The organism is Palleronia abyssalis, from assembly GCF_900302445.1.
Lineage (GTDB): Bacteria > Pseudomonadota > Alphaproteobacteria > Rhodobacterales > Rhodobacteraceae > Palleronia > Palleronia abyssalis.
The window spans coordinates 166,768-221,137 of the sequence record NZ_ONZF01000005.1; the positions used below are offsets into that span (position 1 = coordinate 166,768).

Here is a 54,370-nt window from a genome sequence, read left to right on the forward strand (position 1 = left end):
GCGCCCAGGCGCCTTCCCCAAGACATAAACGGTGCGATCCGACAGCGTCGAAATATCGGCGATCGCGGGGTTCGCGATGCTGAGTTCGGCGAAAGGAATGTCGCTTTCCACGACGACCGCGCGGTTCATGGGAACGCGCAGGGTCGAAGCCGTGCCGCTCGACAGGACACGCAAGTTTTGCGCCTCTGACGAAACGGGGCTCATATTAGTTAGGGCGGCCACAAGGCATATCGCCGCGACCTTTGGGAAACTGCCGAATGTCATGTGATCCTGCCTCTGTGATCACCGGGTGCAGGTTTTCTGCCTGCTTTTCCCATCACAGTGCGATCAGAATACGCACGATGCAACATGTGGGCGGTCTTCGTTACGCTTTGCGGTGATAGCGCAACACTCTTTTCTGATATGAGCGCGTCGTGACCTTACGCCACCGTGCATCAATTCGTGCAGGGAATAGCGATCTCGACGACCTCCGACCCGCGCCGAGTTCGGATGACGCACGATTCGGGGGCGGCGGGTTCGGCTTTCGGAACTTCGGCTTTGATCCCAAGCAGTTGTCTTTGGTCAATCTCCACCGCGGCCGAAACGGTTTCATCGAGTGCGCCGACAAGCGCAAGCGACAGACGGCCGCTGGATTGGGCCTGGGCCAGCGACGCAACCTGGTGGGACGACGCTTCGACCGTCACTGTTCGCGCAACGGCCGCTTCGGCCCGCTCGGCGTCGGCAGATTGGTCGACGGCAATGATACGGACATTCGTGTCGATCAGTTTCGTGACGTTCGCCCGCCCATCAGGCAAGTTGCCGGTCCAGAATATATCAACCCGGTCGTCCGGCCGGAGAAACCCAGACACACCCGATGTCACGTCGACGCTGATCGCGAAGGCGCGTTTGCCGTCGGACAAGCGCGTGGCGACGCCCGCATCCTCGCCCGCATTGGTCACCTTCGATGCCAGGACGGGCTCGTTCGCGGACATGGCGCGAAGAACGGTCCGCGGCACGTCGAACCCGCGCGGGAAGAGGACGTCTGATTCTGTGAACGTTCCTACGGGCAGAATTTCCGTGGGGAGGGAAATATAGGCCAGATCGTCCGGCGTCAGACGCTCTCCGTATTCGATGTCGCGTGAGACGGCGATGACTTCGGTCATCGGGATGGCCGGCGTGGTGCCCGACTGCGCTTCGAGGGACGCGACATAGTCTTTGGCCATGAAGACCGCAAACCCGGCAAGCCCGAGGCCGCAGATCAGGACGGCTGCAAAAAGTATGCGCATTTCGAGACTCCATTCGAGAACGTTAAGACCGAGACCAGCCCATCATCGCTGCAGAATTACGCCGGGATGCGGGCGGGATTTCGTGAACCTGGAACGCATCGGGCACCCCGCGAAAGCGGAGTGCCCGAGTAAGCACTGCAGCTACGACGGGCGACGCCTTATTCCCCGGTGGTGAATGTCTTATTCACGGTCGAGCCGGCGAGTTCCTGCGAGATGCTGTTGGTCGCGGTTTGGGTGCCCGTTCTGACTGAGCTGAGCACCGCGATGCCTAGGCCGACAACGGCTGCCGTCAGCACGACCCAGTCAACGGTAACTGCGCCGTCTTCGTCGTTGCGGAACTTCTTGGTGATCTTGAAGAATTTCATGATATTTTCCTCTTCTCAGGTTTTCCCCGGGATGGGGTATATTGCTGGTTTCTTACGTTTGACGGATTCTGTGGCTGGATTTGGGCAATGCTCCGGCCATTTCGCGATTTTGCCCGGACGAAGTCCCGCTCGGATGGGGCCTTACGGGAAGGTCGTGGTCACGGTGGTGTTGCTCATGTGGGTGGAGACGGCTGACGTGACGGTCGACGTCCCGGAGGTGACGGAACTGAGGACGGCGACCCCCAGCCCGACAACGGCAGCGGTCAGGACGACCCAGTCGACCGTTACGGCGCCGTCCTCTTCAGCGAAAAACTGTAGGAGACCGCTGCGCATATTCATCTAACAACTCCAAGGTTCACGATCCCGGCGCGTCCATGCACCGCTACTTTGAGTAAATTCACCCGGCTTTCGGGCAGGAATAGGGCGATGATCGTATCAATTCGGGACATTTTTCAGAGAACCCGTCGCAATCAGGGAGGACTGCGGGGATTGTTGGTTTCACGGGTACTGGGACGTGATCGTGAAGCCGTTGTAGTGCGTGTCGCCGCGCGAACTGACACGGTCGCCCTGATCTACCGAACTCAGGACCATGACGCCGACGAACAGTACCGTCGCCGCCTGCATTGCCCAGTCCGCGGTGAACGCGCCGTCTTCCGAGCCGATGAAGGACCGGACTTGATTTCTAAAGGACATTTTCTTTCCCCATTCCGCTTCCCCTCGACGATGGTTTACCTCTGAGGCGGGAGCAGGACCTTCGAAGGGCGTCTCGGCGACCTTTCCCAGGCCAACGGCCATCAAGACGTCGCAATCTGCGCCCATATGGCGACGGTCGCCCGATTTCGGGCCCAATTTTCCTTTCACACGTTTGCGCGGGCCTTTTCGGACGGCATCCTTTGGGGGAATCAAAGTTTGTATCGGGACCGGCCAATGACGCGACTGACGATCCCCTTATGCGGATTGATCGCTTTCATGGGACACGCGAGTTTTGCGGATGAACCCGCGCCCTTCCGCGACTTCACGTTCAAGCGCGTGGGCGTCCCGCAAGCTGGGTCGAAGCGAATCACGGTCCAGATTGATCCGGAAGAACAGGCCCGTTGGCTGGCCGCGCCGTCGAAGGCGCCGGGCTCCGCGCCGCCGCTGGTCGCGAAAGGGGAGGATACCGTACCGCCCGTTCCTCGGGATACGTCGTATTCATGGTTCTGGGACTCCGTTCCCGTCAACGGACTGGGGGCGGACGGCCTTCGTCCGGCGCTGGGCGTTCTGGCCAAACCGCCGTCGGGCAAACGCTCTCCCGTTTACCGGTTGTCGCGCATGAAGGAGATCGCGGACCGCCACGGTGCCGACCTTTTGCGGGCGACTGTCGGCACCAAGGTATCACCAGCTTTGGCCCTGGCTGTCATTGCAGTCGAGTCCGCGGGCAAACAGAAGGCGGTAAGTCATGCCGGGGCGCAAGGTCTGATGCAGCTGATGCCCGCGACGGCCGAACGCTTCGGGGTATCGGACAGCATGGATGCCGCCCAGAACATCAAGGGGGGCGTCGCGTATCTGGATTGGCTGATGGGGCGCTTCGCACAGGACCCAATCTTGGTCCTCGCCGGATACAATGCCGGCGAGGGGGCCGTCGACCGCCATGGGGGCGTGCCACCTTATGCCGAGACGATGGACTACGTTCCAAAGGTCTTGGCCGCGTTTCAGGTTGCGAAAGGCCTTTGCGCGACGCAACCGATCCTCGTCTCGGACGGATGTGTCTTTGTCGGGGACCGGATGGCGAAGGCGGACTGACGCCGCCTTTGGACCTTCGGTTCAGACGAGCGTGGCTTCCGTCGCCGCCCGGATATCGTCCTCGGACACCCCATCGGCCGTTTCGACGATCTTCATGCCGCCCTCGACCACGTCCAGCACGCCCAGGTTGGTGATGACGCGGTCGACGACGCCAGCACCGGTCAGGGGCAGCGTACACTCCTTCAGAAGCTTCGATTCACCTTTCTTGTTCTGATGGTCCATCACCACGACAACGCGCTGCACACCGGCGACCAGGTCCATGGCCCCGCCCATGCCCTTGACCAGCTTTCCGGGAATCATCCAGTTCGCAAGGTCCCCGTTCTCGGCGACTTCCATGGCGCCCAGGATGGCGCAGGCGATCTTGCCGCCGCGGATCATTCCGAACGAGGTCGCGCTGTCGAAATATGCGGTGCGCGGCAATTCGGTGATCGTCTGCTTGCCGGCGTTGATGAGGTCGGGGTCTTCCTCGCCTTCGAACGGGAAGGGGCCCATCCCCAGCATTCCGTTTTCGGACTGTAGTGTGATGTCCTTGTCGCCGATATAGTTGGCGACCAGTGTCGGAATGCCGATCCCGAGATTCACGTATGTGCCGTCTTCGAGTTCGGCGGCGGCCCGTTCGGCCATCTGGTTGCGGTCCCAGGGCATCAGGCTTCCTCCCTCTTGCGCATGGTGCGCTGTTCGATCCGTTTCTCGTGATCACCCTGGATAAGGCGGTGAACGTAGACGCCGGGCAGGTGGATGTGGTCGGGCTCGAGGCTACCGCGGGGTACGATTTCTTCCACCTCGGCCACGCAGATCTTGCCGCACATGGCGGCCGGCACGTTGAAATTGCGCGCAGTCTTGCGGAAAATCAGGTTGCCGGTGTCGTCGCCCTTCCACGCCTTCACGATGGCCAGATCGGCGAAGATCCCGCGTTCGAGGATATAGGTCTCTCCGTCGAACTCCTTGTGCTCCTTGCCCTCGGCGATCTGGGTTCCCACGCCGGTCTTCGTATAGAACCCGGGGATCCCGGCGCCGCCTGCGCGCATCCTTTCGGCCAAGGTGCCCTGGGGATTGAATTCGACTTCCAGTTCGCCCTCTAGAAACTGGCGCATGAATTCGGCGTTCTCGCCCACATACGAGGACATCATTTTTCGGACCTGCTTCGAGGCCAGGAGGATGCCGATCCCGAAATCGTCCACGCCTGCGTTGTTCGAGGCGAAGGTAAGGTCCTTCACGCCGGATGTACGGATCGCGTCCAGCAGCAATTCGGGAATGCCGCATAGTCCGAAGCCCCCGGCGGCGATGAGCATGTCGTCGCGCAACAGACCGTCCAGCGCGGCCTCTGCAGTGTCGTAGATCTTCTGCATTGGGTCCCCCTTGTTCCGGACCTGTTATCCGCCTGCCCCGGGGCCGATGTCAACGCGCCCCCGGGCCGTGGCGGATCAGTCGCAAAGCGCGCCGTCGGACACCAGCCTAAGCCGTTCCCCCGGACTCATCCGCGTCGGAAACCGCTGTGACAATCCGGATGTCGCGCAAGTCCGTCTCGGGCGTGATCCGCGGGCCCTAGGCGTTGCGAACGTCCTACTAGAATCGCGAATCTCGCAGCATATCCGCCGGTTCGAAGGCTAATCTCATGGAAATTTGCGCGTTCCGTCCGAGGTCAATACCTTCAGGGCATTGCCCTGATAGCGCGTCATTGGCCCTGCGCGCGAAGAGGTGTCCGGGAGCCTCGTCCATGAACCACGACGGGCCTTTCGGCGAATAGTCCAGATATATGCCGAAAGCCCATCACGGGCGATGTCGTGCCAGATTCACCGGCGGTACCAGGTCCTGACCCCGCTAAAGGTTCAGTCCGACTTCTTGTCCTTCGCCGCAGTTTTCTTCGCGCCGGCCTTTTTGGGGGCCGCCTTTTTTGGCGCGGCCTTCTTTTTAGCGGGGGCCTTCTTGCCCGACTTTGCCTCACGCTCGGCGATCAGGATCACCGCCTCATCGATCGTGATGGCTTCGGGATCTGTGGTCTCGGGGATTGTGGCGTTCACTTTCTCCCACTTCACGTAGGGGCCATAGCGGCCCTTCATGACGTTCACCGGCCCGCCACGGTCGGGGTGTTCGCCCAATTCGCGCAAGGGCGCCGCCGGGGCTGCCTTGCCGCGTTTGGGCTTGTCGGCCAGGATTTGGACGGCGCGGTTCATGCCGACCTCCCATACGTCATCGACAGATTCTAGGTTGGCATTGGTTCCACCTTTATGGCTGATCGTGTCGGCGTGCTTGATGTAGGGTCCGTAACGTCCGATATTGGACCAGATCATCACCCCGTCTTCGGGATGCGGCCCGATCTCGCGCGGGAGCGCGAGCAGGCGCACCCCTTGCTCCAGCGTTAGCTCCTCCGGTGTCCAGCCCTTCGGAATCGATTGGCGCGGGGGCTTCTTGTTCTCTTCCGTCACTTCGCCGCGCTGCACATAGGGGCCGAAGCGGCCTTTGAATACACGAATTTCGTCGCCCTGATCCTCGCCCAGCAGCTTACCGTCAGGCGGTATCGCGGTCTCGGCCTCGGCGTCCGAAAGCGGCGGACCGAAGGGTCGGGTAAAGCGGCATTCTGGATAGTTCGAACACCCTATGAACGCGCCGCCCGAGCGTGCGGTGCGCATCGACAGGCGTCCCTCGCCGCAGTTCGGACAGAGACGCGGATCGGTGCCGTCTTCCTTCGGGGGGAAGAGGTGCGGCTCGAGCACCTCGTTGATCTTCTCAAGGACCTCGGTGATCCGCAGCTCGGAGGTTTCCGATATGGCGGCCGAGAAGTCGCGCCAAAATCGTTCCAACAGGCGCTTGTAATCCTCGTCACCGGCCGAAACGTGGTCGAGATCCTCTTCGAGATCGGCGGTGAATCCGTAATCCACATAGCGGCGGAAATAGTTCTCGAGGAAGGCGATCACTAGCCGCCCCTTGTCCTCGGGGATCAAGCGGTTCTTGTCCTTGCGGACATATTCGCGGTCCTGAATCGTCGTGACGATCGAGGCGTAGGTCGAGGGTCGCCCGATCCCAAGCTCTTCCATCCTCTTGACCAGCGTAGCTTCGGTATAGCGGGGCGGGGGCTGGGTGTGGTGCTGGAGCGCAAGGACCGCGCCGTTGTCGGACAGGTGCTTCGTCTCGGCCTTCTCCGAGTCGGATTTCAGACCGTCCTTGGCGAAGGCAGCGGATTCGCCGTGGTGGATCTGCGGCAGGCGGGCGTCGTCGCCATCCTCGGAGGGCTCGTCGCGGCCTTCCTCATAGACCTTGAGGAAGCCGTCGAAGGTCACGACCTGACCCGTAGCGCGCAGGCCCACATTGCCGTCGGGCGACTTGATATCGACCGTCGTGCGTTCAAGCCGCGCGGCCTCCATCTGGCTGGCCAGGGTTCGCTTCCAAATCAGGTCATACAGCTTGCGCTGATCGCTGTCCGAGATGCGCAGATCATCCGTCGCCTTCGACATTTCGGTGGGGCGGATGCATTCGTGCGCTTCCTGGGCGTTCTTCGCCTTGTTCTTGTAAATGCGCGGAGAACCGGGGACGTACTTGTCGCCATAGCGTTCCTTGATCGCATCGCGGGCGCCCTGCACGGCCTCGGGGGCCATGTCGATGCCGTCGGTCCGCATGTACGTGATGAGGCCGGCCTCGTAGAGCCGCTGCGCCGCGCTCATGGTCTGGCGGGCGCCCATGCCGAACTTGCGCGACGCCTCCTGCTGAAGGGTCGAGGTCATGAACGGGGCCGAGGGGTTGCGGGTCGAGGGCTTTGCCTCGACGCTGGCGACTTTCAGATCGCGCGAGGCGACGGCCTGCACCGCCATCTCGGCCTGGGTGCTGTCGGCAAGGTCGAACCGGTCGAGCTTCTTGCCGCCATAGGTCACGAGGCGCGCGGTGTAGGTTTGGCCGCGTGGGGTCTGAAGCTCGGCCTTGACGCTCCAGTATTCGCGGGGGCGGAATGCCTCGATCTCCATCTCGCGCTCGACGATGAGGCGCAGGCAGACAGATTGCACGCGGCCGGCGGACTTCGCGCCGGGCAGCTTGCGCCAGAGCACGGGCGACAGGTTGAAGCCCACGAGGTAATCCAGCGCGCGGCGGGCCAGATACGCCTCTACCAGCGGCGCGTCGACCTGGCGGGGGTTCTTCATCGCCTCGGTCACGGCTGTCTTGGTGATCGCGTTAAAGACCACACGGCTGACCGGGGTGTCCTTCTTGATCGCTTTCCGCGCCCGCAACGTTTCCTCGAGGTGCCACGAGATCGCTTCCCCCTCGCGGTCGGGGTCGGTGGCGAGGATCAGGGCGTTGTCGTCCTTAAGCGCGTCAGCGATCGCCTTGACGTGCTTCTTCGAGTCGGCCCCGACCTCCCATTTCATCGCGAACTCGTGTTCGGGATCGACCGACCCGTCCTTGGGCGGCAGGTCCCGAACGTGTCCGTAAGAGGCCAGAACCGTGTAGTCGGATCCTAAATACTTGTTGATTGTCTTGGCTTTGGCAGGCGATTCGACGACGACGACGGGCATGACGCTCCCTTGTCCGGTTTGGCCGGGTAGATGTGGGGAAGGGCGCTGTCTTGTCAATCGCCGCTTTGTGGGTGCCCTAGCAGGACAGTCGCAACAGACCCCCGGCCTCGCGTTGGATCGCGCCGTCCAGCTCGAGCCGCGTCAGGCAATCCGCAACAGGCCCGGCCGGGAGGCCAAGATCGCGGATTAGCTGATCTTCGGTGCTGGGCGAAGGGCCAAGGCGGTCGAGGATCTGCCGATGGAGAATATGTGCATCGATCAGGGTCCGCTTCGGCGCGATTTCGGGAGATGGCGCTTTGTAGGGTTGCTGTTCTTCCCGGTGCAGCGCTTCGAGGACGTCTTTCGGCCCACGGACCAGCGTCGCACCGTCGCGGATCAACAAGTTGCATCCTGCGGCACGGGCGTCGAACGGGTGACCTGGCACTGCAAGAACCTCGCGTCCCTGATCGAGCGCATCGCGCGCCGTGATCAAGGTGCCCGATTTCGCGGCGGCCTCCACGACCACGACCGCCCGCGCGAGCCCAGAGATCAGACGGTTTCGACGGGGGAAATGGCGGGCAATGGGCTTCATGCCCATGGGTTGTTCGCTGACAAGGCAGCCGTTTTCACCGATTTCCTGTGCGAGGACGGCGTTTTCGGGGGGGTAGATCACGTCGACGCCCCCGGCCATGACGGCGACCGTACCTGTTGCAAGGGTTGCCTTGTGAACCTCGGTATCGATACCGCGGGCCAGACCCGAAATGGTGGCGAACCCGGCATCCCCCAATCCGGTAGACAAGGACCGCGCCATGCGAAGACCCAGCGACGAGGCGTTCCGCGCTCCGACCACTGCGACCGCGGCTCGGGTCAGGGCCGACACATCGCCAAGAACCCATAGAAGCGGCGGTGCATCTGGGAGGTCTGCAAGAGCCTCGGGATAAAGGTCCGAACCGGCGGCGATAAGGGTTGCGCCGGCAAGCTTGGCCCGGTGCATTTCGTTCAGGGCAACTTCGGTGGGGCAAACGCTGTAATCGTCCACACCGGCGGCTCTTGCGATTTCTGGAAGGGCGCTAAGCGCGGCCTCGGCCGACCCATGCTCGGCCATCAGGCGGTAAAACGTAGACGGGCCGACTCGTCTGGAGCGCAAGAGACGAAGCCAGGCCAGGCTATCTTCCTCTCTGAGGGGGGGGATGAGGGGGTGGTTGGAAGGGAGAAACTCCATTGCCCGTCTCGCTCCGTCTCTTGCAAGGACAGATATGCCGTCAGAAAGGTTAATCGCCGGTAAACGTTCTCAGGGAATTTTCCTGCAACGCGTTAATCCTTGAATGAGAACGAATTTTTTCTCATCGCGCCTGATATAAATCGCGGGAACGGGGCGATCTTCCTACCCGTTCTCGTGCGCCGCCCCCGAATCGCGATGTCTCAGGCGGCCGAACCGCCCACCGTAAGCCCGCCTATCAGCAGGCTGGGCTGGCCCACCCCGACCGGCACCCACTGGCCCGCCTTGCCGCAATTGCCGATCCCCGGATCCAGCGACATGTCGTTGCCGATCGCCCGGATCTTCTGAAGGGCCGTGGCGCCGTCGCCGATCAGGGTTGCGCCTTTGACGGGCGTCCCGACCACGCCGTTCTTCACCCGGTATGCTTCGGTGCAAGAGAAGACGAACTTGCCGTTGGTGATATCGACCTGCCCGCCGCCGAACCCGACAGCGTAAAGGCCGTCATCCAGGCCGGACAGGATGCTCTCCGGGCTTTCGGTTCCGGGCAGCATGTAAGTGTTCGTCATGCGCGGCATCGGGGCATGGGCATAGCTTTCGCGGCGCCCGTTCCCGGTCCCTTCGACCCCCATGAGGCGTGCGTTCTGCCGGTCCTGCATGTACCCGACCAGCACGCCATCCTCGATCAGCACCGTTTTGTTCGACGGCGTGCCCTCGTCATCCACGCTGATCGACCCCCGACGATCGGGGATGGTGCCGTCGTCCAGAACCGTCACGCCCGGAGAGGCGATTTGCTGTCCCATCAGACCGGCGAAGGCAGAGGTTCCCTTGCGGTTGAAATCGCCCTCCAGACCATGCCCGATGGCTTCGTGAAGAAGGATGCCCGGCCAACCGGGTCCAAGGACCACATCCATTACGCCCGCCGGTGCCGGTTCGGCGCGCAGGTTGACCAGTGCGATGCGCAGCGCCTCTTGGGTCGTTGCCTGCCAATGTGCCCGATCGATCAGAGGCGTTAGGGCATAGCGCCCGCCGGAACCGTGATACCCCTGTTCGCGTCGCCCGTCCTCTTCGACGATGACCGCAACGTTCAGACGGGTCATGGGACGGATGTCGCGCACGACGGTGCCGTCCGGCCTGAGGATCTCGACCTCTTGGATGGAGGCGGCGAGAGTTGCGGATACCTGGACCACTCGCGGATCCAGATCCCGGGCGAAGGCGTCGATCTCGCGCAGCGTCTCGACCTTGACGCCGAAGGTCGCGTCGGACATCGGATCCTTGTCGATATAAAGGCGCCGGTTCGTGGCCAAGGGACTGGCCGCCATGGTCCCTCCACCGTCACCCACGGCAAGACGGGCAGTTTCGGACGCCCTCAGAAGCGCCGCTTCGCTCAGGTCCGTCGAGTGGGCGTAGCCGGTGACCTCGCCTTTCACGGCCCGAAGCCCGAATCCCTCGGTTGCGTCGTACGCCGCGTTGCGGATTCGCCCGTCATCGAAAGTGATCGCCTCGGATCGCTTCCGTTCGAGAAACAGTTCGCCGTCCTCGGCGCCGTCGGTGGCACCACGCAGGGCACGAAGCGCGGCGGATTCGTCGATCCGGTCGGAAAGCGGGCGGAAGGGTTGATCGGGCATGGAATCCTCGGGGGTCTGGGCTTTTCCATACATATGAACGGTGGCCCTCATGTCCACGCGCGGGACCCGTCCATGCGCCCAAGGAGTCGCACTGCGACGAAAGGGGGCTTCGGGAAAGGCACCCGCGATCTTGCCGTCGCGGACCTAATGTGGTTCTAAGCCGCAATTCCGACCCGGGGCGACCCGTGTGCGTCTATCCGACGTGCCGACAACCGTCCAGACAGAGCCCGACAGGACCATGCCGATGCGCCTACGCACCCTTATGACCGCTCTCTTTCCGATTTTCATGGGACATGCCGCCTTTGCGCAGGAGGGCAACCCGATTGGTGATCTTCCGATCATCGGCGCGCCGTCCGACGGCGGCGTGGGGTTCCAGCCCGCGGTAACGTCTATCGCGGCGGACCTGCAATGGCTCGACGGGATGGTCCTGATAATCATCACCGCCATCACCCTTTTCGTGATCGGGCTGCTGGGCGTAGTCGTGGTCAAATTCAACCACGTCCGGAACAAGACGCCCAAGGCATTCACCCACAACACCCCGATCGAAATCGCCTGGACCATCGGTCCGATCGTGATCTTGATCTTTATCGGCGCCTTCTCCCTGCCGGTCCTGTTCAATCAGCAGGAAATCCCCGAGGCGGACGTGACGGTCAAGACGACGGGTTACCAGTGGTACTGGGGCTACGAGTATGTCGACCACGGATTCGCGTTCGACAGCTACATGATCGGCTCTCCGGCGACCGGCGGGGACAACCGTCTGACGGACGAGGTCGTCGCGCAGCTCCAGGACGCCGGGTATTCGGAAGATGAATTCAGGCTGGCGACCGACACCGCGATGGTCGTTCCAATCGGTGCGACGGTGGTGGTGCAGGTGACCGGGGCGGATGTGATCCACTCGTGGACGGTGCCGTCCTTTGGCGTGAAGCAGGATGCGGTTCCCGGGCGCCTCGCGGAATTGTGGTTCGAGGCCGAGGAAGAGGGCGTGTATTTCGGCCAATGTTCCGAACTTTGCGGGATTGCCCACGCCTACATGCCGATCACCGTGAAAGTGGTCAGCCAGGACGAGTACGAAGCGTGGCTGGACTGGGCGATCGCCGAATACGGCGGGACGCCGCGCCAGGTCGCCGATGCGAGCGATACGGGCGAAGGTGAAGCCGCGCGCCTGATCGAAGACGGCGAAAGCGCCAACTGAAAGCGAGACGCATGACAGACGCGACCAGCATCATGGACCGGGAGTACGAGGCGCAGTTCGGGGACTACTTCGCCCTGTTGAAGCCTCGCGTGATGACGCTGGTCGTCTTCACGGCCTTCGTCGGCATGCTGGTCGCGCCCGTATCCCTGCATCCCTTCGTGGGGTTCTGCGCAATCCTGTTCATCGCGGTCGGCGGCGGGGCATCGGGGGCCCTGAACATGTGGTGGGATGCGGATATCGACGCGGTGATGCGGCGCACGGCAAAGCGGCCTGTCCCCTCGGGCCGTGTGGGTGGCGACGAGGCGCTGGGCATCGGTCTCGCCCTGTCTGGCTTCTCGGTCGTGATGCTGGGCCTGTCGACGAACTGGGCGGCGGCGGCACTTCTTGCGTTCACGATCTTCTTCTACGCAGTTGTTTATTCGATGTGGTTGAAGCGGTCGACGCCGCAGAACATCGTCATAGGCGGCGCGGCGGGGGCCTTCCCCCCGATGATCGGCTGGGTCGCGGCCACCGGATCGGTCAGCCTGGAGTCGATCCTTATGTTTGCGCTGATTTTTCTGTGGACACCCCCGCATTTCTGGGCGCTCGCGTTGTTCATGCGATCGGACTACGACGATGCTGGCGTGCCGATGCTGACGGTGACGCATGGACGTCCGTCCACGCGCCGCCACATTCTGGCCTATACGGTCATCCTCGCGGCATTCGCCATATGGCTCGGGTTCACCTCCGCCGGAGGTCCCGTTTACCTGATTGCAGCCATTGGTTTGAATGCCTGGTTCGTCAAAGGCGCGTGGGAGATCTTCCGCCGTAACGAAGAGATTGCCGAGACGGACAACTATTCGGTCGAGAAGCGGTTCTTCAAGTTCTCGCTCCTGTACCTATTCCTGCACTTCGGTGCGCTTCTGGCGGACGCGGTTCTGCGGACCGCGGGGGTGATCGGATGATCCGGGCAGAGCATGAAATTCATCAGCGGCGCCGGTCACGGAATATCGGACTGGGCATCGTTCTGGTCGGGTTCATCGCGATCGTGTTCGGCCTGACTGTGGTGAAGGTCCAGCAACTCGGCGCAGTTCAAGGCTTCGATCATGTCGTCCGTCCTGAACTTCTTCCAGGCGAGGAGGCCCCGAACTGATGGACTCCAAGACTAAGACGCTCCTGGGCACCGTTGGCGTGATCGTCTTCATGGGGGCAATGGCGTGGGCATCCGTGCCGCTCTATACGTGGTTCTGCCAGGTCACCGGGTATGGCGGAACGACGAACGTGGCCGAGGCTGGGGCAGACGAGATTCTGGACCGCACGGTCAAGGTCCGCTTCGACGCCACGACCGAGAAAGGTATGCCGTGGGAGTTTGCTCCGGTGGACCGGACGATCGAGATCAAGATCGGCGAGACCGGCCTGGCTTTCTATGAGGCGTATAACCCGACAGACAGACCCGTCGCTGGGCAGGCGAGCTACAACGTGACGCCGTTCTACGCGGGTGAGTATTTCTCCAAGATCGACTGCTTCTGCTTCACCGAACAGATCTTGCAGCCGGGCGAGCGCGTCCAGATGCCGGTGTCGTTCTACGTAGACCCGGCCATTGTCGAGGATCGCGACGCGAAATACGTGAAGCAGATAACGCTTTCTTATACCTTCTACGAGATTGACCTGCCCGAAGAAGAACGGCAGGCAAACCTCACGACAAACTGAGCCAGCCGAGGGACGCAATGGCGCACGAAAAGAACCACGACTACCATATTCTTCCGCCTTCGCTTCACCCGCTTGTGGCGTCGGTCGGTGCGTTCGTCATGCTGTTCGGTGCTGTGCAGTGGATGGCGAACGACATCCCTTGGGTTTTCCTCATCGGCTTCCTGATCGTGATCTATTCGATGATCGCGTGGTGGAAGGACGTCATCACGGAATCCGTGGCTGGCGATCACACCCCGGTGGTCCGGATCGGACTGCGCTATGGCTTCATCATGTTCATCATGTCCGAGGTCATGTTCTTCGCGGCATGGTTCTGGTCGTTCTTCAAGCACGCCCTGTATCCGATGGAGACGTTCAGCGAGGGCCAGTGGCCGCCCCCGTCGATCGAGACGTTCGACCCGTGGCACTTGCCGTTGATCAACACCCTGATCCTGCTGTGTTCGGGCGCGGCGGCGACATGGGCGCACCATGCCCTGGTCCACGACAACAACCGCAAGGACCTGGCGAACGGCATCATTCTGTCCGTCGTTCTGGGGGCCATCTTCACGGTCTTTCAGGTGTACGAATACAGCCATGCGGCGTTTGGCTTCTCGGGCAACATCTATGGCGCCAACTTCTTCATGGCGACGGGCTTCCACGGGGCGCATGTGATCATCGGGACGATCTTCCTTTTCGTCTGCTACCTGCGCGTGCGGGCCGGGCATTTCAGCCCTGAAAAGCATGTCGGGTTCGAGGCGGCCGCGTGGTACTGGCACTTCGTTGACGTGGTCTGGTTGTTCCTGTTCGCGTCGATCTACATCTGGGGCTCCTGACGAATTACAGGGTTTTCGGCTCAAAAGGGGCGGCGGTTCAGCACCGGCGCCCTTTATCCGTTGGAGGTAGCATGACGCGTTGGATCGGGCTTGCCATCCTTGGCATGGGCGGGATCGCACTGCTGCTCGCCTTGGGTCTTTGGCAGGTCCAGCGGCTTGAGTGGAAATCTGCACTTCTGGCCGAGATAGAAGCAGGCATCGCCGCCGAGCCTGTTTCCTTGCCAAACGACATCGATCCGGAAGACGACCGCTATCTGCCTGTACGCGTCTTGGGTCGGACCACGGGCGACGAGTTGCACGTTCTGGTTTCGACCCGCCGCACTGGCCCCGGCTATCGCTTGATCGCACCCTTCGAGACGGACGGGCGACGTGTGCTGGTCGATCTGGGCGTTGTCCCGACCGCCGAGAAAGAGCCCCTGCGCACGGGGCAATCCACCACTGTAACCGGCAACCTAAATTGGCCGCGAGAGACCGACAGTTTCGTCCCCGACCCGGAGCGTGATCGAAACATCTGGTTCGCCCGGGACGTGGACCTGATGGCCGATGCCCTGGGAACCGAACCCGTGCTGATCGTTGCCCGCACGCTCGATCCTCCGGTGCCGGGTGTCACGCAACTGCCCGTGTCAGTCGAGGACATCCCGAACAATCACCTTCAATACGCGATCACATGGTTTTCCATGGCGCTGCTCTGGGCGGGGATGACAGTGCTTCTGGGCTGGCGTATGGCAAGTCGTACCAGCGATAAGGCGTGACGATGCAATATGTTTCGACCCGCGGGCAGGCCCCTGCGCTCGATTTTGAACAGGCGATGTTGACCGGCCTCGCGCGGGACGGCGGCCTGTACGTACCCGCCGAAATCCCTAGGCTAAAGCATTCCGATATCCTCGATCTCGCTGGTCGACCGTACGAGGAAATCGCGTTGCGCGTCATGCAGCCCTTCACCGACTTTGGGGAGGAGCGGCTGGGCGACATGATCGTGAAGTCCTATGCCGGGTTCGGCCACGACGCCCGCGCCCCTGTGAAGCAATTGGGCGCGAACCACTTCCTTCTGGAACTGTTTCACGGACCTACGCTGGCTTTTAAGGATTTCGCGATGCAGCTGATCGGTCAGCTGTTCCAAGACGCGATGACCCGGCGCGGGGAGCGGATCACCATCGTCGGCGCCACCAGCGGCGATACGGGAAGTGCGGCTATCGAGGCGTTCAAGGGCCTCGACGGGGTGGAATGCTTCATCATGTATCCGCATGGCCGCGTCTCCGAAGTTCAACGGCGGCAGATGACGACGCCGTCCGAGGTGAATGTCCACGCTTTGGCCTTGCACGGGGATTTCGACGATTGCCAAGCCGCCGTGAAACATATGTTCAACGACCATGCGTTCCGGGACCGGGTGGGGTTGACCGCCGTCAACTCTATCAATTGGGCGCGGGTTCTGGCGCAGGTCGTCTATTACTTCAGCGCGGCGACCGCGTTGGGCGCGCCGCATCGGCCCGTCAGCTTCACCGTTCCCACCGGCAATTTCGGCGATGTGTTCGCCGGGTGGATTGCCAAGCGGATGGGGCTTCCGATCGACCGGCTGGTCATCGCGACCAATAGCAACGACATCCTGCACCGCACGATGGCCACGGGAGAGCACCGCAAGAATGGCGTTCACCCTACGATCAGCCCGTCAATGGATATACAGGTCAGCTCGAACTTCGAACGTGCGTTGTTCATGGCGTATGATCGCGACGGTGCCGCCATTCGGACGCTAATGGAAGAGCTTCGAGCCGAAGGCGGTTTCCCGGTCAGCCAAGGTGCCCTGCAGGCCCTGCGCGAAGACTTCGGTTCGGGTCGCGTGTCCGAGGAGGAGACGGCCGCCACCATCCGCGACATCCATGCCCGGACGGGCGAAACCTTGTGCCCTCATTCGGCCGTCGGCGCGAAGGTGGCCGAGGCGCATCTGGGGACCAGTCCCATGGTCACGCTTGCGACCGCGCACCCCGCGAAGTTTCCCGACGCGGTCGAAGCGGCGACCGGCGAACGCCCGGCGCTTCCGCCCCGCATGGCCGATCTGTTCGACCGCAGCGAGCGGATCACCGAGGTGCCGAACGATGTCGCCCATATCCAATCCCTGATCGAAGAGCGCATTTCGTGAGCGTATCCCTACACACCCTGTCGAACGGCATGCGTATCGTGACCGAACATATGCCGGGCCTGAAATCCGCAAGCGTCGGCATCTGGGTCAACGCGGGCGGCCGGCATGAGCGGCTCGAACAGAACGGCATCGCCCACTTCCTTGAGCATATGGCATTCAAGGGAACGAAGCGGCGCAGCGCGCTCCAGATCGCGGAGGAGATCGAGGATGTCGGCGGCTATCTGAACGCTTACACCAGCCGCGAAATGACGGCCTATTATGCCCGCGTCCTTGAAGCGGATGTGTTTCTGGCGCTGGATGTCATCTCTGATATCGTCCTGAATCCCGTGTTCGACCCCAAAGAGATCGAGATAGAGCGCGGGGTGATCCTGCAGGAAATTGGGCAGGTCCTCGATACGCCCGACGACATCGTCTTCGATTGGCTGCAAGAGGCCGCCTATCCCGATCAACCGCTTGGGCGGTCCATCCTGGGGCCTTCGGAACGCGTCGAGCACTTCACGCGCGACGACCTGTCTACATTCGTGAAAGAGCGGTATGGCCCGGGCGACCTGATCCTGTCGGCCGCAGGGTCTGTCGACCACGACGATATCGTGCGTTTTGCCGAAATGACATTCGGCCATCTCCAGCCGCGGCCCGGGGCGACTCCGACACCCGCACGGTTCATCGGTGACGAACGCCTCGAAAACAGAAAGCTGGAGCAGGTGCACTTTACGCTGGGGTTCGAGGCACCGTCCTACCGCGACCCGATGTTCTACACCGCCCAAATTCATGCTAGCGCCCTTGGCGGCGGCATGTCCTCGCGCCTGTTCCAGGAACTGCGCGAACGCAGGGGCCTGTGCTACACGATCTTCTCGCAGGCAGGCGCCTATGACGACAGCGGGATGATGACGATCTATGCTGGTACCTCGGCCGAAGAAATCGGCGAACTGGCCCGCGTGACCGTGGACGAGATGAAACGCGGTGCCGACAGCTTCACCAGCGCCGAGGTCGAGCGCGCGCGTTCGCAACTGAAGGCGGGTCTCCTCATGGGGCTGGAAAGCGCGTCGGCTCGGGCCGAGCGTTTGGCCCGACTTCTGGCAATCTGGGGCCGGATCCCGACGCTTGAGGAAACGGTCGCGCGGATCGACGAGGTGACCCTCGACCAGGTACGTACGTTCGGGGTTCAACAACTCTCTGGTGCCGGGTTGGCGATGGCCCTCTATGGACCGGTCGATAACGCCCCAAGCCGGGAAGAACTGGCCGAGCGACTGGTTGCGTGATGAAGCTGACCCGGCGCCGGCTGAAGGTCGAAACCGACCGTCTGACGCTTCGCCAGCCTGAACATTCCGACTTTCGGGCGTGGTCGGATTTGCGCCAGGAGTCTGTCGATTTCCTGCAGCCGTGGGAGCCGACCTGGGCACCGGATCACCTGTCGCGAAAGAGCTTCACGAACCGGGTGTATTGGGCCCAACGGTCGATCCGAACCGAAAGCGCCCTTCCATTGTTCATGTTCCGGCGCACGGACGGGACCCTCGTCGGCGCGATCACGTTGGACAATATCCGACGGGGTCCGGCCCAGTCGGGTACGTTGGGGTATTGGATCGGACAGGCGTATGCGCGGCAGGGTTTCATGCGCGAAGGGATCGAGGGTCTGGTTCATCACGCATTCCACCGCTTGGACCTCAGCCGGGTGGAAGCGGCCTGTCTGCCCGAAAACGTGGCCTCGCGTGGGGTGCTGGAAAAGTCCGGCTTCAAATACGAGGGCGTGGCCCAATCCTATCTTCAGATTGCCGGGCGGTGGCGGACGCATGTCCTGTACTCGAACATTCGGCCGGATCGACGCGGCCGCACGGATGTGGGGTGACGACCCGACGCAGAAGCGGCGCTGGATTGCCGGGGCGGGGATCGCTAGCATCAGGGTAGGAGGTGCTGCCATGTTCCGGTTTGCCGTCTTGGGTCTTTTGCTTCAACTCCCGTCCTTGTCCGCCGCGCAGGAACGTCAAAGCCATTGCATCGCGATCGCTGATGCCGCGCCGGGGATCTCGTATGTCCAGAACGCGTCGTGGGGTCAGCCGCTTGAGAATTACACCGTTCGGTTGTCCTATATCGACCATTCGATGTTCCTGATCGAAGCCCCCGACGGCGGTACTGCGGTTACCGATTACAACGGGTTTTTGGGCTCGGTTGATTTCGTACCTGATGTCGCCACGATGAATCGGGCGCATTCCTCGCATTGGACGATCTCGCCCGACCCGCGCATTCCGAACCTTCTGGAGGGATGGGGTGATGGCGTGTCGCCGAACCTGTATCAGCTTGAATTGGGTGAGATGTATGTCCGCAACGTTCCGACCGACATCCGGTCCGGGTTTGGAGGTGCCGAGAAATACGGCAATTCCATCTTCGTGTTCGAGGTTGCGGGGCTGTGTATCGGGCATCTTGGTCACCTGCATCACGAGCCAGATGACGCGCAATACGCCGCGCTGGGGCGGCTTGATGTCGTGATGGCCGCCGTCGATGGCGGTCTGACCGTGGATCTTGCGACGATGGAGCGGACCCTCGACCGTCTGAGATCATCCATCGTCATCCCGATGCACTGGTTCGGACGCGGATCCCTCGACCGATTTATCGGTGACATTTCTGACAGCTTCGATGTGGAAGAGCGGCAGGAGAGCTTCATCGAGGTCAGCCTGCGCAGTCTTCCGGATCGTCCGACGGTGGTCGTCCTGCCGCCGCTGTTCTTGTCGGAATGACGCCGGACTGGCTTGATGACCTTCGCGCCACCCTTCCAGACGAGGCGCTGCGCGAGGTGGGCGACGCCTATCTCGCCGAACCTCGCGGCACTTGGCGCGGGAGCGCGGGCGCGGTCGTCGCACCGCGCAATGCTGAGGAAGTATCGCAGGTCGTTCGGTTCGCCGCTGCCCGCGGCATTCCCATAGTCCCCTGGGGCGGGGGGACCGGACTGGTCGGCGGCCAGACCATGCCCGACGCCGCGCCGATCCTTCTGACAACTGAACGCATGCGCGCCATCCGCGCGGTTCACCCGGCCGAGAACGTCCTTATCGTCGAGGCAGGCTGTATCCTGGCCGATGTGCAGTCCGCCGCGGCCCAAGCGGATCGTCTGTTCCCCCTGGCATTGGCCAGCGAGGGCACTGCGCGGATCGGGGGGCTGTTGTCCACCAATGCGGGCGGGGTGAACGTCCTGCGCTACGGCAATGCGCGCGACCTTTGCCTGGGGATCGAGGCCGTGATGCCCTCGGGCGAGGTATTCCGGGGGCTGAGGCGCCTGCGCAAGGACAACACAGGTTATGACCTGAAGGGACTACTGATAGGGGCGGAAGGGACCTTGGGGATCATCACCGCCGCAGCGTTGCGCCTCTTCCCACGTCCGGTCAGCAGTGGGACGTCGATGATGGTGGTTCCCGGCCCCGAAGCCGCCCTCGACCTTCTGTCAATGGCACAGGCATCGGGCGGCGTGTCGGCGTTCGAACTTATCTCAGGGCAGGGGCTGCGATTCCTGGCCGAGACCGACCTGCCTGTCCGCCCCCCCTTCGACGAGGTGCCGGAGTGGAGCGTCTTGATCGACCTGGGACTGGGGCCGGGGGGTGATCCGCAGAAGCAACTTGAAACCCTGTTCGCCGAAGCGTTCGACATAGGACTGGTCAGCGACGGGGTCATCGCGCAAAGCGAACAGCAGCGCCATGACCTATGGGCGGTGCGCGAGACCATTCCCGAGGCGAACAAGCGTGTCGGGGCCATCGTCTCGAACGACATTTCCCTGCCTCTGTCGGCGGTCCCGGACTTCATCGAGGGATGCACTATCCGCCTGCGGCGCGAGGAGGACCTGCGGATCAATTGTTTCGGGCATCTTGGCGACGGGAATCTTCACTATAATCTGTTCCCGGTCGAAGGCCGGACCAAGGCCGATTATGCCGGCCGCGCAGCGATCCTGCGCGAGATCGTGGACGAAGAGGTCGCCGCGCGCGAAGGCTCGTTCTCGGCAGAGCATGGCGTGGGACGTCTGAAAGTCGGCGTTCTGGAGCGGTACGGCGATCCGACCAAGCTTGCGGCCATGCGGGCGATCAAGGATGCCCTCGATCCCAAGGGAATCATGAATCCGGGGGCTGTGCTGCGCAGCCGCTGACCTCCTAGCGCATGAAGTTGGGGCGCAGCCGCATGCGCTTCTGGCTTTCGCGGGGCAGGTGGCGATTCAGTCGTTTCGACGCGGCGGCGAACAGCCCCACGATGCACAACGTCAGCAGGATGAAATAGCCCGCAAGGATCGGGTAGGGCACGAACGGGTTGAAGGTCTTGTCCGCGAAATAGCTGGCGTAATAGAGGGCGTCGCCTTTCTGCTGCCAAGCTGGAAAGCCCGAGAAGAAGACCAGCGTTGTCGCGTGGAAGAGAAAGATCGCCTCGTTCGTGTAGGCGGGCCATGCCAGCCGCAGCATGGTGGGAAAGGTGATGCGGCGGAACTTGGTCCAGCCGGTCAGGCCGTAGGCTTCGGCCGCCTCCATGTCGCCGCGGGGGATCGCCCTCAGCGCACCATAAAAGATTTCGCCCGAATAGGCCGCCGTGTTGCAGAACAGGACGATCAGCGCCCCCAGCCATGCGGCCGTGAAGGGATCGAAGACGGATGAGCTGCCTTTCAGGGACAGGAACGCGAAATAGGCGAAAAAGAATTGGATGAAGAGCGGGGAGCCCCGAAAGATCAGGATGAACCACTCGGCTGCCTTTCGGGCAAGGATGATCCGCGAGGCCTTTCCCATGGCCAACGCCGTCGCCAGGAAAAAGCCGAGTGCCAGAGCAACTATCGCAAAATAGACATTCCAGATCAGGCCCGACCCGATCAGGGTGAATTGCTGGCACAGGGTGAAATCGTCCCGGGGTAAAAGCCGTTCACCGATGCCGACCGCCCTCAGGGCATAATCCTGAACAGTTTGCCAGCAGCTCATCTGGCGACCGCCTGTCCGGCCGTCAGACGCGTCATCAGCCGATCAAGAACGACCTCGGACACGCGGGTCAACGCCAGGTAGAAGATCAGCAGCGCCAAGAAGTACCACATCCGCCAGTCGCCATGGGGATAGTCGGTGAAGCCGGGGGTCTTGGTGCCGCCAAGCTCGCGCGCCCAATAGACGATATCCTCGATCCCCAACAGAAACAGCAGGGGCGTCGCCTTGATCAGGACCATCCACAGGTTCGATAGCCCGGGCAGCGCATAGACCCACATCTGCGGAACGACGATGCGCCGGAAGGTCTGCGCCCGGGACAAGCCATAGGCCGCGGCCGTTTCAAGCTGCGCCTTCGGCACCGCCATCATCGCCCCAAAAAGGACATTGGCGGCGAACGCTCCGAAAACGATCGCGAAGGTGACGATTGCGATGGCAAAGCCATAGACTTCGTGCATCCATTGCGGTGCGTTGCCCGACGGGGTCTTGGCGGCCGCGCAGACGGCGAATTCGGTCCCTTGCCGGATCGGCTGCGTCCAGTCCGGGCACACGATCTGGTGGCGAAGGTATTCGATTCCCTGATCCAGCGCGATGACGAAGAACAAAAAGAAGGCGATGTCCGGAACGCCGCGAACGATGGCGATGTAAGTCTTGCCGATCATCCGAAGCGGCGGGATGCGAGACCGAGCGGCGACGGCGCCGCCTAACCCGAACATCAAGGCTGTAGGAGCCGTGATCGCCAGAAGTAGCAATACCGTCCCGAACGAGCCGTAGAACGCCAAGTGCTTGCCGGTGGTCAAATAGCAGACCAGCCAGGAAAGTCCGTCAAGCGTCGCGGGATCGGTACAGTCGAACAGGGGACCTAACCTCCGGCCGCGCCAATCTGGTCATGGACCTCAGGGCGGTGGGCCAAATGGAAGACCAAGGCGAGCCCGCTTCGGGGCGGGCCCGCCTTGGCAGACATCGTTCAGAACGTTGCCGATTCCGGCAGCCATTTTTCGATCAGCTCGTTCAGCGTCCCGTCGTCTTTCATGGACTGGATCGCCGCGTCGAACTGTTCGGTCAATTCGTCATCGGAGTCGCGCAGGCCCATGCCGATCCCGCCGCCCAGAAGAACGTCTTCGCCGACGAACTGCATTTCCGAGTTTTCGACCAGCGGCACGAGGAACGCCTTATCGGCCAGCACCGCGTCGGCCTCGCCGTTGCGCACCGCGGCTGCGGTTTCCTCGGGGGTGGCGAATTCGACCAATGTCGCGCCGTCCATCGAAGCCACGTGGCTGGCCTGGATCGTGCCGGTCTGCGCCGCGATCACGCCGCCCTCGAGGTCGACATCGCCCATGGCGGCGAAGGACGAGGGGTCGGGCTGGGTGTAGGGCTGGGTGAAGTCGATCACCTCGTCGCGCTCGTCGGTGATCGACATACCTGCGATGATGACGTCGTAGTTGCCGGACTGAAGGTTGGGAATGATCGAGTCCCACTCGTTCGTGACCCATTCGCAGGTCAGCTCGGCCCGGGCGCACAGCTCGTCGCCCAGCTCACGCTCGAACCCGGCGACCTCGCCGTCGTCGTTCAGAAAGTTGTACGGGGGGTACGCCCCCTCGGTTCCCAAGCGGACCGTGTCCTGCTGGGCCAGGGCCATCCCGGTCGACAATGCCAAGGCTGCGGTGCCTAAAAGAAGCGTTTTCATTTTATCTCCCATTTTTCATTGGCGCGATGCCGCGCGTGCGATGGCCGTCAGGGTTACGGCAACGGGCCCGGTTGGCAAGCGCAATGGGCCGCCCGGACGCTGGGTCAAGTCCGGTCTGCCTAAGCCGGAACCGTGGATGACAGAAAACCGCGCAGACGCGCGCTTTCCGGCTGAGAGAACAGGCGTTCCGGCGGGCCTTCCTCTTCGACCAGGCCTTGGTGAAGGAAAATGACGTGGTCCGAACAGTCGCGTGCCATATTCATGTCGTGCGTGACGAGGATCATGGTCCGGCCTTCCTCGGCCAAGGCCTTGATGACGCGCACGACTTCCTGTTCCAGTTCCGGATCCAGTGCGCTGGTCGGTTCGTCGAACAGAAGCGCGCGCGGCTCCATCGCAAGGGCGCGGGCGATGGCGGCGCGTTGCTGCTGCCCGCCCGAAAGCTGGGCGGGATAGCGGTCGGCCTTGTCGCCGATCCCGACCTTCTGAAGATAGCCGCGTGCGGCGCCCTCGACCTCGGCGCGGTCGCGTCTTAGAACCTGAACGGGGGCCTCCATGACGTTTTGCAGGATCGTCATGTGGGACCATAGGTTGAAGGACTGGAACACCATGGAAAGGTTGGTGCGTATGCGCGTGACCTGCTTGGGATCCGCCGGACGACGGTCGAGGCCCTTGCCCTTCCAACGCACGGGCTCGCCTTCGAACGAAATCTCGCCCTGCTGGCTGTCTTCCAGAAGGTTGCAGCACCGCAAAAGCGTGGATTTTCCGGATCCAGAAGACCCGATGAGCGAGACGACATGCCCACGAGGTGCGGTCAGGTCGACACCCTTGAGGACTTCGAGATCGCCATAGCTTTTGTGCAGGTCGCGGATCGACAGGACAGGCGCGGTCACGGAACCTCCGGTTTGCATCCGGGGAATAAGGGCGCAGCATGGGCCGGAATGCAAGTGTCAGGCGGGGCGGCGATCCTCGACCCGGCGACGGGCCATGTTGCTGTCGCGATCGTTGACGCCAAGCATGGGCGCGATCATCCGCATCAGCGAGTCCTCTTCCTCATCCCGGTGACCGTCGGCCAGAACCACGTCCCACAGCGCCTCGATCACGCCGATCCGGTCGTCATAGGGCACGCCGTCCTTGATGGCGCGGGTGAAGCGAACGGTATCGGGGGCCTCGGTCTCGACCAGTTCGGCTTCGGAGCGAAGCGCGCGTGCCTCGGACTGCGACAGACCGTAGCGGGTTGCCAGAGACCGATCGATGCGATCCTTTTCGGCGCTTTCGTAGACGTCGTCGGCGCGCGCCAGCCGCACAAGAAGCGCGGCAAGTGCCAGGCGGGCATCCGTCTCGGGCATCGGGTCGGGCGCGGGGTCGGTCAGACGGCGTATGAGATCAGCAAACATGCCCAGCGATATATGCGGCTGTTGCAAAAACGCAAATCACGGGATGTTTTCTTGGCGATAAGCAACCACAGGGCGATGTGCCTGTTGTTCGGCAAGTGAATGCCCTATGTTCGGGGCAACTTCTGGATTTCGGACGGATTCATGCTTTACCGCTTCGCCACCGCCGCAACGTTGAGCCTTCTGGCACCTGCTGCCTTCGCGGGCGATCTGACCCTGCCGATGGCAGAGCCCGCGCCAGTGTATGCCGCCCCAGCCCCTGCTGCCTCGCCGAACCTGGTTTTCACCTTGTCGGGCGGTATAGCCGTCAAGCCCGAGTATTTCGGGTCCGAGGATTATACAGTCGGCCCCAGCTTCGGGTTCGGTCTGAACTTCGTCGATATCGGACCGGTCAACTTCGGATCGGCCGACCCCTACTATCAGGCCGAGGGTTTGGGACTGCGCGGGTCGTTCCGCTACGTCGACGAGCGGTCCGAAGATGACAGTCCCGAACTGGCGGGCCTCGACGATGTCGACGAAACCTACGAACTTGGGCTTGGCGTCGGATACCAATCGGTTCGGTTCGATGCGTTCTTGGACGTGCGTTACGGGATCGGCGGCCATGAGAGCTTCGTGGGCGAGGTCGGCGCCGATGTGAAGGCGAACCCGTCCGAGCGTCTGACGCTGTCTGCGGGTCCGCGCCTGTTGTTCGGGACGGACGACTACGCATCCACCTACTTCGACGTGGACGAAGCGACCTCGACGCTGTCCCAATACGACGCGGATGGTGGTCTGATGACCGCCGGCGTCGAAGTCGGCGCAAAGTACCGGATCACCGACAATTGGGGCGTCCAGGGCGCACTGACCTATGACCGCTTTGTTGGCGATGCCAAGGATAGCCCCATCGTGCAGCAGGGCAGCGAAGACTCCTACGGCCTGAGCGTCGGTCTGACCCGCCGGATCACCTTGGATTTCTGAGAATTTACCGTACTATGCGGTGCTGGCCGGTCCCTTCGCGGGGCCGGCCTTCTTCGTTCCGCGCTCGGCTTCAGACCGGTGGAAGGCTGCCGTCCGCACTGACCCCGGCAAGGTTCGCCGTGGGAGTGCCGTCTTCAGCTTGCTGGACGAACAGGATCGCCTGGTCGCCGGCTTGAAGCTGTCGGTCGGGATCGGGGCCGAAGGACGTGATCGGAGTTCCTTCGGGAACGATCACACGCTCTTCTGTGCCGTCATACTCGACATTCAGGACCCGGCCGTCGGACGCGCTTTCGACTTCGCCCACAGTCGCATTCGTCATCAGGCTGTCTTCCGTCAGGTCCCAGGCCCGCTCGCCTTCGCCCGTGCCCCGCATGGTTTCCGGGAACACGTTGATCGAGATCGCAACCTTTTCCCCGTCTTCCTGCCGAGAGGGGATGGACAAGAAGTCGCCGGGGCCAACATCTTCGGGGGCGATCTGCCGATATACCATCACCATGAAGTTCTCGGCCATCTCGACATCATAGGTCTGGGCACCGGTCGTCTCGATCGAGATCGTGCTGTCCTCGATGGACAGGATCTCGCCGCGCAAATGAACGGTTTCCTGCGCCAGTGCGGGCGTCGCGAGGAAAAGGGTGGCCAGTAGGGGGGCGAAGCGGGGGATCATATCGTCTCCTGTGTGATTTGCACAAGTCAACGACGGCCGACTACGGGAAGTTCAGTCCCCCAGATCGGCAAACAGGTTTTCGTCCTCGTCGAACTCGATCACATCCTCGGACGAGCTGCCGTTGTTTATGTCCTTCACCTGCACCCGGCCGTTTCCATTTCCGGTCACGACGATGTCGCAGATGTCGATGAACAGCCCGTTTTCCACCACGCCGGGGATCTGGTTCAAAACCAGCGCCATCTGCCGTGCGTTGCCGATGCGGCCGAGGTGGAGATCGAGGATGTGGTTCCCCTCATCGGTGATGTAAGGCGCGTTGCCGTCCATCCGCAGCGTGACCTTGTCGCCCATCACGTCCAGCGCAGCGATGGTTTCCTCAAGCAGGGCCTTGGTGGTCTGCCAGCCGAAGGGAATGACCTCGACCGGCAGGGGGAAGGCGCCCAGCGTCTCGACCTGCTTGGTGCGGTCGGCGATCACGATCATCCGGTCCGACGCCGTGGCGACGATCTTCTCCTGCAAAAGGGCGCCGCCGCCGCCTTTGATCAGGTTCAGTTCGGGATCGTATTCGTCGGCCCCGTCGATGGTCAGGTCCAGCCACTTCGCTTCGTCCAGGGTCGTGACCGAAATGCCGACATCCCGCGCCAGCTCGGCCGTGCGGATCGAGGTCGGCACGCCGGTGATCTTCAATCCGTCCTCGACCAGTTCGCCCAGGCAACGGACCAGCCATGCGGCGGTCGACCCTGTCCCGAGGCCCACGCGCATCCCGTCCTCGACAAATTCGCAGGCACGCTTGGCGGCGACGAATTTCGCGGTGTCGATGGCAGAAAGCTTGGCAGGCATGGTGGCGGACCTTTCGCGCAGGTTTGGGCAGGTATAGGCGCAAGGGCGACCCCGCGCCAAGGAAAACCGGCCCGATGACGGTGCCTGATCGGGAAAGGTCGCTTCGCGAACGGTGCCCGGTCATAGGTGTGACATCACCGAAAGCGAAAGGAGCACTCATGTTCATTTCCGTCCTCGACCTTTTCAAGATCGGTATCGGCCCGTCCTCGTCGCACACGATGGGGCCAATGGTGGCAGCGAAACGGTTCCTCGACCTGTTGCGCGGGTCTGCTTTCGAACCCGCGGGCATTTCGGTCAGCCTGCACGGCTCGCTGGCCTTCACCGGCAAGGGGCACGCCACGGACCGGGCTGTGATCCTTGGCCTCGGGGGGGTCACGCTAAATGATTACGACGCGGACGCGGCCGACGTGCTTCTAACCCGCATCGAGACGGAGCGTCGCGTCACACCGGAAGGTTTGCCGCCCCTGGCCTTCGACCCCCAGAAGGACGTGATCTTCGACTTCGACCGCTCCATCGAGGGGCACGCGAACGCGCTGGAATTCTTCGCCCGCGATGCCGAGGGCGACGTTGTGCTGCGTCAGGTCTATTTCTCGGTCGGGGGCGGTTTCGTGCTCAGTGAGGCCGAGTTCACCGACGGCACCGATAGCGATGACGGCCCGCCTGTGCCGCATCCCTTCCGCAGCGCCGAGGATATGCTGAGGATGTGCCGGGAAAGCGGCCAAAGCATTGCCGAGTTGAAGCGGGCGAACGAACATACCAGGGCTTCCCGTGCGAAGGTCCATGATGGCCTTGCGCGGATCTGGACCGAGATGAACGACTGCATCGACCGCGGATTGGCGGCCGAAGGCGTATTGCCCGGCGGCTTGGGGGTGAAGCGGCGCGCGGCGGCCCTGTCCGAAGGGCTGATCGCCGATCGCGGGCGCAACCAGCCGCAGCCTCATCAGGCGATGGATTGGCTTGCCGCCTACGCGATGGCGGTGAACGAAGAGAACGCCGCGGGGGGCCGGGTGGTGACGGCCCCGACGAATGGTGCGGCAGGGGTGGTGCCCGCCGTGATCCGCTACTGGCTGGACCACGTGCCGGGGTCGAGCACGGCGAAAGTCCCTGAATTCCTGCTGACCGCAGCGGCGATCGGGGGGCTGGTGAAGCACAATGCCTCGATCTCTGGCGCGGAATGCGGGTGTCAGGCCGAAGTGGGCAGTGCCGCGGCAATGGCCGCGGCCGGGCTGTGCGCCGTTCTGGATGGCACGCCCGAGCAGGTCGAGAACGCCGCCGAAATTGCCTTGGAGCATCACCTGGGCATGACCTGCGATCCCGTTCGGGGGCTGGTCCAGGTTCCGTGTATCGAACGCAACGGCATGGGCGCGATGAAGGCCGTTGGCGCCGCTTCACTGGCATTGCGGGGGGACGGGACGCATTTCGTACCACTGGACGCGGCGATCGAGACCATGCGCCAGACCGGCCGCGACATGAGCGAGAAGTACAAGGAAACCTCGCTCGGCGGGCTGGCGGTGAACGTCCCGAACTGCTGACCGGTGAATGCGCCGCTAGGGCGCGGGGAACAGACGGGACAGGACCAAGTCGCGCATCTCGCGCGGCAGAAGAACGCACAGGCCCGGCGCAGTCAGGGTGACCGGCCCCGTCACCTCGTTCGAGGTTCCGATCCGTCCCCATGGCGCAAGCTCCAGTCCGTCGATGGGCCATCGCAATCCTGTCGACCGGCCTGTCGTCGCGCCGAAGGGAAAGAGGGAAAGTCGCGTACCAACGGGAAGGTCTAGGGTCAGTTCATCCGGCGCAACGAAAGCGACGTCATGCGGCCCGACCAACAGGCACCTGGTCCGGCGTCGCACCAAGCAGGCCAATGCCGCCAGCGTGTGATCGACCCGCGCGCCAAGGAATCCCAGGCCCAGGATGCCCGGCGCCTCGATCCGCTGCAGGCATTTCTCGAAATCGGTGCTGTCTTGTTCGGCCACGTGATGGAGGCGATCGCAAGGAAGCGAATTTAGAAGCGAATCGGGAACTGAATCCATGTCGCCCATGACGGCCTGCGGCAAACGACCCGCCGCAATTGTAGACGCGGCCCCACCATCCGCTGCCACAAGACACGGCGCCCGCGAAAGGGCCCATTCCAGGTCCTGCGAGTCCACCGGAGCCCCGCCAACAAGGGTGATGAGGGTGTCCGACCGTACGACCGGCGCGATCATCGTTTCGTGCCCTGCCACAATTCAGCCGTGAAAAGATGCATCATTTTTCCAAGTTCTGTTAATTTTGCAGAACCATTGCGTGGTAGATCATAGCAAGCTGGACTGTAACAGAAAGCGAGCGTCCGATGGTTGGATCGAGCAAGATTCTGACGGTGTCTTACGGGACGTTCTCGTGCACTCTTGAGGGGTTCGACAACCCGTTCGGCACGATGCAGTCCATCGCGGAGTACTTTCGCGATCTCGCGGCAGAGGATCGGTACTTCGGGGCCGAACCACCGCAACCAGACGCCCAGATGCTTCATCAGATCGCCGAGCGCGAGGTACGCCGACGGGTCGAGGCGCGCGTTGGCGACAGCGGGGTCGTCCTTCGCCAGATGGCCGAGGAAGCTGCGACCGATGAGTCTGCGCCGGAAACGCAGAACGCGGCGCCTGATCCGCAGACTCCCCCCGCGCAGGACGCTGCCGTAGCGCCTGAAGCCGAAGCGTCCCAGTCCGAAACCGTGGCCGAACGTCTGGCGCGGATCCGGCAGGTGGTGGCAAAAGCCCGAGCCGAGCGAACGCGCACCTATGAGGAGGATGAGCCGGTCGAAGACACCGACGACGATTCCCTGCTTTCGGCCTTCGCAGCCGCCGAGGATGCCGAGCCCGCCGAAGAAGATTCCCCTGATTACGCTCTCGAAACGGAGGTCAACGACGACAGCGAACCTGCTGATACTGCGTCGCACCTTGCTTGGAGTGATGGCGGCGGCGAAACCGACGGGGGTGATGCCGACCCGCAGGACATCCATTCCTCACAGCCCGTCGACACGCCTCCGGGTCCCGAAGCCGCCCATCAAGTCGGTGACGCGACGACCGCAACCGTTGCCGCTGGCTTGTCCCTCGACCCGGCTCAACGTGCGGCAGACGTTCCCGCCATCGGGCACCTTTCATCAGATGCACACGAACCGGCGGCCGAACCCGAGGTTCCGGTCGCAGAGGTCGTAGACGACAACGGAAAGTCCGACGGCTACGCCACGCCCAAACAGTCGGCCGGCGATCCCGAACCCGCTTCGCCCGGTGAAGGCGCGTCCGATGCAACCCCTTCACTGAATGCGCCGTCCACGGCCAAAGCGGAAGAAAACGTCGGCGACGATATCGACAGTATTCAGGCCGCGCTTGCAGAGGCCGAGTCGCCGGTCCCGCCCGAGCGGCACGACAGCTACGATACGACGACAGATGCCGAGACGGACGACTTCGTCGAGATCGAGATGGAAGACGAGACCGGGGCCCCCAAGATCGTCAAGATGACACGGGCCGAGTTCGAGGCGGCCTTGGCGAATGGCGATATCGAGGAGGTCGAGGACGAAGAGGAAACGGCCGTGACCGTTGGCAGCGACGCTACGGACTCGACGGAAGACACCATTCGCGGTTTGCTATCGGACACGCAACTCGACGATGCTCAGGCGTCGGAACTGGCTGCCGAACTCGCTCAGATCGAGGGCGATGAAACGGCCCCGGGCAAGCCCGAGACGGAACAGCCGCAAACCGTTGAACCGGTCACCGAAGCGGACGAGGAAGCCAGGCCGGAAGACGCGCAACCTGAGTCTCTGGAAGCCGAGACTGCGTCTGACAATGCAGAAGCGGCCGAGAGCGGGAATGAAAACGAACCTGCGCCCTACACGGGCAAAGCCGAAAGTGCAGAAGCCGCACCGTCCGATCCCGGCGATCGCACCGTCACCCGCCTGATCGACGAAACCAACTCGCAGATGGGCGAGCCCGAGGGAAACCGGCGTCGTTCGGCAATTCAGCATCTGCGTCGCGCGGTCATGGCGACGCGGGCCGACTCAAGGCTGCGCAACCGCAAAGACAAAGCGGATGCCTCGATTGCCCCCTATCGGGATGACCTTGAACAGGCGGTCAAGCCCCGCCGCCCGCAATCCGGGTCCGAGCGGCACGAGCGGCCGCAAAATGTTCTGGACCACCCTTTGAACGGACCTCTTGTCTTGGTGTCGTCGCAACGCGTCGACCTGCAGCGCGAGCCGGTCAAACCCGTCCGCCCGGTGAGACCTGCGATCAAGGCGGTGGAAGCCGAAGCTGCGGCATCAAAGCCCAGCCCGGCCCCTGCCGAGGACTCGGCCAGCTTCGAGGAGTTCGCCAGGAAACTCGGTGCGCACGATTTACCGGACCTTCTTGAAGCGGCGGCAGCTTATTCTCAGATCGTCGAGGGACAGGAGGGCGTGTCCCGCCCCGCCCTCATCCGGCGTGCCGCAACGGCGAGCGGTGGCCAGATCAGCCGCGAGGATGGTCTGAAAAGCTTCGGGCAGCTGCTGCGTACCGGACGCATCCGCAAGGTGCATCCGGGGCGCTTCGCTTTGGCGGAAGGTGCCGAAATGGCCGAGAAAGCCCGGGCCGTTCACTGATCGTAGTTCTCACAATGAGCTGTGCGTACTTTCGGGCAACGGACACTTGGAATGTACCGCAGCGGACGTTTACGCTGGCATCTTACGCCCTGGTGAGGAAATAATTCGCCCAAAGGTTTGGTGCATTCCGATCGACGGCAATGTAGGTTGCCGTAAGTGCACGGGGCTGGATATGACGATCACGCAGCGATGTGAGTTGGACGGTTCGGAGCGGATCAGCCGGATCGTCGCGAGCGCATTTAAATAACCGCTGCCCCTGAGCCCGGTGCCGGGTTGGACGAGATCGGGCGCGGGTCGCTGTATCGCGAAGGGGGCCGTATCCTCCCCCCGCTCGGTCTACGATTTTCCGAGAGCGACCTGCATCAGAGTCGACTAAGAAACCGCGCATGGTGTTCCGAGCGGCCGGACCATCGCTGCCGGGGACCTGGTGAAAATCGACGTCTCGGCATCTAATGACGGGTGTTTTGGGGATGCCGGGGCGACATTTCCCGTTCTTGACGTCAGTGCCCCACTGGATCGGCTATGCCGCAACGGAAGGCGCGCATTGAGTTTTAGCCTTCTGTAGGTCCGCCCTGGCAATCCGCTGGCGAACGTCAGTTGGGCAATCGGCCGGTTCGCGTTTGGGCGCGGGTATACTCTGATCCGCAACCTTGCGCGCAATGGTATCGGCCGTTCGCTGCATGAATAACCTCAGGAAATTCCGACTTGGCCGACACGGAGGGACCGCCGCCGCATCGGTAGCGGCATGGTTCTAACCCGTCGAGCCGTTCCTGTCCAAGGTAGGTGTCTGGGCGGAGAGCGGGCCGATGACAGAGCCTTTTACAGTGAACCCCGCGCCCCGGTCGTGCATGAGGAGCATACCGTGGTCGCGACGAAGCGAGGTGCGATGGTTCTGATGCTCCCTGGGCGTAGGGTGAGTGGCCCCGCTACAAGCTTCTGCGGGGCCCGGGTATTCGCCTCAATCGTTTCGCTTGTCAGGGTCGTCCTGACCGACACCCAGGAATACGTTACGGAAGGGCAGGGCCCAAGCGATGCCCAAAACCATGTAGACGAGAAGCTCGACCAGGATCGGCGGTCGGCCGAAGGTCGTCATGATCGAGCTTGCCAGGACAATCCAAACCGGCAGACCCAGAAGCAGGATAACGAGGGACCAGCGACGCTTGGCCTTGTGGGAGAGGGCCATGGCTCAGTCCCGGAACGGGTCGGTGACGAGGATGGTGTCGTCCCGTTCGGGCGAGGTCGACAGAAGCGCGACCGGGCAGCCGATCAGTTCCTCGATCCGGCGGACATACTTGATGGCACCGGCCGGCAGGTCGGCCCAGCTGCGGGCGCCTTCGGTCGAATCCGTCCAACCCTCCATCTGCTCGTAGACCGGCTTGCAGCGGGCCTGAGCCTCGGACGCGGTGGGCAGGTGATCGAGGTGCTGTCCGTCGAGATCGTAGCCGGTGCAGATGCGGATCGTCCCGAACCCATCGAGCACGTCGAGTTTCGTCAGCGCGATCCCGTGCATGCCGTTGATGGCCGCCGTCTGGCGCACGAGGCAGGCATCGAACCAGCCACAGCGCCGCTTGCGGCCTGTGGTGGTACCGAATTCATGGCCGCGGGTGCCCAGACGTTCACCGTCCTCATCATGCAGTTCGGTCGGGAAGGGGCCTTCGCCGACGCGGGTGGTATAGGCCTTGACGATCCCGAGGGTGAAATCCACCGCATCCGGTCCGAGACCCGAACCGGTCGCCGCTTGGCCAGCGATGACGTTCGAGGATGTGACGTAAGGGTAGGTTCCGAAGTCGATATCCAGAAGCGCGCCTTGGGCCCCCTCGAAAAGGATGCGCTTGCCGGACTTCTTGGCGCGGTCGAGTTCGCGCCAGACGGGTTTGGCGTAGGGCAGGATCTGTGGCGCGATCTCTTGCAATTGGGTGATGAGGTCGTCGCGGTCGATGGGCTCGAGGTCGAGGCCACGTCGAAGCGCGTTGTGGTGGACCAGCGCCCGGTCGACGCGCCCGGCCAGTGTGGCCGCATCTGCAAGGTCGGCGACCCGGATCACGCGACGGCCCACCTTGTCCTCGTAGGCCGGGCCGATGCCGCGTCCGGTGGTTCCGATCTTGGCGACCGTGGTCTGCCCCTCGCGGGCGCGGTCAAGCTCTCCGTGGAAGGGCAGGATGAGGGGGGTGTTCTCGGCGATCATCAGCGTATCGGGCGTGATCTCGACGCCTTGGGCGCGAATCGACTCGATCTCTTTCACCAGGTGCCAGGGGTCGAGGACCACGCCGTTGCCGATCACCGACAGCTTGCCCTGTCGCACGACGCCCGAAGGCAGGGCGTGCAGCTTGTAGGTGGTGCCATCGATGACCAGCGTGTGGCCCGCGTTGTGCCCGCCCTGGAAGCGCACGATCACGTCGGCGCGCTCGCTAAGCCAGTCGACGATCTTTCCTTTGCCCTCGTCACCCCATTGGGCGCCGATCACCGCGACATTGGCCATCCCGGACCTCCTATAGGTTCAAACGTCGCGCTTGTAGCGGGCGGCGGGGCGAGGGGCCAGCCCCTCGCGCTCCCCGGGGTATTTTCACAAGGATGAAGGGAGATGGACGGGTTGGCCATGCGGCGTGGCCTCGTAGGCCTCCGCCCAGGCGGCGCGGAGTTGGGCAAGGGTGTCGGTATCATCGGGTAATAGGGATTCGAGTGCGTCGATCCAGGCCGCGTAGTAGTCGTCTGGCGTCTCTATCGGACGGTTTGCGATCTGTTGGGCAAAGGCCTCGGTCCAATCCGGCCAGGCGATATACCCCTGATCTGCGAGGTGATGTGTCAGCGCAAAGGCCTGCGCGTGCCACGGCTGGTCGAAGGGTGGTTCGGTCATGCGGGTTTCAGGTAGCTTTGCCAGAGATCGAGCATGACCTCGTCCCCCTGTGTGGCATCGGGGCCCCAGAGGTCGCGGGCGGAGAACGCGACGGTGTAGAGCGGTTCCGGCCCCTCGCCCAAGGCATGGGCATTGGTGTCGGGAAAGACGTGGGAGCCGTGGCTGGCGATCACGTTGCCAATGTGTCCGGATGCGTAGGCCGGGAGTCGGGTATGGCCGCCGGTAATACGGTCGTTGCGGGGTGGGCGCCTAGTCGCCACTGCGTCACCAACAGCGAAAGCGGGGGGCGGGCCCCGGCGGTCGGTGGGGGCACCCTTGGAAAGGACATCGGGGACAGTGTCAGATGCAAGCCGCTTGCCTGCCAAGGGGGAGAGGGCTGTTTCACCGCCTTCAAGCTCGGCCCGGGTTATGGTTTCCGTTTCCACCAGGAGGTCGGTCAGCGCCGCGACCCATTTCTCGTAGTAGGTGAAAGTGGCGTAGTCGGCCGGGGCGAGGCGCTCCCGCGCGTGGCGAGATCGGTCGAGAGTCCATTGGCCCAGGCTGCCCGACGCCAACGTTAAAGCGAGTGCGCGCGCGTGCCAGGCTTCGGCGAAAACGCGGGCGCCCTCAGGCTCGGGCGTCACGGGACCGTCGCCGAACCTGCCGCCCATGTCGTGAATGCGGGTCATGGGCGCCGTGCCTCGCCGCAGCCGATCATAGAATCGCGGGTGACGAGGGTCGCGAGATCCTCGGGCGACCAGCCTTCCGTTCCATTGGGGCGGCGGGGGATCACGAGATATCGGATTTCGGCGGTCGAGTCCCAGACGCGGACCTTCGTGCTGTGCGGCAGCGTTACGCCGAACTCGGCCAACACGCCTCGAGGTTCTCGCACGGCCCGGGCGCGATACGCGTCGGATTTGTACCAGCCGGGCGGAATGCCAAGAAGGCTCCACGGGTAGCACGAACACAGCGTGCAGACGACCATGTTGTGGGTGTCTTCGGTGTTTTCGACCGCGGTAACGTGTTCGCCCTGTCGGCCGGTGAACCCCATTTCCGCGACGGCGGAGGTGCCGTCCGACAGCAGGCGGTCGCGGAAGGCGGGGTCGGTCCAAGCCCGCGCCACCACTGCGGCGCCGTTCCGGGGGCCGACCTTGTGGGCATAGGTGTCGATAATGGTATCGAGCGCGGCCGGGTCGATGAGGCCCTTGCGCGTCAGTAGCGTTTCAAGCGCCTTGACGCGGAGGGCGGGCTCGGACGGAAGCAGGCTGTGGGCGTGATCGTCGTGGGGCATGGGCAGATCATGCGCCCCGATCAGATGGCTTGGCAAGCGCGGGTTGCGCCGGGCGCGTGTTCCCCATACATGAGGCCCGTCACGCGAGACGGGATACCCGCCCATGGAAAACATCGTCCTTACCATCCACCTGATCCTGGCACTGTGCCTGATCGGTGTCGTTCTTCTGCAGCGGTCGGAGGGCGGCGGGCTTGGCATGGGCGGCGGCGGGGGCACGATGTCCGCCCGCGGCGCGGCCACGGCCCTTGGCAAGATGACCTGGGGGCTGGCGATCTGCTTCATCGCGACGTCGATCTGGCTGACGGTGATCGCTGCGCAGAACTCGGCCGACAGCTCGGTCCTGGACCGGTTGGGAACGCAAGGCGCGCCCATCAGTGAGGGTGACCAATCCCCCTCGGTTCCCGAGCTTGGCGGCGATCTGCTTCCGCCGCCCACGACCGGGTCCACCGGGGATGCGCCGCTGCTTCCGCCGCGGGCTGACTGAAGGCCTGCTCCCCGGTTGCGGGCGGGGCGCTTTCGCCATAGACGTCAAATCCCGTGACGGGCGGCTTCGCGCTGCCCGGTGCCACCTATTTTCGCTGCACTGAGACCACGGGGATTGCGACCATGGCGCGTTACGTTTTCATCACGGGGGGCGTGGTTTCTTCGCTTGGTAAGGGGCTGGCCTCGGCCGCGCTGGGTGCGCTTCTGCAAGCCCGTGGGTTCAGCGTCCGTCTGCGCAAGCTTGACCCTTACCTGAACGTCGATCCCGGAACGATGAGTCCATTCGAGCATGGCGAGGTCTTCGTCACCGATGACGGGGCCGAGACCGATCTGGATCTGGGGCATTACGAGCGTTTCACCGGCGTCGCGGCGCGGTCGACAGATTCGGTGAGCTCGGGGCGGATCTATTCCAGTGTTCTGGAGAAGGAGCGGCGCGGGGATTACCTGGGAAAGACGATTCAGGTCATTCCGCACGTCACCAACGAGATCAAGGATTTCCTGACCATCGGCGCCGACGAGGTCGATTTCATGCTGTGCGAGATCGGCGGTACCGTCGGCGATATCGAGGGGCTGCCGTTCTTCGAAGCGATTCGCCAGTTCGCGCAGGAACGGCCGCGCGGGCAGTGCATTTTCATGCACCTGACGCTGTTGCCCTGGATCGCGGCCAGTGGCGAGCTGAAGACGAAGCCGACCCAGCACAGCGTCAAGGAGCTGCGCTCGATCGGGATCGCGCCAGACGTGCTGGTCTGCCGGTCCGAGCGTCCGATCCCCGAGAAGGAGCGCGAGAAGCTGGCGTTGTTCTGCAACGTGCGCCCCGACAGCGTGATCGCCGCCTATGATCTGAAGTCGATCTACGAGGCGCCTTTGGCCTATCACCGCGAAGGGATGGATCAGGCGGTGCTGGATGCGTTCGGGATCAGCCCCGCGCCTAAGCCCAACCTCGACCGATGGCACGACGTCGCCGACCGGGTGTTCAACCCCGAGGGTCAGGTCAAGATCGCCATCGTCGGCAAATACACCCAGCTTGAGGACGCCTATAAGTCCATAGCCGAGGCGCTGACCCATGGCGGGATGGCGAACCGGGTGAAGGTCAAGATCGAATGGGTCGATTCCGAAGTGTTCGATCGCGAGGATCCGGCCCCGCATCTGGAGCCCTACGACGCGATCCTCGTCCCCGGCGGCTTCGGCGAGCGTGGGACAGAGGGCAAGATCAAGGCCGCGCAGTTCGCGCGCGAGCGGAAGATCCCGTATCTGGGCATTTGTCTGGGCATGCAGATGGCCGTTGTCGAAGCCGCCCGGAACCTTGCCGGTATGGATCGTGCGGGCAGTCAGGAGTTCGATCACGAAGCCGGCGCTGCGCGGTTCGAGCCGGTGATCTTTCACCTCAAGGAGTGGATCAAGGACAACCAGACGATCGCGCGGGACGTGTTGGACGACAAGGGCGGCACGATGCGGCTGGGTGCCTACACGGCGCATCTGCGGGAAGGGTCCAAGGTAGCCGAGGTTTACGGCAGCCACCGGATCGAGGAGCGCCACCGCCATCGCTATGAGGTCGACATCAAGTATCGCGAGACCCTAGAAGCGCACGGGTTGTGCTTTTCGGGAATGTCGCCGGATGGACGCCTGCCCGAGATCGTCGAGGTCTCGGATCATCCCTGGTTCATCGGGGTCCAATTCCACCCGGAGTTGAAATCGAAGCCGTTCGCGCCGCATCCGCTGTTCGCCGATTTCGTGCGCGCGGCGAAAGAGGTGTCGCGCCTGGTCTAGCACTGCTCGGGGTCACGTTTGGGTGTCGCCGCCGGGGCTGTTGGAACGCTTGAGGCCCGCGGGACGTTTCATCTTCGTAACTGGTACGGAGGGTGCAACATGAACGAGAACGAAACCAAAGGTCACGGCAAGGAACTCAAGGGCAAGGCCAAAGAGGTCGCCGGCGAGACCACGGGAAACGAAAAGCTGGAAGCCGAAGGCGAGGGCGATCAGCTTGAGGGCAAGGCCCAGAAAAACGTGGGCAAAGCACAGGATGCTTTGACTTCCGATCGCAAGGACGACAAAAAAGCGTAGATAATTGCGTCTTTCTACCGTCGATCCGCATGGATATGCGGCAATGCGGCATCACTTCTTTGAGGTGATGCCGCATTTGTGATAGGATGATTCCATTCTGACGCGACCGGTATCGTTGGTCTGCAACTTAACGCGTCCGGTTCGCCAGTATTGCTTGTTTACTCAACGGGGTGCTGCTCGAATGGCTTTCCGTATCTACCGATGCCACAATTGCGACCATCGCATGCGCTTAGGTGCGCGAACTTGCGGCAAATGCTGGGTGTCGACTCCGTTGCACAACAGGATGTGGTTCTGCGCGGGACTGACCCTGGTCGCCGCGGCTGGTTTGGCGGGTCTGGTGACAAGATGACCGCGCCCAGGTAGTGACGCGTCACGGTTCATGCCATAGACCGTCCCGGGTATTTGCGGGGACATTGGCATGAGCGATTTCGACTACGACCTTTTCGTGATTGGCGGCGGCTCTGGCGGGGTTCGTGCCGCACGCACAGTTGCGGCGACCGGCGCGCGCGTCGCTTTGGCCGAGGAGAGCCGGATGGGCGGCACTTGCGTCATTCGCGGCTGTGTGCCCAAGAAGATCATGGTCTTCGCGTCCGGCTTCCCGCGCCATGTGGAGCACGCACGGTCCTACGGGTGGGACGCAAGCATCGGCGCGTTCGACTGGCCCGCCTTCCGCACGCACCTCCACAAGGAGCTCGACCGGCTTGAAGAGGTCTATCGCGCGATGCTCGACAAGTCCGACGTCAGGGTCTTCGACAGTCGCGCCCGTCTGACCGGTCCGCACGACGTGGAACTGGCCGATGGGCAGACCTTATCGGCGAAGCATATCTTGATCGCGTCTGGCGGATCGCCCGTGCGCCCGCCGCTGGCAAATGCCGATATGGGCCTCGTGTCCAACGACATGTTCATGCTCGAGAAACTGCCCAGGACTCTTCTGATCGTCGGAGGCGGTTACATCGGGTGCGAATTTGCGTGCATGATGGCCGGGATGGGCGTCGAAGTGACCATGTACCTTCGCAGCGGCCAGATCCTGAATGGCTTCGACGAGGAATGCCGCGGCCTGATCTCGGAAATGATGCGCGAACGCGGGATCGAGATTCACACCGGGACGTCCATCATGGATATGTCCCGGGAAAGCCAGCAAGACGACATGCCGCTGGGCGGCGAATCCGACGCCGCGATGGGCGCCCCCGTGGGCGAGGAAACGAAGGCGGAACCCCAGGATGCGCTGGCCCGGAACCCGAAAAGCGAAACGATCGCAAGGGCCGGCTGCCCGGTTCGGGTCAAGGCGACGAACGGGCGAGAGCGCACGTTCGACCACGTTCTTTTCGCCACCGGTCGGAAACCCAACACCGAAGGCATGGGGCTTGAAGGTGTCGGCGTCGAGGTGGGCCGCCGCGGCCAGGTTGTGGTCAATGAATATTCACAGACATCCGTCCCATCGATCTATGCCATCGGGGATGTGACCGACCGCGTGCAACTGACGCCAGTGGCGATCCGCGAGGCGATGGCATTCACGAACACGGTCTTCAAGGGCATGGATCAGCCCGTCGATCACGAGCTTGTCGCCTCGGCCGTATTCACCCAACCCGAGCTTGGCAGCGTCGGCATGACCGAAGAAGAAGCCCGCGCCGATCGCGAGATCGAGGTCTATGCGACATCCTTCCGTCCCATGCGCACCGCCTTCATCGATTGCCCCGACCGCACCATGTTCAAGCTGATCGTGTGCAAGGAAACCCGCGTCGTATTGGGCGCGCATATTGTGTCCGACGATGCCGGCGAATGGATACAGCTCATCGGCATTGCGGTGAAGAACAAGCTGACTAAGGAACAGTTCGACGCGACCTGTGCGGTGCATCCCACCGCCACCGAAGAGATCGTCACCATGTCGCAGCCGGTCCGTTCGGGTTGAACGCCCCGTCTGAAACGACCATCTAAAGGCAGGATACGAAAAATGTCAGACGCAAGGGAACTCGGCTAACATGGCAGGGAACAACGGCGGCCCTTGGGGCAGCGGTGGCAATCGCAACGGCGGCGGGAGTGGTGACGATCGCCGTCCGCAAGGCCAGCGCCCCGGACAAGGCGGCGGCAATGGGCAGGTCCCGGATATCGACCAGATCGTGCGCAAGGGTCAGGAACAGCTTCGCGTTCTGGTGGGCGGCAAGAATGGACGTCCGACCGGAGGCGGCGGATCCGGGGGATCGGGGTTCGGGCGCGGCACGTGGATCGTTGCCGGGCTTGTGCTTGTCGGCGTGTGGCTCGCCGCAAGCTTTTACCGGGTGGATACGTCCGAGCAATCGGTCGAATTGTTCCTGGGCGAGTATTCCTCGACGGGACAACCGGGCCTGAACTTCGCGCCCTGGCCGCTGGTGACCGCCGAAGTCATTCCGGTGACCCGCGAACAGACCGAAGAGCTTGGCATCGGTCGCGGCACCAATGCCGATGACGGCCTGATGCTGACGACGGACGAGAACATCGTGGACATCGATTTTGAGGTCGTCTGGAACATCCGCGACCCCGCCGAATTCCTGTTTAACCTGGCCGAGCCGGTCGAGACCATTCGCGCGGTGTCCGAATCGGCAATGCGCGAAGTCGTCGCCCAATCCGAGCTTGCGCCGATCCTGAACCGCGATCGGGGCGTCATTGCCCAGGAAGTCGAGCAGCTGATTCAGGATACGCTCGACAGTTACAATTCCGGCGTGAACATCATTCGTCTGAACCTCGACAAGGCGGACCCGCCGGGCGAGGTGATCGACGCATTCCGCGACGTTCAGGCCGCCGAGCAGGAGCGTGACCGGTTGGAGCGTCAGGCGGATGCCTATGCGAACCGTGTCCTTGCCGGCGCGCGAGGCGAAGCCGCCCAAACGCTGGAAGAGGCCGAGGCCTATCGCGCCCAGGTCGTGAACGAGGCCCAGGGTGAGGCGTCGCGCTTCTCGGCCGTGCTGGGCGAGTATCAGCGCGCCCCCGAAGTCACGCGCAAGCGCCTGTACCTCGAGACGATGGAAACCGTGCTGGGCCGCGTCGACAAGGTCATCTTGGACGAACAGGGTGGCGCCGGCGGACAAGGGGTCGTGCCCTACCTGCCGATCAACGAACTGGGCCGGAATCGCGCCCAGACCGCACAAGGCAACGGAGACGCCAACTGATGCGCAAGGCATATGTATTCCTCGGCTTCGTGGTCGTTGCCCTCTTTGTGCTCATGTCCTCGATCTTCGTCGTGGACGAGCGTGAGAAGGCCCTCGTTCTGCAATTCGGCCAAATCAAGTCCGTGAAAGAAGACCCGGGCATCGGCTTCAAGATCCCGATCATCCAGAACGTCGTCAACTACGACGACCGGATACTGTCGCTGGACACCGATCCGATCGAGGTCACGCCTTCGGATGATCGGCGTCTGATCGTCGACGCCTTCGCACGGTACCGGATCGCCGATGTCGAGCAGTTCCGCCGGGCCATTGGCGGCGGCGGCGTGCGGTCGGTCGAAACGCGGCTGGGCGGCATCCTGATCGCGCAGACCCGGGCGGTTCTGGGTTCGGATGGCGTCACCTCGAACACCATCCTGTCAGAGGACCGGTCCGTGCTGATGACCCGCATCCGCGATCAGGTGACCTCCGAATCCGAAGAACTGGGGATCGAGATCATCGACGTGCGCCTGAAGCAGACCGCGCTTCCCGATCAGAACTTGGCGGCGACCTTCGACCGGATGCGCGCCGAGCGTGAGCGCGAGGCGACGGACGAACGGGCCCGTGGTGAGGAAGCCGCGCAGCGCGTGCGTGCCCAGGCCGACCGTACCCGGGTCGAGCTAGTTTCCGAGGCGCAGCGTGAAGCGGAAATCACCCGAGGTGAGGCCGACGCACAGCGCAACCGTGTCTTCGCGGAAGCTTTTGGGGCGGATGCCGAGTTCTTCGAGTTCTACCGCTCGTTGACCGCCTATGACCGGGCCTTGCAGGGGAACAACTCGACGCTGATCTTGTCGCCGGACAGCGAGTTTTTCAATTACCTCAAGACCGACTCTCCGACCGGCCGGACCACGGAAGGCGCGGAAGCGTCGCTGTCGCAAAGCGGCGCCGCGGCGGCCAACTCGGAACAGCAGGGCGACGCCCCTGCGGCAAGCGTTTCCGAGCCTGAGGAAACCGATGCGGCCCCGGTCGCCGAAGAAGCGGCGGCACAGCCGACGAATTGATGGGTACCATCATTCTGGCACTCGGTCTGGTGCTGATCTTCGAGGGGTTTCTCTTCGTGATCGCGCCGGACCGGGTGGAAGACCTTCTTGAACATTTCCGGCAGATGCCGGTCGAGGCCCGCCGTCTGGTGGGCCTCATTGCTTTGACGGTTGGTCTGGCGTTGATTTCCATGGCGTTAGCACTGGCGTGACCGAACCCAAGGCGTTGGGAAAGGTTACAGCCGTCTCACACCCAGTTGACGGCGCGCGACGGATCGTTGTGTTGCCGCCGTCAATTCCTATCTCTTATCTCATTCAGGCATCCAAGACGGGCGTCTGCGCCCGCGGCCCTCGGGGCCGACCGAACCCAAGGAGAGCAGAGTGACCATTTCCCATATAATTCCGGCCCGCCAAGCGCGGCGTCTGACCACGGCCCTGCTGCTGGGCACCGCGCTTGTCGTGACGCCGGCGTTGGACGCACAGGCGACGCCCGAAACTTTCGCCCCCCTGGCCGAGCAAATCAGTGACTCGGTGGTCAACATCACGACGTCGACGACCGTTGCCGCCAGCGCCAACCCGATGCCGCAGGTTCCCGAAGGTTCGCCCTTCGAGGACTTCTTCCGCGACTTCATGGACCGCAACCAGGAGCGCGGCGCGCCCCGTCGCAGCCAAGCGTTGGGCTCGGGCTTCGTGATCTCTGATGACGGCTATATCGTGACGAACAACCACGTCATCGAAGGCGCTGACGAGATCAATATCGAGTTCTTCAACGGCGAGACCCTGGAAGCCGAGATCGTGGGGACCGACCCCAATACCGACATCGCGCTTCTGAAGGTAGAGTCAGATGCCCCCCTGAAGCCGGTTCCTTTCGGCAACAGCGACGATGCCGCTGTGGGTGACTGGGTCATGGCGATGGGTAACCCGCTCGGACAGGGCTTTTCTGTCAGTGCGGGCATCGTATCGGCACGGAACCGGGCGCTGTCGGGCACCTATGACGATTACATCCAGACCGACGCCGCCATCAACCGCGGCAATTCGGGCGGACCGCTGTTCAACATGGACGGCGAAGTCGTCGGCGTGAACACTGCCATCCTGTCGCCCAACGGTGGGTCGATCGGCATCGGGTTCGCCATGTCCTCGAACGTGGTGACCAAGGTCGTCGACCAGCTTCGCGAATTCGGCGAGACGCGCCGCGGCTGGCTGGGTGTCCGTATCCAGGATGTGACCGACGACATCGCTGAATCCATCGGACTTCAGGAAGCGTCGGGCGCGTTGATCACCGACGTTCCGGAAGGCCCCGCCGCCGAAGCAGGTATGGAGTCGGGCGACGTGATCGTCAGCTTCAACGATCAGCAGGTCGAGGATACCCGGGGCCTGGTCCGCCGGGTTGGCGATGCCGAAGTTGGCGCCACCGTACCCGTGACGGTCTTCCGCGACGGCGACGAGGTCGAGCTTTCGGTGACCCTGGGCCGCCGCGAGGAAGCCGAGGCGGTTCCCGCCACGGCCACGATGGATGCCCCCGAAGAAGCTGAAGAGGATGTGCTAGGCGTGACGGTCCGGCCACTGACGGACGAGATGCGCGAACAGCTTGGCCTGTCCACTGGACAGGACGGCTTGGCGGTGGTGGATGTGGCCGAGGACTCGGAAGCCTACGAGAAAGGTATTCGCGCGGGTGACGTCATCACCGAAGCTGGTCAGGAGAAAGTCGCCTCTGTCGCGGATCTGGAAACCCGGATCGAAGAGGCGCGCGACGCGGGCCGCCGGTCGATCCTGCTGCTGATCCGTCGCGAGGGCGAGCCGCGCTTCCTGGCGCTGCCCCTCGAAGACTGATCGCAGCCCATATGGCCGGGAAAAGGGGCGTCCTTCGGGGCCAGCCCCTTACGGCAAATGTTGAAGCCCGCAGCCATGTGGCTGCGGGCTTCAACATGAAGTCCCGTTCGTAGACACGCCCGCGAGCCAGACCGATCCGCATCGCGGGCGTTTTCGTGTCTTCTCCGGGGTCGCACCAGTTGTGGTAGAAGCGATAGGTCTGGACCATCTTGGCCATCACCTCCGGTTTGTGGAGATAATTCTTGTCCCAAGTGTACCCGACATTCCCGCTGGAAATGGCCGGGCGGGAGGCGAAGAGATGGGGTGGATGCCGCTCTCACCTGACGGCATCGCAATGTGCCAAGCTTGCGGTGTCATGACACAAGCTGAAGGAGAGGGCATCAATGGAAGAGGTTACCAGTCGATCTCGCAAAGAACGTGTTCCAGGTGCACGGCGCCGCGACGGACCGGTCCGTGCTGTTCCGGAAGAAGCTGACGCGGCCGCAGTTCGCGCGGTTCATGGCGGAGCAGCCGCCGTGTCGAGTGGCGATGGAGGCCTGCGCCAGTGCGCATCACTGGGCTCGGGAGATGTCGCGGCACGGACATGAGGTCCGTCTGATCGCGCCGCACTACGTCAAGCCGTTCCTCAAGCGGCAGAAGAATGACGCCGCCGAGGCCATCGTCGAGGCGGCGCTGCGGCCGACGATGCGGTTCGTCGAACCGAAATCCGCGGACCAGCAAGCACGCGCCGTCGCATTCCGGACGCGGGAGCAGCTCGTGAAGCAGCGCACGGAGGCCGTGAACGCGCTCAGGTCGCATCTCTACGAGTTCGGCCATGTCGCACCCGAGGGGATCGGCTACGTCCCACGCCTCGCCAAGGTCGTCGATGATCCCGACACTGGCATTCCCGAGTTGGTTCGGGACATCTGTCGCATGCTCCTTGCACAGATCGCCCACCTCACTGACCGGATCAACGCCCTCAAAGCCCGGATCGCAGCGCTGTCGAATGAAGCGGAGCTGCCGCGCCAGTTGCAGACGATGCCGGGCGTCGGGCCGATCACCGCGCTCGCGGTCGAGACCTTCGCGCCGCCGATGGAGCAGTTCCGCCGCGGGCGGGATTTCGCGGCCTGGCTCGGCCTCGTCCCCAGGCAACACTCCACCGGCGGCAAGCAGAGGTTGGGAAAGACCTCGAAGATGGGGCAACGGGACATCCGACGACTGCTGGTGATCGGGGCAACTGCCGTGATCCGCTGGGCTACGCGGCGAGGGGCGCCAAAGGGATCGTGGCTGGCACGGATGCTGGAGCGCAAGCCGATCCCGGTCGTGGCGGTGGCCATGGCGAACAAGATGGCGCGTGGCATCTGGGCGATGCTCACGCGGGACGAGGACTATCGTGGCCCTGTACTGATCGGCGCCTGATCGGGCGGCGCGGGCAGACCTCGGGACCACCGAGTTGTGAGGAAGGCATGATCCGAATGGGCAAATGATCCAAACGATCCGGGTCGGGCAAACCAGTAACGTTCTCCGAGTCCCGAACTCGCTGTTGGAGATTTGGCCCCGGTCCGCGCATCACCATCCCGGCCAGCGGCGCCATGTCGGCCGCACTGAACAGGCCTGACAAAAGAACGCACTCGATCACATGTCCCGACGATCAAAAATTCCTTGCAAACCGAGCGGCATCCACAAAAGAAGGTTGGGCCGGAACTTGTGGAAGTAAGCATCCACGCTGCGCAGCGTGGCGCGCCGGATCAGGCGGGCGGCGGACTTCGTATCGCGTACTGGACGCCAGGTCGGCACCTTCACGACCTTGTTTGGTTCGGACTTTCTCGAGAATGGGAAGCGGGCGCCGAGATTGAGCGGCCAGCCCATCACCTGGGTCGACAGTGCGAAATCAACCAGCCGGGCATAGTCCTCGTCGGAGAGTTGGCGGATCTGGTCGATCGGCAACCTGACACCCCTGACAGGAGGGTTTGTCCCCCGCGACAGTATAGTTCCGCATGTAGTTGGTCGTCCCCTTGTCGAAGCTGACCACCGCGATCTCGGCCTTGCGCCCGCTGCTTTCCTGAACGAACGCGGCCTGAAAGGCATGCTGCAATCCGCGATCGTCATCTATCATCAGCAGGAGCGGCACGTCGGCCCCCGAGAGCATCTCCTGAACCGGAAGCGCGTCGGCATACTGGAGGATGTCGTAGCGCACCAGGACGCCTTGGTGTGGCAACTGGTAGAGTTCGGTCTCCTGCACCTTCTGCCGCTCCTTGAGCGGCACCAGGTAGTCTTGGAACTCGGTATTTGTCCAAATGCGCGCGTGTTGGCGGAACGCGACAGAGATGTTCGCAGCGTGCGCCTGATCCTCGGCCTGATCCATCGTCATGGAGGGGTCGAACTGGAAAGCCGCCTCCATGATGAACCCGGAACGGTAATGCGCCGTGGACAGGTGCTGCGCGGCCACGGGCGTCCGCTTGCGCTTCGTCGGCCAGTTCAGCGAGAGCGTCTGGCTGTCATTCGCGAACCGCGAGCCGACGGCCGGAAATCGACGCGCGCGAAGTCCTCACACTGGGCGGTGAAGCCTTGGACCTGCTGGTGGAAGAAGTCGATCTTGCCGTAGAGATCGCAGTAGGAGGTGTCGGTGATCTTGCAGATCTTCGCCAGCGATACCTCATTGCAGAGCAGCTGGAAGATCACCCGGTTCTTGTCGCCCCGCAGATGCCGGCTTGCCGGTCGAGAAGGTCTTCGAGCACACTCGGCACTGGAAACGTGGATCGCCATTGGCCGTCTTGCCGAACCGCCGGTAGAACTCCGGATTTGCCTCAGGCGCGATTCCATGGGCGAAGCATCCGGGCGTCTCGCAGGAAGGCACGGTCGGGTCGTGATCTTGCAAATACTTGAGGCGTCGGTATTCTTTGGTGATCGTGCGGTTGTTCTTGATCCGCGAGGTCTTATTGCAGGTCGGGCACTGGAAAAACTCTTCGTGCTTCTTGTCTTAGCCTCGCCTCTCAGGACGCCCGGCGGTGCCTTTGGCTCACCGCTTGGCCCCTTTAACGGGTCCGGATGCACGCCGTAGCTTCCGCACGCAGGGTTGCGGCAAAAGTTTAGGTCGAGGCCGTCAAATGCCTCCGGAAAACGCGGCGCCAAGGGCGGAGATCCTGTCGAAGATATTTTCGAGTCGTCCAGCACCTGACACCTCCTTCATGAGACGGGTCAAGACGCTGTTTTTGAAAGTAATGTTGGCCGCATTGCAGCCAACAGAACAGTCATTTCAGCATTTGCCGTAAGGGGCTAGTCCTTCGGGGCGCCCTTTCTTGCGTCTGTCGGCCTATTTCGCCAGCGCTTCATCCCGGTCGTAGACGATAAGTCCCAAACGCTTTCCGGCGGCGATGCTCAGGACGTCCGAGTTGATGCCCTCGTCGCGCTGAAACACCCGGATCGCCGAGCGTGTACGACGGTCCATCACACCGTCCGCGGGGCCATTCATCAGCTGCCGCACGATCAGCGCCCGCTGAACGCTGGCGATGAAGGCGGGGGTCCAAGAGTCCCGGCAGGGGGTGTCGAACCAGATTTCTTCGCGGTCCGCGACGATCCTCTGCACGGTTTCGGTCTGATAACCTCCGGCGTCCTGGCGGCTCTGCACCACCGTTTCTATGACGGCGGGGGTTTCGTCGCGGGCTTGACAGATTTCGGGCCTAGTCAGGTCGACCACCTGATCGCCCGTCGCCGACAGCGCGGGTTCGATGAAACGCGACACATCCGGCGGGGCCGGAATGCAGGCGGACAGCGCAAGAAGCGCTGCAAATGCGAGGCGGAACATACTGCTTTGGGGACCTTTTGCGGTGCCTTCTGACGATACCGTAAAGCCCCGATGGTCACGCGCCTACCCGCGCCGGATCATTCCCCGGCGGCTGTGGCTTCCACGCGCACCAGATCGTCCAGCATCCAGCTGATATCCTCGATCTCGTCCGCCAGGATATGGCACACGCCGCTGTCGCGCTGAAGGCGACCGGTCACCCGCAGGCAACGTCCCGCGATCACCGCCCGGCGGAACCGCTCGTACATGGCGCGCCAGACGATCACGTTGCACACGCCCGTCTCATCCTCGAGCGTCAGGAACACGACGCCCTTCGCGGTGCCGGGCCTTTGACGCAGCAGCACCAGTCCGGCCACCGTCACCCGCGCGCCATTGGGGGGGCGGTCCAGCCAGCCATGGGGCAGGGCCGAGGGCGGGCGGGGCCAGCCGGTGTCGGGGGATTCGAATTCTGACATGGAACGATTGTAGAACATCGTCTTCCTGCGGCCAATCGTTGCTGGCAACGGGGCGCACATCCCCCTAGCTATGGCGCGATGCATTCAGAGGAGCCCGAAATGGCGAAGATCACCTATATCGAGTATGGTGGAAAAGAGCATGTCGTCGACGTCAAGAACGGCCTGACCGTCATGGAAGGCGCGCGCGACAATGGAATCCCAGGGATCGAGGCCGATTGCGGCGGGGCCTGCGCCTGTTCGACCTGCCACGTCTACGTGGCAGAGGGCTGGGTCGAAAAGCTGCCTGCCAAGGAAGCGATGGAAGAGGATATGCTGGATTTCGCGTACGAGCCCGACCCGGCCCGGTCGCGTCTGACGTGCCAGCTAAAGGTCTCCGACGATCTGGACGGCTTGGTCGTGCAGATGCCCGAAAAGCAGATCTGATGCTGCGCGTGGCCGTCTGCCTGATTTGGCTGGCGGGCACGGCCGCGGCAGATGTGGTCTCGGCCGGGTATACCGGGCCGACCACACGCTATGATCACGGGGTTCTGGGCGATGCCGTGGAATGGGGCGCCCTCGAGATGCGCACCAGCGATGGGCGTCTTGTGACAGTCACACTGCCCGAAACCCGCGTGTTCGAGGATACGGCCCCCCGTCTGTCCGATCTGGACGGCGATGGCGCCGCCGAGGTGATCGCAGTCGAAACGGACCTTCGACTTGGCGCGCGGCTGTCGATCTATGACGAAAGCGGTCTGGTCGCGGCGACCGAGTTCATCGGCCAGACGCATGCTGGCTGGCCCCTGCGGGGGCCGCCGATCTGGATGGGGACGGCCGGGTCGAACTGGCCTATGTGGACCGACCTCATCTGGTTCGGCGGTTGAGATTCTGGCGGCTGGACGGGGATCGGCTGGTCGAGATTGCCGGTCTGGACGGCGTGACGAACCACAGGATCGGCGATCCGGAAATCTCGGGCGGGGTGCGCGCGTGCGGTGGGACCCCGGAATTGGTGCTGCTTTCCGCAGACTGGTCGCGAATCGTCGCAGTGACGTTGCCGGGACCGCGCATGCGCGATGCCGGGGCGAACGCACCGGGGGCTTTGGACCGGTTTCTGGCCTGCGAGAACTGATCGCCCGGCTCTAGTCGAGCGCGCGCCACCCGATGTCGCGGCGACAGAACCCGTCGGGCCAGTCGATCGCGTCGACCATGGCATAGACCCGTTCGCGCGCCTGCTTCAGGTCGTCGCCGCGGGCCGTCACGGACAGAACGCGTCCCCCCGCGGCCAACGGTTTCCCGTCCTCGATCCGTGTGCCGGAGTGGAACACGACCTGGCTTGAAGTCGCTGTCAGCGATTCGAGCCCGTCGATCCTGGTTCCCTTGGTGTACTCCCCCGGATACCCCATGGCGGCCATCACGACGGTCATCGCATGATCGTCGGCCCAGTTAACCCGTGCGTCGCCCAGCCGACTTTCGGCGCAGGCCTGCATCAGGTCCAGCGCCTGCGCGCCCAGCCGGATCATCAGGCACTGACATTCCGGATCGCCGAAGCGGGCGTTGAATTCCACCAGGCGCGGCGCGCCATTCTGGATCATCAGGCCGACGTAAAGGACGCCGGAATACGGCGTGCCCCGGCGCACCAGTTCGGCCATGCAGGGGCGCACGATCTCCTCCAGGGCCCGGCGCGTCGTTTCGGCATCCATGATCGGCGCGGGGGAATAGGCGCCCATGCCGCCGGTGTTGGGGCCGGTATCGCCCTCGCCGACGCGCTTGTGATCCTGCGCGGTGCCGATGGGCAGGACGTCATTGCCGTCGACCAGCACGAAGAACGACGCTTCTTCGCCCTCCAGCACCTCCTCGATCACGACCGCCGCACCCGCTGCGCCGAACTGTCCGCCGAAGATGTCATCGATGGCCGCACAAGCCTGTTCCGTCGTTTCGGCCACGATGACGCCTTTGCCGGCGGCCAGCCCGTCGGCCTTCACCACGATCGGGGCCCCGTGGGCCGTTACGTGATCTCGGGCGGCTTCAGCATCCTCGAACCTCGCATAAGCCGCGGTTGGTGCGCCTGCAGCATCGCACAAGGCCTTGGTGAAGCTCTTGGAGGTTTCGACCATCGCCGCATCGCGGTTGGGACCGAAGACCAGGATATTGGCATCGCGCAGGGCGTCGGCCACGCCCGCCGCCAAGGGCGCTTCGGGCCCGACGATGACGAAATCCACCGCATTCTCGCCCGCGAACTCGACCACCGCCGCGGGGTCTTCGATCCCCAGTGTCGAGATCTCGGCGATGCCCCCGATGCCGGCGTTTCCTGGCGCGACGATCAGGCGGTCGCATTTCGGGTTCTGCAGCACGGCCCAGGCCAAGGCGTGTTCACGCCCCCCGCCGCCGAGGATCAGGATATTCATGCGCGCCTCCGTCTTTCTCGGGTCGCTGATAGGCGCGAGGGAACCCGTTGTGAAGCGATCCGTGTTGGGTCCGGGAAAGAGGATGCCATGAAATACTACGTTAACACCGACGAACGCGAGGACGGCTCGCATGTGATGCATGCCGAGTACTGTCAGTATCTTCCCAACCCCGAGTCGCGGAAGGCCGTGGGCGATTACGCCAACTGCGACACCGGCCTGAAACATGCCCGCAAGGTGTTCGACGGCGCGAAACCCTGCCGGACCTGCTGCAGCGACTGCTCGGGGTAATGGCCCTTTCGAAACCGGATCGCTAGACTGCCGGTCATGGAACTATTCGACGAGTCAGGGTCGGGCGGGAATGCCCACGAATACACCGTATCGGAGATCTCCGGGGCGGTGAAACGGGTCATCGAGGGAGAGTTCGGTCGGGTCAAAGTCCGGGGCGAGGTCGGTCGCGTCTTCGTGGCGCGGTCCGGGCATCTGTATTTCGATATCAAGGATGATCGGTCGGTGCTGGCGTCGGTGGCCTGGAAAGGTCAGGTCGGGGGCCTCACGACACGCCCCGAAGAGGGGATGGAGGTCATCGCGACCGGCAAGCTGACGACCTTCGGCTCGCAATCGAAGTACCAGTTGAATGTGGACGACGTGCGGCCGGCCGGCGTGGGCGCCCTGATGGCCATGCTGGAAAAGCGCAAGAAGGCGCTGGAGGCCGAGGGTCTGTTCGCCGAGGGCCGTAAGCGTGCCTTGCCCTATCTGCCCGAGGTGATCGGGGTCGTGACCTCCCCCTCTGGCGCGGTGATCCGCGACATTCTGCATCGCCTGCGCGAGCGGTTTCCCCGCAAAGTGCTGGTCTGGCCGGTGGCGGTGCAGGGGCGCGATTGCGCCCCCCAGGTCGCCGCGGCTATTCGCGGATTCAACGCGCTGGAGCCTGGCGGCGTCCTACCGCGACCGGACCTTCTGATCGTTGCCCGGGGGGGCGGCTCTATCGAGGACCTGTGGGGCTTCAACGAGGAAATCGTCGCCCGCGCCGCCGCCGAAAGCGAGATCCCCCTGATCTCGGCCGTGGGGCACGAGACCGATACAACGCTGATCGACTACGTCTCCGACAAGCGTGCGCCGACCCCGACGGCCGCTGCCGAGCTTGCGGTGCCCGTGCGGCTGGAGCTTCAGGCCTGGTTGGACGGGCAGGGCGCGCGCCTATCGCGAGCCTTGGGGCGAGGGGTCACGCAGCGGCGCCAGCGGTTGGCCGACATGTCCCGGGCCCTGCCGCGCCCTGAGGCTTTGATGGCCACGGCGCGACAGCGGTTCGACTGGATCGAGGTCCGCTTGCCTCAGGCCCTTCTGGCGGGTGTGACGGCAAGGCGCGGGCGGCTGGCGGAAGTAGGGGCCGCCGTGCGCCCATCAGGGCTGCGAGACCGGATTTCGAACTGTCGAAACGCCTCGGCCAATCTGAGCAGTCGGCTGGGTCCGGCTTTGTTTCGAGCCGTCCGCGACCGCCGTCGCGCGTTTTCGGCTCTTGAAGCGCGCTTGTCGCCGATGCCTCTGGCCCGGCGGGCCGAATGGGCGGCACGGGAGGTCAGCGTGTTCGGGGCGCGGCTGGATCGCGTGTTCCGCGATCGTGTCAAAGCGGATCGGGACAGGCTGGACGGGCTGTCGCGGTTGCATGAAAGCCTGGGATACGACGCCACGCTGGAACGCGGGTTCGCCATCGTCCGCGAGGGGGACGAGGTCATCACGACCAAGGCGCGCGCCGCAGAGGCCGCGACGGTCGAGCTTCAGTTCAAGGACGGCAAGATCACGTTGGGGGCAAGCCCGTCCCGCAAGCCCAAGTCCAAGCCCACCCCGCCCGAGCAGGGATCGCTGCTTTAGGTCAGGCTAGACGCCGATCCGCGGGCCGTAGCAGAGCAGGGGCTCGTCGGAGGTCTCGGTCTCGTACAGCGTCGTGCCGGGGGTTTCGGAGACGAACTCGGCCCGCAATCCGCCCCCCTCGCGAAAGAAGTGCCAGCACTGCGGCGCGCTCTCGTTCCCGGCTTCGTCCTCGTAGACGAAGCAGATTGCACCGTCCTGCGGATACCAGGTTCCCGTGCTGCATTCCCCGTCCAGGAAAGACCATCGCACCTCGCGATCCTCCCGGTATTCTTCGGCCCCGTAGGGCATCCCGTTGGCCGAGAAGGTCAGCGTCTTGCCGGTGGTCTCCCTCTCGAACTCTGATGCGGACATGGGGGACTGTGCCAGCGCAAGGCCGGGCAGCAGACCGAAACACAGGAAAAGAAGGCTACGCCACATGTTCGTTCAATGCCTTGGGATGGGTCGGGGGTTCAAGGGGAGTGCGCCACCGGTTCGCGCGCCGGTCCATCACCCGGCGCCACAGGGTCGGCAGCATGGCGATCGCGCCCATGATCGGCAGCGAATAGGGAAGGCGCGGTGCCTCGGATTTCGGGGGTAGGGAGAGGTGATTGAACGGCCGCGCGGGATGGGCGTGGTGATCGGAATGGCGCGGCGCCTGCAGCATCATGGCGCCCGAATACCAGTGCGGGGCATTCCAGCTATGCGCGGGGCCGACGGGCTCGGGCTTTCCATCATCCCGGATCGATCGGGTCAGGCCGTAATGCTGAACATAGTCCGAGATCAGAAGCTGCATCTGCGACAGGGCGGACAGCACAATGTACCACAAAAGCCCGGCCGGACCGAACAGGATCAGCGCGGCCGCCGGGAAAACCACCGCTCCCCCCGCATAGAACAGGTATGGGTCGTGCTTCCACCAAGCCGCGCCATAGCGTGATTCCAGCAAGCGTCGTTCGGCCGCCCGTCCGGCCCTGAACCCGCCAATCCAGGCGCGGGGAAAATAGGCGTATACGCTTTCGCCCAGCCGCGCCGTGGCGGGATCGTTCGGCGTGGCGACATGGCGATGATGCACCTTGGGATGGGCCGATGCGTGATGACCGTAGAGGACGGAAACGAACAGCAGCGTGCCGAACCGCCTGAGCCACGTCTGCGGCCGGTGGATCAGTTCATGGGCGTTGGAATTGCCGACCTGACCGATCCACAGCGTCGAAGTATACAGCAGTACGGCCTTCCCGGCGAAGGTCAGCCCAGGTCCGGCAAGACAGGCCACTGCAAGACAGATCAGCCCCAATTGCGCCACGCCGATCGCGACCGAAAGGGTCGGACCGGCCGGAAACTCGACCTCTTCCGGCGTCGCGGGCAAAGCGATGCGGACAAGAAGGTCCAGCCCGCCGACCACTACAGTCATGGAGAGGGCCGCGGCCACGACCCACCAGCCGCCCAGAAGCAGCCCCAGAACGAGGGGCAGCAGCGGTGCAAGGGTTGCTATGGCGAACAAGGCGGGCAATGGAACCTCCGATACGGGGACATTAGATGCATAGTCCGAAAATGGGGTAAAACTTCGGCCATCTTTCACACCCGCGTCATTCGTCCTAAGTGGGGCGGGAAGGAGACCGCGCCGCATGTCGT

60 protein-coding genes and 2 pseudogenes (2 of these 62 running past the window's edge) are annotated in these 54,370 nt (G+C 63.3%); 31 read left to right on the top strand and 31 right to left on the bottom strand.

The features are described 5' to 3' along the window. From PAA8504_RS12790 to PAA8504_RS21805, 5 genes are all read right to left on the bottom strand, one after another. Window positions 1-264 carry the beginning of a type II and III secretion system protein family protein gene (locus PAA8504_RS12790; RefSeq protein WP_108894578.1) on the bottom strand. The gene continues 1,143 nt to the left of window position 1, outside the view, so 264 of the gene's 1,407 nt are visible here — the first part of the coding sequence; the start codon lies at window positions 262-264; the stop codon falls past the left edge of the window. A 170-nt stretch (window positions 265-434) separates the two neighbouring features. Continuing rightward, a complete protein-coding gene (cpaB, locus tag PAA8504_RS12795) occupies window positions 435-1,265 on the bottom strand; it encodes a Flp pilus assembly protein CpaB (RefSeq protein ID WP_108894579.1) in 831 nt (276 codons plus the stop codon). A 158-nt stretch (window positions 1,266-1,423) separates the two neighbouring features. Beyond that, on the bottom strand, window positions 1,424-1,630 hold the full coding sequence (locus tag PAA8504_RS12800; RefSeq protein ID WP_108894580.1) for a Flp family type IVb pilin: 207 nt from the start codon (window positions 1,628-1,630) through the stop codon (window positions 1,424-1,426). A gap of 141 nt (window positions 1,631-1,771) precedes the next feature. Continuing rightward, window positions 1,772-1,963, bottom strand: a complete 192-nt coding sequence (locus PAA8504_RS12805; protein WP_108894659.1) for a hypothetical protein — start codon at window positions 1,961-1,963, stop codon at window positions 1,772-1,774. A gap of 165 nt (window positions 1,964-2,128) precedes the next feature. After that, window positions 2,129-2,323: a hypothetical protein gene (locus PAA8504_RS21805; RefSeq protein ID WP_146190493.1), complete on the bottom strand. Its 195-nt coding sequence runs from the start codon at window positions 2,321-2,323 to the stop codon at window positions 2,129-2,131. Between the two features lie 276 nt (window positions 2,324-2,599). On the opposite strand from PAA8504_RS21805, the gene PAA8504_RS12815 reads away from it, so the two are divergent. Then, window positions 2,600-3,412: a lytic transglycosylase domain-containing protein gene (locus PAA8504_RS12815; RefSeq protein WP_245897630.1), complete on the top strand. Its 813-nt coding sequence runs from the start codon at window positions 2,600-2,602 to the stop codon at window positions 3,410-3,412. Window positions 3,413-3,433: 21 nt separating this feature from the next. Here the strand turns inward: PAA8504_RS12815 and PAA8504_RS12820 are convergent, their stop codons facing one another. The 5 genes from PAA8504_RS12820 to tldD all read right to left on the bottom strand — a co-directional run bounded on the left by PAA8504_RS12820 (window position 3,434) and on the right by tldD (window position 10,737). After that, window positions 3,434-4,057 (bottom strand): 3-oxoacid CoA-transferase subunit B, encoded by a 624-nt coding sequence (locus PAA8504_RS12820; protein ID WP_108894582.1) that lies wholly within the window; start codon window positions 4,055-4,057, stop codon window positions 3,434-3,436. Continuing rightward, complete coding sequence (locus tag PAA8504_RS12825) at window positions 4,057-4,761, bottom strand: CoA transferase subunit A (protein ID WP_108894583.1); 705 nt, start codon at window positions 4,759-4,761, stop codon at window positions 4,057-4,059. Before PAA8504_RS12825 ends, PAA8504_RS12820 begins: the two co-directional genes overlap by 1 nt. A gap of 480 nt (window positions 4,762-5,241) precedes the next feature. Then, entirely contained in the window at window positions 5,242-7,914 is a 2,673-nt protein-coding gene (topA, locus tag PAA8504_RS12830) for a type I DNA topoisomerase (protein WP_108894584.1), read from the bottom strand. A gap of 76 nt (window positions 7,915-7,990) precedes the next feature. Further along, window positions 7,991-9,115, bottom strand: coding sequence for a DNA-processing protein DprA (dprA, locus tag PAA8504_RS12835; protein WP_108894585.1), 1,125 nt, complete (start codon window positions 9,113-9,115; stop codon window positions 7,991-7,993). Between the two features lie 200 nt (window positions 9,116-9,315). After that, a complete protein-coding gene (tldD, locus tag PAA8504_RS12840) occupies window positions 9,316-10,737 on the bottom strand; it encodes a metalloprotease TldD (RefSeq protein WP_108894661.1) in 1,422 nt (473 codons plus the stop codon). Window positions 10,738-10,981: 244 nt separating this feature from the next. Here tldD and coxB point away from each other — a divergent pair, with 244 nt between their 5' ends. From coxB to PAA8504_RS12895, 11 genes are all read left to right on the top strand, one after another. After that, window positions 10,982-11,929, top strand: coding sequence for a cytochrome c oxidase subunit II (coxB, locus tag PAA8504_RS12845; protein WP_370739690.1), 948 nt, complete (start codon window positions 10,982-10,984; stop codon window positions 11,927-11,929). Window positions 11,930-11,940: 11 nt separating this feature from the next. Next, window positions 11,941-12,873, top strand: a complete 933-nt coding sequence (cyoE, locus tag PAA8504_RS12850) for a heme o synthase (RefSeq protein ID WP_108894586.1) — start codon at window positions 11,941-11,943, stop codon at window positions 12,871-12,873. Further along, window positions 12,870-13,061, top strand: a complete 192-nt coding sequence (locus PAA8504_RS23005) for a cytochrome c oxidase system small membrane protein (RefSeq protein ID WP_108894587.1) — start codon at window positions 12,870-12,872, stop codon at window positions 13,059-13,061. The genes cyoE and PAA8504_RS23005 overlap by 4 nt, the downstream gene beginning before the upstream one ends. After that, on the top strand, window positions 13,061-13,618 hold the full coding sequence (locus tag PAA8504_RS12860; RefSeq protein ID WP_108894588.1) for a cytochrome c oxidase assembly protein: 558 nt from the start codon (window positions 13,061-13,063) through the stop codon (window positions 13,616-13,618). Before PAA8504_RS23005 ends, PAA8504_RS12860 begins: the two co-directional genes overlap by 1 nt. 17 nt (window positions 13,619-13,635) lie before the next feature. Next, window positions 13,636-14,427 carry a cytochrome c oxidase subunit 3 gene (locus PAA8504_RS12865; protein WP_108894589.1) on the top strand — a complete coding sequence of 264 codons (792 nt, stop codon included), beginning with the start codon at window positions 13,636-13,638 and terminating at the stop codon, window positions 14,425-14,427. A 71-nt stretch (window positions 14,428-14,498) separates the two neighbouring features. Then, window positions 14,499-15,179, top strand: coding sequence for an SURF1 family protein (locus PAA8504_RS12870; protein ID WP_108894590.1), 681 nt, complete (start codon window positions 14,499-14,501; stop codon window positions 15,177-15,179). Window positions 15,180-15,181: 2 nt separating this feature from the next. Further along, window positions 15,182-16,561 (top strand): threonine synthase, encoded by a 1,380-nt coding sequence (thrC, locus tag PAA8504_RS12875; protein WP_108894591.1) that lies wholly within the window; start codon window positions 15,182-15,184, stop codon window positions 16,559-16,561. Next, window positions 16,558-17,820 carry a M16 family metallopeptidase gene (locus PAA8504_RS12880; RefSeq protein ID WP_108894592.1) on the top strand — a complete coding sequence of 421 codons (1,263 nt, stop codon included), beginning with the start codon at window positions 16,558-16,560 and terminating at the stop codon, window positions 17,818-17,820. The genes thrC and PAA8504_RS12880 overlap by 4 nt, the downstream gene beginning before the upstream one ends. After that, window positions 17,820-18,404 carry a GNAT family N-acetyltransferase gene (locus PAA8504_RS12885; protein ID WP_108894593.1) on the top strand — a complete coding sequence of 195 codons (585 nt, stop codon included), beginning with the start codon at window positions 17,820-17,822 and terminating at the stop codon, window positions 18,402-18,404. The genes PAA8504_RS12880 and PAA8504_RS12885 overlap by 1 nt, the downstream gene beginning before the upstream one ends. Window positions 18,405-18,474: 70 nt before the next feature. After that, window positions 18,475-19,290, top strand: a complete 816-nt coding sequence (locus PAA8504_RS12890; protein ID WP_108894594.1) for an MBL fold metallo-hydrolase — start codon at window positions 18,475-18,477, stop codon at window positions 19,288-19,290. Then, a complete protein-coding gene (locus PAA8504_RS12895) occupies window positions 19,287-20,681 on the top strand; it encodes an FAD-binding oxidoreductase (protein ID WP_108894595.1) in 1,395 nt (464 codons plus the stop codon). The genes PAA8504_RS12890 and PAA8504_RS12895 overlap by 4 nt, the downstream gene beginning before the upstream one ends. A gap of 4 nt (window positions 20,682-20,685) precedes the next feature. On the opposite strand, the gene PAA8504_RS12900 is transcribed toward PAA8504_RS12895, so the two are convergent. The 5 genes from PAA8504_RS12900 to PAA8504_RS12920 form a co-directional block, all read right to left on the bottom strand. Next, a complete protein-coding gene (locus PAA8504_RS12900; protein ID WP_108894596.1) occupies window positions 20,686-21,492 on the bottom strand; it encodes an ABC transporter permease in 807 nt (268 codons plus the stop codon). Continuing rightward, a complete protein-coding gene (locus tag PAA8504_RS12905; RefSeq protein WP_108894597.1) occupies window positions 21,489-22,343 on the bottom strand; it encodes an ABC transporter permease in 855 nt (284 codons plus the stop codon). The genes PAA8504_RS12900 and PAA8504_RS12905 overlap by 4 nt, the downstream gene beginning before the upstream one ends. 110 nt (window positions 22,344-22,453) lie before the next feature. After that, entirely contained in the window at window positions 22,454-23,173 is a 720-nt protein-coding gene (locus PAA8504_RS12910; RefSeq protein ID WP_108894598.1) for a transporter substrate-binding domain-containing protein, read from the bottom strand. Window positions 23,174-23,292: 119 nt separating this feature from the next. Further along, on the bottom strand, window positions 23,293-24,081 hold the full coding sequence (locus tag PAA8504_RS12915; RefSeq protein ID WP_108894599.1) for an ABC transporter ATP-binding protein: 789 nt from the start codon (window positions 24,079-24,081) through the stop codon (window positions 23,293-23,295). A gap of 39 nt (window positions 24,082-24,120) precedes the next feature. Then, on the bottom strand, window positions 24,121-24,567 hold the full coding sequence (locus tag PAA8504_RS12920) for a tellurite resistance TerB family protein (RefSeq protein WP_108894663.1): 447 nt from the start codon (window positions 24,565-24,567) through the stop codon (window positions 24,121-24,123). 141 nt (window positions 24,568-24,708) lie between these two features. On the opposite strand from PAA8504_RS12920, the gene PAA8504_RS12925 reads away from it, so the two are divergent. Further along, window positions 24,709-25,521 carry a MipA/OmpV family protein gene (locus PAA8504_RS12925; RefSeq protein WP_181375794.1) on the top strand — a complete coding sequence of 271 codons (813 nt, stop codon included), beginning with the start codon at window positions 24,709-24,711 and terminating at the stop codon, window positions 25,519-25,521. 70 nt (window positions 25,522-25,591) lie between these two features. On the opposite strand, the gene PAA8504_RS12930 is transcribed toward PAA8504_RS12925, so the two are convergent. After that, on the bottom strand, window positions 25,592-26,185 hold the full coding sequence (locus PAA8504_RS12930; protein WP_108894601.1) for a hypothetical protein: 594 nt from the start codon (window positions 26,183-26,185) through the stop codon (window positions 25,592-25,594). 51 nt (window positions 26,186-26,236) lie between these two features. After that, window positions 26,237-27,022, bottom strand: a complete 786-nt coding sequence (gene rpiA / locus PAA8504_RS12935) for a ribose-5-phosphate isomerase RpiA (RefSeq protein WP_108894602.1) — start codon at window positions 27,020-27,022, stop codon at window positions 26,237-26,239. A gap of 158 nt (window positions 27,023-27,180) precedes the next feature. Here rpiA and PAA8504_RS12940 point away from each other — a divergent pair, with 158 nt between their 5' ends. After that, complete coding sequence (locus tag PAA8504_RS12940; RefSeq protein WP_108894603.1) at window positions 27,181-28,554, top strand: L-serine ammonia-lyase; 1,374 nt, start codon at window positions 27,181-27,183, stop codon at window positions 28,552-28,554. Window positions 28,555-28,569: 15 nt separating this feature from the next. On the opposite strand, the gene PAA8504_RS12945 is transcribed toward PAA8504_RS12940, so the two are convergent. Continuing rightward, complete coding sequence (locus PAA8504_RS12945) at window positions 28,570-29,226, bottom strand: thiamine diphosphokinase (RefSeq protein ID WP_108894604.1); 657 nt, start codon at window positions 29,224-29,226, stop codon at window positions 28,570-28,572. 125 nt (window positions 29,227-29,351) lie between these two features. Here PAA8504_RS12945 and PAA8504_RS12950 point away from each other — a divergent pair, with 125 nt between their 5' ends. Continuing rightward, window positions 29,352-31,625, top strand: coding sequence for a hypothetical protein (locus tag PAA8504_RS12950; protein WP_108894605.1), 2,274 nt, complete (start codon window positions 29,352-29,354; stop codon window positions 31,623-31,625). A 391-nt stretch (window positions 31,626-32,016) separates the two neighbouring features. Further along, window positions 32,017-32,190: pseudogene (locus PAA8504_RS22520) on the top strand (type I methionyl aminopeptidase); the annotation flags it as partial. Between the two features lie 393 nt (window positions 32,191-32,583). Here PAA8504_RS22520 and PAA8504_RS12960 read toward each other — a convergent pair. The 5 genes from PAA8504_RS12960 to nthA form a co-directional block, all read right to left on the bottom strand. Then, window positions 32,584-32,808 (bottom strand): DUF2842 domain-containing protein, encoded by a 225-nt coding sequence (locus PAA8504_RS12960; protein ID WP_108894606.1) that lies wholly within the window; start codon window positions 32,806-32,808, stop codon window positions 32,584-32,586. A 3-nt stretch (window positions 32,809-32,811) separates the two neighbouring features. Continuing rightward, entirely contained in the window at window positions 32,812-34,104 is a 1,293-nt protein-coding gene (locus PAA8504_RS12965; RefSeq protein ID WP_108894607.1) for an adenylosuccinate synthase, read from the bottom strand. 84 nt (window positions 34,105-34,188) lie between these two features. Beyond that, window positions 34,189-34,479: a nitrile hydratase accessory protein gene (locus tag PAA8504_RS12970; RefSeq protein ID WP_108894608.1), complete on the bottom strand. Its 291-nt coding sequence runs from the start codon at window positions 34,477-34,479 to the stop codon at window positions 34,189-34,191. Further along, window positions 34,476-35,147, bottom strand: coding sequence for a nitrile hydratase subunit beta (gene nthB / locus PAA8504_RS12975; protein ID WP_108894609.1), 672 nt, complete (start codon window positions 35,145-35,147; stop codon window positions 34,476-34,478). The genes PAA8504_RS12970 and nthB overlap by 4 nt, the downstream gene beginning before the upstream one ends. Next, a complete protein-coding gene (nthA, locus tag PAA8504_RS12980; RefSeq protein ID WP_108894664.1) occupies window positions 35,144-35,749 on the bottom strand; it encodes a nitrile hydratase subunit alpha in 606 nt (201 codons plus the stop codon). The genes nthB and nthA overlap by 4 nt, the downstream gene beginning before the upstream one ends. Window positions 35,750-35,852: 103 nt before the next feature. On the opposite strand from nthA, the gene secG reads away from it, so the two are divergent. The 9 genes and pseudogenes from secG to PAA8504_RS13025 form a co-directional block, all read left to right on the top strand. Next, on the top strand, window positions 35,853-36,233 hold the full coding sequence (secG, locus tag PAA8504_RS12985; RefSeq protein ID WP_108894610.1) for a preprotein translocase subunit SecG: 381 nt from the start codon (window positions 35,853-35,855) through the stop codon (window positions 36,231-36,233). Between the two features lie 122 nt (window positions 36,234-36,355). Beyond that, window positions 36,356-37,999: a CTP synthase gene (gene pyrG / locus PAA8504_RS12990; RefSeq protein WP_108894665.1), complete on the top strand. Its 1,644-nt coding sequence runs from the start codon at window positions 36,356-36,358 to the stop codon at window positions 37,997-37,999. Between the two features lie 99 nt (window positions 38,000-38,098). Beyond that, a complete protein-coding gene (locus tag PAA8504_RS12995) occupies window positions 38,099-38,293 on the top strand; it encodes a CsbD family protein (protein ID WP_108894611.1) in 195 nt (64 codons plus the stop codon). Window positions 38,294-38,711: 418 nt separating this feature from the next. Continuing rightward, the gene (locus tag PAA8504_RS13000) at window positions 38,712-40,202 is read left to right on the top strand and encodes an FAD-dependent oxidoreductase (RefSeq protein ID WP_108894612.1); all 1,491 of its coding nucleotides are present in this window, start codon (window positions 38,712-38,714) and stop codon (window positions 40,200-40,202) included. A 70-nt stretch (window positions 40,203-40,272) separates the two neighbouring features. After that, window positions 40,273-41,436 carry an FtsH protease activity modulator HflK gene (gene hflK / locus PAA8504_RS13005; RefSeq protein WP_108894613.1) on the top strand — a complete coding sequence of 388 codons (1,164 nt, stop codon included), beginning with the start codon at window positions 40,273-40,275 and terminating at the stop codon, window positions 41,434-41,436. Next, on the top strand, window positions 41,436-42,470 hold the full coding sequence (hflC, locus tag PAA8504_RS13010; protein WP_108894614.1) for a protease modulator HflC: 1,035 nt from the start codon (window positions 41,436-41,438) through the stop codon (window positions 42,468-42,470). Before hflK ends, hflC begins: the two co-directional genes overlap by 1 nt. Continuing rightward, window positions 42,470-42,661, top strand: coding sequence for a DUF2065 domain-containing protein (locus PAA8504_RS13015; RefSeq protein ID WP_108894615.1), 192 nt, complete (start codon window positions 42,470-42,472; stop codon window positions 42,659-42,661). Before hflC ends, PAA8504_RS13015 begins: the two co-directional genes overlap by 1 nt. Before the next feature lie 169 nt (window positions 42,662-42,830). Next, complete coding sequence (locus PAA8504_RS13020) at window positions 42,831-44,279, top strand: DegQ family serine endoprotease (RefSeq protein ID WP_108894616.1); 1,449 nt, start codon at window positions 42,831-42,833, stop codon at window positions 44,277-44,279. 399 nt (window positions 44,280-44,678) lie between these two features. Continuing rightward, window positions 44,679-45,677 (top strand): annotated as a pseudogene (locus PAA8504_RS13025) (IS110 family RNA-guided transposase); the annotation flags it as partial. Window positions 45,678-45,893: 216 nt separating this feature from the next. Here the strand turns inward: PAA8504_RS13025 and PAA8504_RS13030 are convergent. The 5 genes from PAA8504_RS13030 to PAA8504_RS13050 form a co-directional block, all read right to left on the bottom strand. Continuing rightward, window positions 45,894-46,205, bottom strand: a complete 312-nt coding sequence (locus PAA8504_RS13030) for a hypothetical protein (RefSeq protein ID WP_108894618.1) — start codon at window positions 46,203-46,205, stop codon at window positions 45,894-45,896. After that, window positions 46,150-46,707, bottom strand: coding sequence for a hypothetical protein (locus PAA8504_RS13035; protein ID WP_108894619.1), 558 nt, complete (start codon window positions 46,705-46,707; stop codon window positions 46,150-46,152). Before PAA8504_RS13035 ends, PAA8504_RS13030 begins: the two co-directional genes overlap by 56 nt. A gap of 29 nt (window positions 46,708-46,736) precedes the next feature. After that, complete coding sequence (locus tag PAA8504_RS13040; protein WP_146190494.1) at window positions 46,737-47,024, bottom strand: hypothetical protein; 288 nt, start codon at window positions 47,022-47,024, stop codon at window positions 46,737-46,739. A gap of 547 nt (window positions 47,025-47,571) precedes the next feature. Beyond that, a complete protein-coding gene (locus PAA8504_RS13045; RefSeq protein ID WP_108894621.1) occupies window positions 47,572-48,063 on the bottom strand; it encodes a peptidoglycan-binding domain-containing protein in 492 nt (163 codons plus the stop codon). Between the two features lie 77 nt (window positions 48,064-48,140). Beyond that, window positions 48,141-48,515, bottom strand: a complete 375-nt coding sequence (locus PAA8504_RS13050; protein ID WP_245897622.1) for an OB-fold nucleic acid binding domain-containing protein — start codon at window positions 48,513-48,515, stop codon at window positions 48,141-48,143. Between the two features lie 99 nt (window positions 48,516-48,614). Here PAA8504_RS13050 and PAA8504_RS13055 point away from each other — a divergent pair, with 99 nt between their 5' ends. From PAA8504_RS13055 to PAA8504_RS22530, 3 genes are read left to right on the top strand one after another with little or no spacing between them, the layout of a single operon-like run. Continuing rightward, window positions 48,615-48,938 carry a 2Fe-2S iron-sulfur cluster-binding protein gene (locus PAA8504_RS13055; RefSeq protein WP_108894623.1) on the top strand — a complete coding sequence of 108 codons (324 nt, stop codon included), beginning with the start codon at window positions 48,615-48,617 and terminating at the stop codon, window positions 48,936-48,938. Further along, on the top strand, window positions 48,938-49,375 hold the full coding sequence (locus tag PAA8504_RS22525) for a hypothetical protein (protein WP_245897623.1): 438 nt from the start codon (window positions 48,938-48,940) through the stop codon (window positions 49,373-49,375). The genes PAA8504_RS13055 and PAA8504_RS22525 overlap by 1 nt, the downstream gene beginning before the upstream one ends. Continuing rightward, window positions 49,372-49,620, top strand: a complete 249-nt coding sequence (locus PAA8504_RS22530) for a hypothetical protein (RefSeq protein WP_245897624.1) — start codon at window positions 49,372-49,374, stop codon at window positions 49,618-49,620. Before PAA8504_RS22525 ends, PAA8504_RS22530 begins: the two co-directional genes overlap by 4 nt. 10 nt (window positions 49,621-49,630) lie before the next feature. Here the strand turns inward: PAA8504_RS22530 and purD are convergent, their stop codons facing one another. After that, complete coding sequence (purD, locus tag PAA8504_RS13065) at window positions 49,631-50,896, bottom strand: phosphoribosylamine--glycine ligase (protein WP_108894624.1); 1,266 nt, start codon at window positions 50,894-50,896, stop codon at window positions 49,631-49,633. Between the two features lie 87 nt (window positions 50,897-50,983). On the opposite strand from purD, the gene PAA8504_RS13070 reads away from it, so the two are divergent. Together PAA8504_RS13070 and xseA are read left to right on the top strand one after the other, a co-directional pair. Beyond that, on the top strand, window positions 50,984-51,184 hold the full coding sequence (locus PAA8504_RS13070) for a hypothetical protein (RefSeq protein ID WP_108894625.1): 201 nt from the start codon (window positions 50,984-50,986) through the stop codon (window positions 51,182-51,184). Between the two features lie 36 nt (window positions 51,185-51,220). Next, window positions 51,221-52,765: an exodeoxyribonuclease VII large subunit gene (xseA, locus tag PAA8504_RS13075; protein WP_108894626.1), complete on the top strand. Its 1,545-nt coding sequence runs from the start codon at window positions 51,221-51,223 to the stop codon at window positions 52,763-52,765. Between the two features lie 6 nt (window positions 52,766-52,771). On the opposite strand, the gene PAA8504_RS13080 is transcribed toward xseA, so the two are convergent. Continuing rightward, window positions 52,772-53,182, bottom strand: coding sequence for a hypothetical protein (locus PAA8504_RS13080; RefSeq protein WP_108894627.1), 411 nt, complete (start codon window positions 53,180-53,182; stop codon window positions 52,772-52,774). Further along, window positions 53,172-54,248 (bottom strand): alkane 1-monooxygenase, encoded by a 1,077-nt coding sequence (locus PAA8504_RS13085; protein ID WP_245897625.1) that lies wholly within the window; start codon window positions 54,246-54,248, stop codon window positions 53,172-53,174. The genes PAA8504_RS13080 and PAA8504_RS13085 overlap by 11 nt, the downstream gene beginning before the upstream one ends. Window positions 54,249-54,363: 115 nt before the next feature. Here PAA8504_RS13085 and ftsY point away from each other — a divergent pair, with 115 nt between their 5' ends. Next, window positions 54,364-54,370: the start of a signal recognition particle-docking protein FtsY gene (ftsY, locus tag PAA8504_RS13090; protein WP_108894629.1), read on the top strand. Its footprint extends 1,130 nt past the window's final position; only the first 7 of its 1,137 coding nucleotides appear in the window; it begins with the start codon at window positions 54,364-54,366; its stop codon lies off the right edge, out of view.

Excerpts from the sequence above, each read along its gene's own strand:
- PAA8504_RS12800 (WP_108894580.1), bottom strand. The coding sequence starts at position 1,630 with ATGAAATTCTTCAAGATCACCAAGAAGTTCCGCAACGACGAAGACGGC.
- PAA8504_RS12825 (WP_108894583.1), bottom strand. The coding sequence starts at position 4,761 with ATGCAGAAGATCTACGACACTGCAGAGGCCGCGCTGGACGGTCTGTTG.
- PAA8504_RS23005 (WP_108894587.1), top strand. The coding sequence starts at position 12,870 with ATGATCCGGGCAGAGCATGAAATTCATCAGCGGCGCCGGTCACGGAAT.
- PAA8504_RS13050 (WP_245897622.1), bottom strand. The coding sequence starts at position 48,515 with ATGTCAGAATTCGAATCCCCCGACACCGGCTGGCCCCGCCCGCCCTCG.
- PAA8504_RS12865 (WP_108894589.1), top strand. The coding sequence starts at position 13,636 with ATGGCGCACGAAAAGAACCACGACTACCATATTCTTCCGCCTTCGCTT.
- PAA8504_RS12890 (WP_108894594.1), top strand. The coding sequence starts at position 18,475 with ATGTTCCGGTTTGCCGTCTTGGGTCTTTTGCTTCAACTCCCGTCCTTG.
- PAA8504_RS12885 (WP_108894593.1), top strand. The coding sequence starts at position 17,820 with ATGAAGCTGACCCGGCGCCGGCTGAAGGTCGAAACCGACCGTCTGACG.
- PAA8504_RS12805 (WP_108894659.1), bottom strand. The coding sequence starts at position 1,963 with ATGCGCAGCGGTCTCCTACAGTTTTTCGCTGAAGAGGACGGCGCCGTA.
- pyrG (WP_108894665.1), top strand. The coding sequence starts at position 36,356 with ATGGCGCGTTACGTTTTCATCACGGGGGGCGTGGTTTCTTCGCTTGGT.
- PAA8504_RS12820 (WP_108894582.1), bottom strand. The coding sequence starts at position 4,057 with ATGCCCTGGGACCGCAACCAGATGGCCGAACGGGCCGCCGCCGAACTC.
- PAA8504_RS13055 (WP_108894623.1), top strand. The coding sequence starts at position 48,615 with ATGGCGAAGATCACCTATATCGAGTATGGTGGAAAAGAGCATGTCGTC.
- PAA8504_RS12860 (WP_108894588.1), top strand. The coding sequence starts at position 13,061 with ATGGACTCCAAGACTAAGACGCTCCTGGGCACCGTTGGCGTGATCGTC.
- rpiA (WP_108894602.1), bottom strand. The coding sequence starts at position 27,022 with ATGCCTGCCAAGCTTTCTGCCATCGACACCGCGAAATTCGTCGCCGCC.
- PAA8504_RS21805 (WP_146190493.1), bottom strand. The coding sequence starts at position 2,323 with ATGTCCTTTAGAAATCAAGTCCGGTCCTTCATCGGCTCGGAAGACGGC.
- PAA8504_RS12920 (WP_108894663.1), bottom strand. The coding sequence starts at position 24,567 with ATGTTTGCTGATCTCATACGCCGTCTGACCGACCCCGCGCCCGACCCG.
- coxB (WP_370739690.1), top strand. The coding sequence starts at position 10,982 with ATGCGCCTACGCACCCTTATGACCGCTCTCTTTCCGATTTTCATGGGA.
- PAA8504_RS22525 (WP_245897623.1), top strand. The coding sequence starts at position 48,938 with ATGCTGCGCGTGGCCGTCTGCCTGATTTGGCTGGCGGGCACGGCCGCG.
- PAA8504_RS12960 (WP_108894606.1), bottom strand. The coding sequence starts at position 32,808 with ATGGCCCTCTCCCACAAGGCCAAGCGTCGCTGGTCCCTCGTTATCCTG.
- PAA8504_RS12925 (WP_181375794.1), top strand. The coding sequence starts at position 24,709 with ATGCTTTACCGCTTCGCCACCGCCGCAACGTTGAGCCTTCTGGCACCT.
- PAA8504_RS12910 (WP_108894598.1), bottom strand. The coding sequence starts at position 23,173 with ATGAAAACGCTTCTTTTAGGCACCGCAGCCTTGGCATTGTCGACCGGG.
- cpaB (WP_108894579.1), bottom strand. The coding sequence starts at position 1,265 with ATGCGCATACTTTTTGCAGCCGTCCTGATCTGCGGCCTCGGGCTTGCC.
- PAA8504_RS13045 (WP_108894621.1), bottom strand. The coding sequence starts at position 48,063 with ATGTTCCGCCTCGCATTTGCAGCGCTTCTTGCGCTGTCCGCCTGCATT.
- dprA (WP_108894585.1), bottom strand. The coding sequence starts at position 9,115 with ATGGAGTTTCTCCCTTCCAACCACCCCCTCATCCCCCCCCTCAGAGAG.
- PAA8504_RS12965 (WP_108894607.1), bottom strand. The coding sequence starts at position 34,104 with ATGGCCAATGTCGCGGTGATCGGCGCCCAATGGGGTGACGAGGGCAAA.
- PAA8504_RS12895 (WP_108894595.1), top strand. The coding sequence starts at position 19,287 with ATGACGCCGGACTGGCTTGATGACCTTCGCGCCACCCTTCCAGACGAG.
- secG (WP_108894610.1), top strand. The coding sequence starts at position 35,853 with ATGGAAAACATCGTCCTTACCATCCACCTGATCCTGGCACTGTGCCTG.
- topA (WP_108894584.1), bottom strand. The coding sequence starts at position 7,914 with ATGCCCGTCGTCGTCGTCGAATCGCCTGCCAAAGCCAAGACAATCAAC.
- nthB (WP_108894609.1), bottom strand. The coding sequence starts at position 35,147 with ATGACCCGCATTCACGACATGGGCGGCAGGTTCGGCGACGGTCCCGTG.
- PAA8504_RS12870 (WP_108894590.1), top strand. The coding sequence starts at position 14,499 with ATGACGCGTTGGATCGGGCTTGCCATCCTTGGCATGGGCGGGATCGCA.
- PAA8504_RS12970 (WP_108894608.1), bottom strand. The coding sequence starts at position 34,479 with ATGACCGAACCACCCTTCGACCAGCCGTGGCACGCGCAGGCCTTTGCG.
- PAA8504_RS13000 (WP_108894612.1), top strand. The coding sequence starts at position 38,712 with ATGAGCGATTTCGACTACGACCTTTTCGTGATTGGCGGCGGCTCTGGC.
- PAA8504_RS13080 (WP_108894627.1), bottom strand. The coding sequence starts at position 53,182 with ATGTGGCGTAGCCTTCTTTTCCTGTGTTTCGGTCTGCTGCCCGGCCTT.
- tldD (WP_108894661.1), bottom strand. The coding sequence starts at position 10,737 with ATGCCCGATCAACCCTTCCGCCCGCTTTCCGACCGGATCGACGAATCC.
- PAA8504_RS13070 (WP_108894625.1), top strand. The coding sequence starts at position 50,984 with ATGAAATACTACGTTAACACCGACGAACGCGAGGACGGCTCGCATGTG.
- nthA (WP_108894664.1), bottom strand. The coding sequence starts at position 35,749 with ATGCCCCACGACGATCACGCCCACAGCCTGCTTCCGTCCGAGCCCGCC.
- PAA8504_RS12930 (WP_108894601.1), bottom strand. The coding sequence starts at position 26,185 with ATGATCCCCCGCTTCGCCCCCCTACTGGCCACCCTTTTCCTCGCGACG.
- PAA8504_RS12900 (WP_108894596.1), bottom strand. The coding sequence starts at position 21,492 with ATGAGCTGCTGGCAAACTGTTCAGGATTATGCCCTGAGGGCGGTCGGC.
- PAA8504_RS12940 (WP_108894603.1), top strand. The coding sequence starts at position 27,181 with ATGTTCATTTCCGTCCTCGACCTTTTCAAGATCGGTATCGGCCCGTCC.
- PAA8504_RS12915 (WP_108894599.1), bottom strand. The coding sequence starts at position 24,081 with ATGCAAACCGGAGGTTCCGTGACCGCGCCTGTCCTGTCGATCCGCGAC.
- PAA8504_RS13040 (WP_146190494.1), bottom strand. The coding sequence starts at position 47,024 with ATGGCGATCCACGTTTCCAGTGCCGAGTGTGCTCGAAGACCTTCTCGA.
- PAA8504_RS12945 (WP_108894604.1), bottom strand. The coding sequence starts at position 29,226 with ATGATCGCGCCGGTCGTACGGTCGGACACCCTCATCACCCTTGTTGGC.
- purD (WP_108894624.1), bottom strand. The coding sequence starts at position 50,896 with ATGAATATCCTGATCCTCGGCGGCGGGGGGCGTGAACACGCCTTGGCC.
- cyoE (WP_108894586.1), top strand. The coding sequence starts at position 11,941 with ATGACAGACGCGACCAGCATCATGGACCGGGAGTACGAGGCGCAGTTC.
- thrC (WP_108894591.1), top strand. The coding sequence starts at position 15,182 with ATGCAATATGTTTCGACCCGCGGGCAGGCCCCTGCGCTCGATTTTGAA.
- PAA8504_RS12950 (WP_108894605.1), top strand. The coding sequence starts at position 29,352 with ATGGTTGGATCGAGCAAGATTCTGACGGTGTCTTACGGGACGTTCTCG.
- PAA8504_RS12815 (WP_245897630.1), top strand. The coding sequence starts at position 2,600 with ATGGGACACGCGAGTTTTGCGGATGAACCCGCGCCCTTCCGCGACTTC.
- xseA (WP_108894626.1), top strand. The coding sequence starts at position 51,221 with ATGGAACTATTCGACGAGTCAGGGTCGGGCGGGAATGCCCACGAATAC.
- PAA8504_RS13015 (WP_108894615.1), top strand. The coding sequence starts at position 42,470 with ATGGGTACCATCATTCTGGCACTCGGTCTGGTGCTGATCTTCGAGGGG.
- hflK (WP_108894613.1), top strand. The coding sequence starts at position 40,273 with ATGGCAGGGAACAACGGCGGCCCTTGGGGCAGCGGTGGCAATCGCAAC.
- hflC (WP_108894614.1), top strand. The coding sequence starts at position 41,436 with ATGCGCAAGGCATATGTATTCCTCGGCTTCGTGGTCGTTGCCCTCTTT.
- PAA8504_RS12995 (WP_108894611.1), top strand. The coding sequence starts at position 38,099 with ATGAACGAGAACGAAACCAAAGGTCACGGCAAGGAACTCAAGGGCAAG.